Origin of the sequence: Arthrobacter echini (assembly GCF_004803505.1) — a bacterium.
In the GTDB taxonomy this organism is placed as follows: domain Bacteria; phylum Actinomycetota; class Actinomycetes; order Actinomycetales; family Micrococcaceae; genus Arthrobacter_D; species Arthrobacter_D echini.
In genome coordinates, this window is the sequence record NZ_SSWH01000005.1 from 171275 (window position 1) to 228945 (window position 57671).

Genomic DNA, 57671 nt, shown 5'->3' on the forward strand with positions numbered 1-57671 from the left:
CCGCAGCATCCACGGCCTCGTCCACCGAGCCGCGGTCCGCGACATCGCATCGGTACCCGACGACGCCGTCGGGCAGGTCCTCGACGCGCAGGTCCAGCACCGCGACCTGTGCCCCGCGGCCCAGGAGCCCGGCCGTCACTGCGGCCCCGATCCCGGAGGCTCCACCTGTCACCAGGGCGCGCACGCCCGCAAAGCTCTTCATCATCAGGTACTCCTCGAACGTCGGAAAAAGTCGTGGTGTCAGCGCAAGGTGGCCGGCGGCGGAAGCCGAAGATCCGAGCCGCCGTCCTGCGCGAAGGCTTCGTTGAAGCGGTGGTATGCACCGATCAGGTGCTGATGCATCGCTGCCTCGGCAGCATCGGGATCGCACGCCTGGATCGCGGTGACGATGCTGCGGTGCTCCTCGACCGTCTGGGTACCGCGGTAATCGGCCGGGTGCAGCCGGAACAGATGCAAATGGCAGTGCGTGGCGCGGAAGGCGTGCAGGGCAAAGGCATTGTTGCTGGCCGTCAGGATGTGATCGTGGAACTGCGTGTCGTGTGTCACGAGTCGGTGGCGGACGTCGTCGTCGGCCCTGCTGCCGTCCTCGAAGTCATCCAGCGAGGACTGCAGGGTGCGCCCCGGGTTGCTGAGCCGATTGACCGCCGATTCCCGCGCCGCCCACGGCTCGACCAGCAATCGGAACTCGAAGAGTTCCCGTAACTCCGCCGTGCCGAGCAGGGGGGTGGTCCGGTAGCCCTTACCGGGCGTCTTCACAATCAGATTGTCGCCCTCGAGTTGGCTCAGAGCCTCACGGATCGGAGTTTGCGAGACCCCGAACTCACGGGCCAGGGCATCGATGTTGATCTTCCCGTCGGGGGGAAGCTGCAGGTCCAGAATCTTGGCGCGAAGGGCCCCATAGACATCCGATATCGACCGGTTCCTGGTCTCCAGTTCCCCGACGCTCACGGTGTCCTCTCGGGCATGTGCCGCATCCCGGCCTGGGTCAGTACGTAAGTCAACAGATCATTGATCCCGAACGTCCACGGCAGAAGGTCCTCGGCCGGTGCCACCATATTGGTCAGTGTACCGAGGCGCGCGCTGCTGATCCCGACGACGTCTCCGGGCTTGTGAGTGAAGCCCATACCTGGTGCATCGCGGTCCTCGTTGGGTGCGAAGAGTGTCCCCGTAAACAGGACGAAGCCGTCCGGATACTGGTGATGCGGCCCGTAGGCGGCGCGGACGAGCTCCTCGAAGGGCCTGCTGAGCCGGTCCACGCTGTTGGTGCCGGCCAGGATGTAGCCGTCCCGTCCGCGCACGGTCAGGTGGATCGACTCGGAGCGGGCGTCGTCCAGGGTGTAGCTGTCGGTGAACAGCCGGACAAAAGGCCCCACTGCGGCAGAACCGTTGTTGTCCTTGGCCATGCCCAGGAGCAGCGCGCTGCGGCCTTCGACGTCGCGCAGGTTGACGTCGTTGCCCAAAGCGCAGCCGCGGATCCGGCCGCCACTGTCCACCACCAGGACCAGTTCGGGCTCGGGGTTGTTCCAGGCGGAGAAGGCGGGTATGCCGATCCGTTCACCCGGCCCGACGGCGGAGAGCACCGGCGCCTTGGTGAAGACCTCCGGATCCGGGCCGATACCCACTTCGAGGTACTGGGACCAGACGCCCTGGGAGATCAGTACCTCCTTCACCCGCGCAGCCTCCGGCGATCCGGGTCTGAGTCCAGCCACGCTGCCGCCGATGGCCTGCAGGACCTCGGTGCGCATCCGGTCGGCCAGGGTGAAGTCTCCCGCGCACCGCTCCTCGATGACACGCTCGATCATGCTGTCCACAAAGGTGACGCCGCAGGCCTTCACCGCCTGCAGATCCACCGGCGCCAGCAATCGCAGGGCGGACGCGTCCTCCTGTGCGGTGCCGTCGGCTGGGACGACGTCGGCCAACGACCAGCGCCTCGCATCACCGGCCAGCACCTGCCGGACAACCGATTCCGGGTCGTCGAGTTCGAGCAGGGCTGAAACGGTCGGCGCGTATCCGAACAGGTCCACCAAGTCATCGCCGTCGACGACGACGGGTCGGGGCCCGGCGGTCTCCGGGTCGAACAGGCGCCCGATCAGGAGGGCTTCGGCAGGGTCGTCGGGCAGGAGAGCGGAACCCATGATCGTCATCGAACCTCACCCGCCGGTTCGATCCGGCCGTCCACCCGGCGGGGTATGCCCCACGGGTTGGCATCCTGCAGCGCCGGCGGCAGAGCGGCGTCGGGCACGTCCTGGTACGCGACCGGGCGCTGGAAGCGTTTCATCGCCGCCGTCCCCACGGAGGTGGTGCCGGGCGCCGTCGTCGCGGGGTAGGGCCCGCCGTGCTGCTGGGCGTGTGAGACGGTGACGCCGGTGGGCCAGCCGTTCCACAGCACGCGGCCGGCGAGCCCGGTCAGGGTATCCAACAGGGCCGCAGTCTGGTCCTCGGGATCGGCATGGACGGTCGCTGTGAGCTGGCCCTCCAGCAGGGCTGCCAGCCGCGGCAGGTCTTTCGCATCCGGGTAGCGGACCACCACGGTGGCCGGCCCGAACATCTCCTGGTGCAGGATCTCCGGGGTGCGCCCGATGGCGTCCGCGTCGACCAGCAGCACGGTGGGCGCCGGGATGTCGTCGTCGGATCCGGCCACGAGGGTGGTGACACCGGCGGTGGCAGCGACGGCGTCGCGCGCGGCGCCGAAGCCCTCGCGCAGACCCGGGGTGAGCATGGGTGCCCGCGCGCCGCCGGCCAGCGCAGTATCGAGGACTGCGTGCAGATCCTCCTCCGTGGCGGTGTCCGGGACGAACAGGACCCCGGGCTTGGTGCAGAACTGGCCCATGCCCAGGGTGAAGGATCCGGCGTACCCGGTCAGTACGTCTTCGGATCGGTTCGCCCAGGCGCCGGGCAGGACAAAGACCGGATTGATGCTGCCCAGTTCTCCGTAGAAGGGGATGGGAGTGGGGCGCGCCGCAGCCCGATCGAAGAGCGCGCGTCCGCCGGCCGTCGATCCGGTGAAGCCGATGGCCTTCACCAGCGGATGATCGACCAGCGCCTCGGCGCCCGTGCGGCCGTCGACGACGGCGAAGAGGCCTTCCGGTGCGCCGACCGAGTGCAGCGCGTCGACGACGATCTCAGCGGTGCGCAGAGCGAGCCGGCGGTGCCCGGGGTGGATCTTGTGCAGCACGGCACAGCCGGCAGCGAGCGCCGACGCGCTGTCCCCTCCCATCACGCTGAAGGCGAAGGGGAAATTGGAGGCGCCGAACACCCCGACGGCACCGAGTGGGACATTGACCCGCCGCAGATCGGGGCGCGGCCCCATACCCCAGTCAGCATCCGCGTGGTCGAGGGTCGCCTCCAGTGCGATGCCGGAACGGACCTCGTCCGAGAACAGGTCCAGCTGGAACGCCGTGCGCAGCAGCTCGCCCTGGAGCCGTGCTTCGGCGAGGTGGGTCTCCTCGACAGCGATCTGCACGAGCTCGGCGGCTTCGCTGCGCAGTGCCGTTGCGATGGCGGTCAGTCTGTCGGCGCGGATAGCCGGGGTCTCCCCCGCGATCTGCAGGAAGGCTTCGTGCGCGGCTCGCGCGGCGACGTCGACCTGCTCGGAGGTGGTGGCGATGGTGGGGGTGGTCATGATCGGTCTCCTTTCAAAAGGGGGTGCAGGGTCAGTGCTCGGTCAGGGCCTGCCAGCCCGCACCTGATGGGAATGTCCAGTGCGCCGTGGACTGCGCGAGCATCTCGGCTCCGACACCGGCACGCGTCGGAGCCTGGTAGCGGCCATTGGCGACGACGGCCGGCTCGGCGAAGTGTTCGTGGAGGTGGTCCACGAACTCGATGACGCGATCGTCCATGGAGCCGGAGATCGCGGCGTAGTCGAAGAAGGAGAAGTGCTGCACCAGTTCGCACAAACCCACTCCTCCTGCGTGCGGGCAGACAGGGGTGTCGAAGCGGGCCGCGAGCAGCAGGTTCGCGATGTTTTCGTTCACCCCTGCGACACGGGTGGAATCGATCTGCAGGATGTCGATCGCTCCTGCCTGGAGGAGTTGCTTGAAGATGATGCGGCTCTGTACTGCCTCGCCGGTGGCTACCTTGATCGGGTGGACGGCTTTCCGGATAGCGGCGTGGGCCAGGATGTCGTCGGTGCTGGTCGGCTCCTCGATCCAGTACGGTGCGAAGTCCTGGAGCTGATTGACCCAGTCAATGGCCTCCTGCTCCTCCCAGCGCTGGTTGGCATCGATGGCGATCCGCACATCGGGGCCCACTGCCTCGCGGGCAAGCCGCAGGCGGCGGCGATCGTCCTCGATACTCCCGGCGACCTTCAGCTTGATCATGCCGAAACCGTCCGCAACTGCTTCCTGGGAGAGGCGCACCAGTTTCTCGTCGCTGTAGCCGAGCCACCCGGGAGTGGTGGTGTAGGCGGGGTAGCCGTACTGGCGCAGCTCACTGATGCGCTCCTGCTTGCCGGCCTGCCCGCGCTGCAAAATGTCTGTGGCGTCGGCGGGGGTGAGGGCGTTGCCGATGTGCGTGAAGTCGACAGCGCTGACAACCTCCTCGACCGGCATCTCACTGAGCAGCAGCCACAGCGGCTTGCCCTCCCGCCGGGCGCGGATATCCCAGAGCGCATTCACCAGACCGCCGCAGGCCATGTGGGAGACGCCCTTCTCCGGTCCCAGCCAGCGCAATTGGGAGTCGTGCACAAGCCGCCGCGAGGCATCGCCGAGATTGTGGACCAGCTCGTCGGTATCCCGGCCCACGAGCAGTTCGCCGTAGCTGTCCATACCTGCAGTGACCAGCTCGTTGCCACGGCCGCAGGTGAACACGAGACCGTAGCCGTGCTCGCCGTCATCGGTGGCGATGTCCACGTAGGCGGCCGAGTAGTCGGGGTCCACGTTGACGGCGTCGGAGCCATCCAGGTCGAGGGAGGTGGGGAAGCGCACGTCGGTGGTCGTGACGGACATGATGCGGGACATAGTGATTCCTTGAAGGTCAGGGGTGGTCAGAGGAAGCCGAGTAGTGACGGCAGTCCGAGGGTCAGCGCGGGAACGAAGGTGATGAGCAGCAGGGTCGCCACCATCGGGGCGAAGAAGGGCAGGATGCCCTTGATCACGATGGGGACCGGGGCCTTGGTAACGCTGGAGAGGACGAACAGGACGAGTCCGACCGGCGGGGTGATCAGCCCGATGAGCAGATTGAAGATCACCATGATGCCCAGGTGGACCGGATCGATCCCGAAGGTCTCCGCGACAGGCTGGAGGACCGGCACGAGGATGAGGATCGCGGCGGTGGGTTCCAGGACACAGCCGACCAGCAGCAGGAGCACGTTAACGAGGATCAGGAAGACGATCGGCTGATTCGTGATCTCAAGGATGAGATTCGCAGCGACCTGCGGTGCCTGTTCGCGGGCGAGGACCCACCCGAAGAGGGCCGCGGCAGCGACGATCAGCAGCACGGAGCCGGAGGTCTCCACCGTGGTCAGCAGCGTCCGGTACAGCTTGCGCCAGGACAGCGCCTTGTACACGAGGGCCAGGACCAGGATGTAGACGACGCCGATCCCGCTGGCCTCCGTCGGAGTGAAGACCCCACTCAGAATTCCGCCCAGGATCACCAGGGCGGAGCCGGCGGCGGGCAGCGCGGCCACAGCCGTCCGCCCGCGGGTCCGCCACGTGGACTTCGGCAGCCGGAGCTCCTCGTGCTTGCGCATCAGCAACCAGACGGTGGTGCAGAGGGCGGCCACGAGGATCAGGGCCGGGACAATCCCGGCCATGAAGAGTGCGCCCACCGATACGCCGGCGGTGACGGCGTAGATCACGGCGGGGATGCTCGGTGGGATCATGGGGGCGATCAGGCTCGATGCTCCCGTGACACCGAGGGCGAACTCCCGCTTGTAGCCGCGCTCCACCATGGCCGGCACCTGCACCCGGCCCATGGCCGCGGCGTCCGCGATGGCGGCGCCGCTCATCCAGGAAAAACCGAAACTGGTAGCCACGTTGACGTACCCGAGACTGCCGCGTAGATGGCCGATGCCAGCCACCGCGGCGTCGTAGAGCTTGTCTGTCACGCCGGAGACGTTGGCCATGTTGCCCAGCAGGATGAACATGGGCACGGCGAGGATCGCGAAGCTGTCCACGCCCGAGACGGTCTGCTGCACGGCCGTCCCGATCCGCGCGGTAGGATCCATGATCACGTAGGCCACGGACGGGATGAGCAGGGCGAAGGAGACCGGCACCCGCAGCGCGAGCAGTACGAGCAGCGCGACGAGCATGATCAGAAGTGTCACAGGCGCTACACCGCTTCCCGTTCGAGATTGTCCATGGCGTTCGGCACCACTTCGGGATGCCGGATATTGAGATAGATGTGCAGCAGTGCGTGCAGGAAGATCAGGCCGAAGCCGACGACGGCGGCACTGTAGACCACGCTCATCGGTAGGGAGGTGGCAGGTGCCAGCAGGCGGTCGGCGCCGGCCGCGAACCGGGCACCCGCAAACGCCATGAGTCCGGCCACCGCAGCCACCACGACGAGGGCGAACGTGTCGAGCACGATGCCACCCGTCCGTCCGAGCTTGCTCGCCAGGAGATCCACGGCGATGTGGATACGGCGGGCCATGACGAAGCCCGCCGAGACGAAGGTGAACCAGATCAGCGCGAAACGGGCGAGTTCCTCGGTCCAGCTGAAGGGTGTGCTGAACACGTAGCGGCTCACCACCTGGAGGATGATCAGGCCAAGTGTGCCGACCAGGAGCGCGCAGGTGGCCGCGCGCTCCACATTGATGGCGAAACGGTACAACCTGCTGCGCTGTTCGGGGAAATCGGGCTCATCGGGCTCCTGCGGGATGGTGTACCCCGCAGCGATGTTGTTCTCGTTCGAGCCCCCCAAGCGCGATTCTTCGGTCACTGTCCGTCCTTGATCTCCTGGTACAGCTCGCCCCACGGCTGCTGCAGCATGGCTTCTTCTGCGGCAGAGGCGAAGCCCTCGCGGTCCACGTCCTCGTTGACCTCAATGCCGTCGCCGGCCTTCCATTCCTCGAGGATGCTCTGCTCCTGGTCCTCTACGCAGGTGCGCGTTGCGTCCGCGGCCGCTGCCATGGCGTCGTCGAGCGCTGAGCGCTCGTCATCGGTCAGTCCTTCGTAGACAGCCCTGCCGGTGGTGATCTGGACTCCCTGGATCATGTGGCCGGTCAGGTTGATGTAGTCCTGCACCTCATTGAACTTGGCGGTGGAAATGGTGGGGATGGGATTTTCCTGGGCGTCGATCACGCCCTGCTGGAGGGCCAGGTACACCTCGTCCAGCGCCATCGGTGTGGCGGTCCCACCCATCGCCTTGATGTTCTCGAGGTAGAGCGGGGCATTCGGGGTGCGGATCTTCAGGCCTTCGAAGTCCTCGGCGGTCTTGATCTCCTTGTTCGCGGTGACCTGGCGGGTTCCGTAGTACCAGCTGGAGAGCACCTTGATGTCCGAACTCTCGTAGAGGTTGTCGAAGACCTCCGTCATGGTGTCTCCCTCCACCGTATCCACGAAGTTGTCCACATCGTCGAAGAGGTAGGCAGCGTCGAGGACCGCGGCGTTCTCTTCCCACACGCCGAGGAATGACGGGCCTGCAATCGCCATGTCGAGCGCGCCCGAGGCGACCTGCTCCAGCGATTCTGCTTCGTTGCCGAGTTGCGCGGCGGGGAAGCTCTCGATCTGCAGGCCGCTACCGTCGAGCTCCTCCTTTAAAGTGGTGATGCCGCATTCTTCGACCGGATGCCCGGCGTCGTACACGTGGGACAGGCGAAGCGTCTTCGCATCCGCGTCGCCTGCAGCGGCTTCGTCGCGGTCGACGGGAGTGCCGACGTTGCAGCCCGAGAGTAGCAGCGCCGCGCTCGCGGCCAGCCCGAGTGCGGCTGCGGTACGACGGCGCACAGAGGTCTGGGTGTGGGAGTGTTCGAGCTTCATTGCTTGATCCTTCCGTAGGTACTGCGGGTGTTAGGAGTGGGATGAAACGGGTGTGAGCGAGAGGTCCTCGGCAAGTTGTGCGAGCTGTCGGACCGTGGAACCGGCAAGGCTGATGGTGTCTGTGGACGCGGACTCCCGAATACGCTCGGGATCTCCGGGGGAGTGCACAGTGCGGTCCCCGGCCCCGGACTCGCGGACCTGCTGCTGGAGACTCGCCACTCGGGATCTTGTATGGTCGCTTCCGCCGAAGGCTGCGCTGTCGATCCCAATGATCAGGTGACCGTTGTTCATGCGGGACGCCGGGTTGGACCAGATGTCCACGGTCTCGAAGGCGAAGGTCGCCTCGGTCAGGGACGCAGCGAAGGCTTCGAGGAGCACGGCGACGGCGGATCCCTTATAGCCACCGAACGGGATCATCGAGCCCTTGGCCGCAGCCACCGGATCGGTGGTGGGCTCTCCATGGGCGTCGACGGCCCAGCCCTCCGGCAGCGGGGTGCCCTCGTTCTTCGCGGCGATGACCTTGCCGTAGGCACCGTTGCTGGTGGCGAGGTCCGCGGTGAGCGGCCAGGCGTTGTCGCTGGGAGCGCCGAGGGTGAGCGGGTTGGTGCCGAGCACCTTGGTGGAGCCGCCGTGGGGCGCCACCACCGGTCCGGTGGAGGAGGTGATGACAGACAACAGGCCTGCCGCGGCCAATTGGTCACTCCAGAAGGCGCCGGCACCGTAGTGGCTGCTGTTGTGCACCGCGACGGCGGCGATCCCCTGCGATCCGGCCAGCTCCAGCACGCGGTCCACGGCTGCCTGCATTGCCACCTGCCCCAGGGCGGCATCGGCGTCGAGAGTAGCGACCCCGGCCGCGCCCTGCTTGAAGCGCATCGACGGGGTGGGGTTGACACCACCCAGGCGCAGGGCCTCGGAGTACAGCGGAAGCCGGAGGGTGCCGTGGGAGTGGATGCCGCGCTGGTCGGCCTGGACGAGCGATCGGGCAGTGAGCTGTGCATCGTCGGCCGGAACGCCTCGCGACGTGAGAACGTCGACCACGAATCGGGAGAGGTCCTGGCACTGAACTGTCATCGGGAGAATCATCGTCGAAACCTTCATATAGGAATTCACCGAATACTATATGGATATTCGGAGAGCTACAAGGGGTTCGGGCAGCACAAGCTGACGTACGCGGTGCAACTGCGCCGCTGTGCGCGATGAGTCGGCGATCACCGACGTCGGCGCGATGTCGGTGTCATGCCTATGATTCTGCAACCTACTAGGTTGACGGAATGTTCGAACCGTCCGTGAGAGCCGAGCTTGCAGCGTTCGTTGCGGAGCGCGACTGGGCCCAGTTCCATACCCCGCAGAACCTCGCAGAGAGCATAGTCATCGAGGCCGCTGAGCTGCTTGAGTGTTTCCAGTGGGACGAAGAGGCAGACATCGAGCGCGTACAAGAGGAACTGGCCGACGTCCTCACCTACTGTGTGCTGCTCGCCGACCGATTGGGCGTCGAGCCCGATGCGGTCGTGCTCGAGAAGCTGGTGAAGACGCGCGAGAAGTACCCGGTCGAGAAGGCTCGCGGGCGGAGCACGAAGTATGACGCCCTCTGACATCAGCTGGTTGGGTTTCACCAACGCAGAGGTAACGAATTGGGCCGGGCTGGACCACCGCACCACCAATTGGCTCATCGTCTACATTCTGGACGATGCCGGTGGCTCAACGTCCGGCGCCAGGGGAAAGGCTCTTAAGGACGTCTATGTGGGCGAGTCGCACAACGCGGCTGCGCATCTACGCCAGCATCTCGTCTCGCCGGAGAAGAAACATCTGAGGCACATCCGCGCCACGTCTCGAGCCTGTGGCTGCTGAGCGAATCCGTCAGGCAGTGGGAGCGCGAGTCGGGCGAGACCATCGATCTCCCCATGCTGCTCGCGGCGGCTGAGGAGGTATCCGGCGCGGTCACGATGTTTGAAACTGGAGACCCGGCGTTCATCCCGCCGGGTAACACACCCGCACGCATATGTGCCTGGTTCACCTCAGAGGGCTCGAGGCTCCGCGTCGGTGCGCTGCGATCACCGCAGCATTATGGAGAGCCTGGCCGAGGCATACTCAAGGGCTATTCGACAGGCCGCTGAGCTCTCCGGGCTCCCGGTCTCGGTCGTGCACGATGTGGGCGGCGGATCCTAAAACGCCTGGCCCTGCCAGCTAGCCGCCGACCGCACCGGATTGACTGTGTTCGCCGGGCCCGTGGAGGCGACCGCTCTCGGCAACGTGCTCATTCAGGCGCGAGCGCACGGACTCGTTCCCCGGGATTCGAGCCTGGAGTCACTGCGGGCATTGGTGGCGCGTGCGTTGCCGCCGATCTGCTACCTTCCGACAAGAGGATGACCCACCTACTCATACACGTTCGAGCGGAGGTGGTGCGTGTGAAATATTTGTGGACATTCGGTGGCCCCCGCCACAGATGAGTGCACCTTCCAACTTGAAAGGACCATGCCATGGTTAAGCGCCAACTTCCTGTGCCCGCGGAAATGCTCGAACTGATGCAGTTCAAAAAGATCGAGCTCAACGGCAAGAAGCGCCGGCTTGACTCCGCGCTCACCATCGGGGACCTGCGCACGATCGCCCAGCGTCGCACCCCGAAGGCTGCATTCGACTACACCGACGGTGGGGCCGAGGGTGAGCTGTCCCTGAATCGTGCCCGTCAGGCCTTCGAGGACATCGAATTCCACCCCTCGATCCTCCGTCCTGCCGAGCACGTCGACACCTCCGTAGAGATCCTCGGTGGGCCCAGCGCACTGCCCTTCGGCATCGCCCCGACCGGATTTACCCGGCTCATGCAGACTGAGGGTGAGACGGCCGGTGCCGGTGCCGCAGCGGCAGCCGGCATCCCCTTCACTCTCTCGACCCTCGGCACGACGTCCATAGAGGGTGTGAAAGCGGCGAACCCGACCGGGCGCAACTGGTTCCAGCTGTACGTGATGCGGCAGCGGGAAATTTCATACGAACTTGTCCGCCGGGCTGGCGAAGCAGGGTTCGACACGCTCATGTTCACCGTTGACACGCCGGTCGCGGGTGCTCGGCTCCGGGACAAGCGTAACGGGTTCTCGATCCCGCCGCAGCTGTCGATCGGAACGGTCCTCAACGCCGTCCCGCGACCGTGGTGGTGGATCGATTTCCTCACTACCCCGAAGCTGGAGTTCGCTTCCCTGACCGATACCGGTGGCACGGTGGGCGATCTGCTCAATGCGGCGATGGACCCCACGATTAGCTACGATGACCTCGACATCATCCGGGACCTGTGGCCCGGCAAGATCGTCATCAAGGGCGTGCAGAACGTCGAGGACTCAGTACGCCTCGTCAATTTGGGCGTGGATGGGATTATCCTGTCCAACCACGGCGGCCGCCAGCTCGACCGGGCACCCATCCCGTTCCACCTGCTACCGCAGGTCGTCCGCGAGGTCGGAGCCGATGCCACGATTATGGTGGACACGGGCATCATGAACGGAGCAGATATCGTCGCTTCCATGGCTTTGGGTGCGAAGTTCGCCCTCATTGGCCGTGCCTACCTGTACGGGCTCATGGCCGGCGGCCGCGAAGGCGTCGACAAGACCATCGCGATCCTCCGAGACGAGATCGAACGGACTATGCGCCTGCTCGGCGTCTCGCACCTCGGCGAACTCGAATCCCGGCACGTCACACAACTCACCCGGCTCGTACCGGTCGCCCACGCGCTCAGCGAAGTGTCGAGAGCCATCTGAGCGCACCTAGCCTTGATCGGGTCTGTCCAGAATTCGGTGTAACTGGATATCGTCTTGTTGGTTAGCGGCCGATGGAGAGTCGGCCGTTGGAGGTGATGTCGAAGGCGCTCAGCGCTGCGTTCCACTTTTGGGTCCAGCGTGCTCGTCCTTTCCCGGTCCAGTCGAGGCTCATCACGGCGAGGTAGACGCATTTGAGCGCGGCTTGCTCGTTCGGGAAGTGGCCTCGAGCTCGCCGGGGAGATCGATCGGTGGGAACGCCCCGGTGTGGAATGTCCGTGCTGAGCGCCGGACGACGACGACCGCCTGCGGAAACTATCTACTCGTCCGGGCTGTCGGGCGGGGGAGTGCCGTCGTCGTCGTGCTCTTAGATCAACCGGCCGTCGTGCACCCGCTTCAGCTCGATGCCCTCGAGGTAGCTGGGCACCGGCGGGTCCAGGTCTCCATCGCTCGTCATGCCTCGATCCTAGACGCCGACCGTCCGGTAACAATTACTGCTGCGCGGTCCACCAGACGACATCCCAGCCCGGCGCCAGCTGCGCGGCCCGCCGAAGAGACAGCACCAGGCTCGCCTCGCGGGCGATGCCCTGCCCTGCGATGTCGAACGCCGTGCCGTGGTCCACCGAGACGCGGACGACGGGCAGGCCGACGGTGATGTTTACCCCGTCGTCGCCGGAGACCGCCTTGAAGGGTGCGTGGCCCTGGTCGTGGTAGTAGGCGATGACCATGTTCCACTTGCCCTTGACCGCTGCGGGGATGAGCGCATCCGCGGGGATGGGCCCGTGCACGTTGATGCCCTTCTTTCGGGCGGCCGCGACGGCGGCGACGAGGATGTCGGCATCCTCGTCGCCGAACAGGCGGTTCTCCCCGGCGTGCGGGTTGAGCCCGGCGAGGCCGATCGGCTCGTCCCGGTTGCCGAGTGCCTTCGTGAAGGCGCTGACGAGCTCTATGACGTTGCCGGTGCGCTCCGGCGTGACGTTCTCGATGGCCTGCCGCAGGGAGACGTGGGTGGTGAGGTGGAAACGCAGCACACCCCTCGGTGAGCGGAAAGGGAGGCCACCTTGGGATTCCTCACACCACGGGAAGTCTTCACCAAATTACTCACCGACAACGTTGCTACCACCGGTTGACACCAAGGGCCACTGTGCTGAAATATGCGGTTCCAACCGTCGAAGAAGGGCGACTGGCCCATCGGGCGGCCAGGGAGTCCGCAAGCGGGACACAGCGCGGTACATGCCCGGATTGCTCGTTGTGGGGTCCACGAGTACTAGCATTGGCAACGCAGCAGTAGAAGCACAAGAAGAATGGGGACGCGTGAGTCACGCGATTGCAATGGTGCCGGATCCACATTTAATGGAGTCCATGAGGGCCGTCGGCTACACACTGGAGACCGCGGTCGCCGACATAATCGATAACTCGATTACGGCTGGCGCGACTGAGGTGAGCCTGCTGTTTTCCCCTCAGCCCGAACCCTACGTTGCGATCGTTGATAATGGAACGGGTATGTCGTCTGGGGCAGCCCAAAACGCCATGCGATTGGCTGGCTCGAACTCGAGGGATCACCGAAACTCCCATGACCTTGGGCGGTTTGGCTTGGGGTTGAAAACGGCGTCGATATCTCAATGCAGGGACTTGGTCTTGGTTACCAAGCAAGACGGTTCCCTCAGCGGTTACCGATGGGATCTCGACTATCTGGTGGAAACGAAGAGCTGGAGCCTGCTGGAGCTAACCGAGGACGAGTGTCGGTTACTGCCGGGCTTTGATGAGCTCGACAAGCATCAAAACGGAACGCTTGTGCTGTGGAGGAAGCTCGACCAGCTAGAAGCGGCGGTGGGAGACCTGATTGCAGGGCTGGATGCTCACATGATCGACGTGCGCAAGCACCTAGCCCTCGTGTTTCACCGGTTCCTTGCCGGCGAGCACGGCAGCAAGTTCTCAATCGCCATCAACTACCGCAATGTATCTGGCGCAGATCCGCTCCTGCAGAACCACAAAGCAACCCTTCCTGGCCCTATCGAACGTATTGACGTCGAAGGCGAGTCCATCGAGCTTCGTCCGTACACTCTTCCTCACCTGAATAAGCTCTCTACTGCGGATCGACAGCGTGCGCAGGTTGAAGGCTCGATGCGCGACAGCCAAGGATTCTATATCTATCGTGAGAAGCGTTTGGTGATTTGGGGCACTTGGTTCCGCATTGCACCCAAGCACGAATTAGGCAAACTCGCTCGGGTGCGGGTCGATGTGCCGAACTCCCTTGATCACCTATGGGCTCTCGACATCAAGAAGGCTCAAGCGGTTCCGCCGCCGAGCATCCAACGCCGTCTTCGTCAGGTTGCCAACAACATAATCGCTCCGAGCCGCAAGGTTCACGAGTACAGGGGCCGTCGCACGGGAGCTCAACAGCACACGAGGCTCTGGAACGTATACGACGACCGCAACTCGTTCCGGTACGAGATCAACAGGGAGCATCCCGCAGTGATTGCACTAGGTTCCCAGCCGGCAAGTGACGGTCAATCAGTGGACTCTCTGCTTCGGCTGCTGGAGAGAAGCTTCCCAGTGGATGACGTCTACAACCGTATGGGCCAGGACCAGACCCAGCTGGACAGTAAGGACTCCGACTTAGACTTGATGCTTCTCGCCTCATCCCTATGGAACTCACTTCAAGGAACGCTGGCGCCGGAAGCTTTCGTGCAGTCGATCGCCGGCACCGAACCATTCGACTCCAACCCTAAGTCACGCCAAATACTGGAAGAAGCGGTTACTAACCATGACTGAACTTAAATTTGCTTTCCCGCTGTCCTCTGTCGAAGGTGCAGTATTAGGTTTGCTGACCGACCCAAAGACCGGCGAAAGCTACATTGGTCTCACGGAGTCGCAGGTCGAGGATGCGTTCAAGCTGGTGCTTCCTAACATGTCTGTAGATGCGACGGACGAACAACTTCGCCAGTTGCGGAGACGGGTGATGGATCGTGTAGGTGCTCACATACCTACCGGGCGAGGTAATGGTCCGGTTGTGAAAAACCACATCCCATGGCTGCCGGACGCGAAGGCCGAGATTAAGTGGAACAGGTGGCGAGCCTATCGGACGATGCTCGCACGAGCAGGGCGCTCGGGGCAGATGCTGGAACGGCTGGACAAGTTTACAGATGACATCCTCGACCTTGCCGGTGATCCGAAAGCAGCGGGTCCTTGGAACCGGCGAGGGCTCATCATTGGAGATGTTCAATCAGGTAAGACGCAGAACTACTTGGGCTTGATCAACAAGGCAGCTGATGCAGGGTACCGGCTGGTGATTATCCTGTCGGGCAACACTGAGTACCTCCGTCGGCAAACTCACGAGCGCGTTGATGAGGGCTTCATCGGTCGTGACACAGCTCGAGTAGACACACCGAAGGGTGCTTCTTTGACGAAGGATGTTCACATCGGTGTTGGTCAAATTGATCGCAGCGTCGCAAATACAATCAGCCAGACGACTGTGCTGATGGACTACCTCCAAGCAAGCAAGAAGGCTTCGAGTATGCCTTTGCCTAATGATTCATCAGCTCCCGTTGTGTTCGTACTTAAGAAAAACAAACACGTCCTCAACGCGGTAACAGGCTGGGCTCGCAGCCAAACGGAGCACGGTCGGAAGATCGATCTGCCACTACTTCTACTCGACGATGAGTCTGATTACGCATCTATCAATACGGCCGCAGAAGAAGACCCGACGGCTATCAACGCTGCCATCCGCACTATCCTCGGCAGCTTCAGCAGGTCTTCCTACGTTGCCATTACCGCGACGCCTTTTGCCAACATCTTCATCGACCATGAGGCGTCCGGTGCCGTTGAAGAGGACGGCGAAGTCTATGATGACCTCTTCCCTGAGGATTACATCTACCCGTTGGAAGCGCCTTCGAATTATGTCGGCATCAGGGCTACGTTCGGGCGTTCGGAAGCGAGTAGCACTGGGCTGATGAATCTGTCGGATGCCCAGTCATGGATCCCCATTAAGCATAAGAAAACGCAAGCGGTATCAACCCTGCCGGAGAGTCTTCGGAAAGCTGTGCGCGTATTTCTACTGGCTAACGCAGTCATGGACCTTCGGGTTCAACCACCAAAGCGTAGATCGATGCTCGTGAATGTGTCCCGCTTCACTGCCGTTCAGGACAAGGTTGGGGACCTGCTGACGCAGGAGCTTTTCAGCTACAAGTCGGTTATTGAGCTACACAGTCTGGCTTATGCGCAGGGTGTAGGGAACGCGATACTCGATGAGTTCCGCGAGACGTTCCAGGAGACCTACGCCGAGAGCGATGAGGAGTGGGATGCTGTGCTCGAGCGGCTTCATAGTGCTGCGTCCGAAGTTAGGGTCAAGGTCTATAACTCGGCGGTGAACAGCCAAGGCGAGGACGACGAGTTCGAGGAACAAGTCCCGTCGCGACAGATAGCCGTGGGTGGCGATTTGCTTAGCCGTGGTCTCACCCTTGACGGGTTGGTTGTTAGCTACTTCCACAGGAGTGTTGGAGCCGCCGACACTATGATGCAGATGGCGCGGTGGTTCGGGTATAGGGACGGATTCCGGGACCTATGTCGCCTGTGGATTAGTGACAAGTCGGCGGCGGATTATAGATTTGTCGCCGATGCAATCGAGGAGCTTCGCGAGGACCTCGCGCAGATGCGTCGGAATAATATGACGCCGCGGGATTTTGGGCTGGCGGTTCAGCAGCATCCGGAATCACTGCTCATCACAGCGCGGAACAAGTCGAAGCACACTCTCGTGTCAGAGAAGGAGGTCAATCTGCTTGGACGGAATCTCGAAACAAAGCGCCTTTCCACCAACTTGGACGAGCAGCAGGGCAATCTCACTGCGCTTGAGAATTTGATGTCCGTGGGAGCAGAGTCAGCTTCCGCGCTTGACCAGACAAGTCGCGGGTATAACCGACTCAATGGTGTACCAAAGGAACTGGTGGCTGATTTTCTACATCAGTTCAAGGCGGCGAATGATGATATTTTCTTCACCGGGCCGGGTCTGGAAAGTATGATTCGGGCAAGCCAAGGGGATAAGTTTCGCGAATGGGATGTCGTCCTGATGAACGGTAAACGTGGTGATGATTCATCTCTTCTTCGAAATCACGATGGTCGGATTCTTCTCGTGGGCGGCGACACAAATGGAAGCGCAGTAATCAAGGCGCAAAGACAGCTCGTACTGAGAGCGACACCGCAACGAGGCGCAAGGACATTCGCTCCCTCGCTCTGGGTCAGCGGTGCACGGGCGCGAGTCGCAGGTAGTGATGATCTCCGTCGCTTGCTAGACGAGGAGGTTCAGGAGGCTGCAATCAACGCATATCTACAGAACGCCGCACCTGGCGCTGTGCCAGAGAGTGCTTTCTATCGCTTCCTCCCGAGGCCGCAACTGATGATCTACTGTCTTGACCCAAATCCTGCCGTGCTCCCTGAAGCGGGAAGGACCAGTGGAATCCGCATTGAAGGCGATGCGACGGATCAGGACGAGGAACTCGTTGAGTCTCTGCGAAAGGTGGAAGCACTCCTCGCACTGAAAATCGCGCTGCCCGCAGCCACTGGAAGGCCCTCGCCTGACGGGCGGGTCAGGTATGTGCTGAACAAGGTAGCCCAGCAGTACTGGTTGGACGACTTCGAAGACTTGTATATCGCAGGCGACGACCAGCAATGAGTGCGGAGGCTTGGTCAACCGATCGCTGGGTACTCGAGGTGAATGCTGGTCTAGACGGCCTGCGTGAACTTGATCCCGAAACTCCTACCCGTTTGGTCTACGGTGGTGACATACGCGGACGCATGAGCTTTGGATTGATCGCTAAGAGGGCTCCCGATCTGCCAGCACTGTCATCTGCTGTCGAAGTTGTTCGCGTAAGGCGGGAGCATGATCAGTCCTGGCTCCTTCTCTTCACGTTGGTGGACCGGACCTTCAGCCATGTCTTCGTCGAGTTGTGCGGGCAGATTTATGAGCAGGTGCGCTCGGAGCCCACAGAGGATGCGGGACTCGCCCGAGCACTAGCCTCTATCGAGGAGTGGCGTTCCCTCCTCAAGGATGACAAGCAGAAGCTGAGCACCGAAAGGATCAGGGGGCTCTACGCCGAGCTTGGCTTCGCTTTTGATCAGCTACGTCCCAGAGTGGGAGCCCGCTCCGTCATGAGTGCCTGGCAAGGACCATACGGCGCTGACCAAGATTTTGAGTTTCCTAAGGCTCGCTATGAGGTGAAGAGCAAACGAACCACCGCTCGGGCGATCGAGATTAGTTCCGAGTATCAGCTATCAGGCGCAGACATTGTGCTCGTTGTAGTCGAGGTGCTGGACAGCACAGTCCCGTTTGAAGGGGCAACGTCGCTTAGCTCGAAAGTGCGAGATATCAGATCGATTTTGGAGAATGACGATCCCGCAGGTCTTGAGGGGCTCGACCAAGCGTTGGAGGAGCTCGGCCTTGAGCTGAGCGACCCAGCGTACGAGGATGTGTACCTGTACTGCCGTTCGTTCAATTTCTTCTCAGTCGTTGATCCGTTTCCCCGCATCACCAGTGAGACTACGCCTCAGGGCATCACCAACGTCCGCTACAAGCTCAATCTTGATGAACTCGCGCCCTATCAAATTGATGAAAAGGCAGCCCTCTTGCCGCTGCCGAAAAGTGAGGATGAATAGTGGAAATCACCGACTATCGATCGAACTTGCTCTCCACCGTCGGATCGATTGCTGACGCTGAAGGCGAGTTCCTCGCCACGGCATTTACGCAGCGCTGTACGGAGATCCTCACCGAAGCAGGTGAATTCGATGATGTGGTCACGCTCGACTTTGAAGGCGTAGGTGCAAGGCGCCGCAAGCTAAAGGTAAACGGGTATGACCTAGAAAATGCTGATAATAGTGTCGCGCTCATCGTGACCTCCTTTTCTGGAACGAGCGAAACGGGCGTGCTTTCCTCAACAGACGCAAAATCAACGCTTAAAGCGGTTCAAAATTTCCTGTCTGAGGCCCGCGATGGATCGTTTTTTGAAGGGCGGGAGGAGAGCTCTGCGGCGTTCCAACTTGCTTACGACCTCCATCACAGGGCGGCGAACGTATCCAGGTATCGTATCTATCTATTGACGGATGACCGGCTAAGCTCGCGGCTACGCGAACTGCCGCCCGAGTCTGAGAGCGGCATTCCTGTCGACCTTCACCTATGGGACATAGAGCGGTTTCACCAGTTGCAGGAGTCCCAATCGGGACGTGAACCGCTTCTCATCGATCTCCGTGCATGGACAGGAGATGGCGGGCTGCCCGCGTTGGAAGTTGAGGCCACCAACGAGGTCAAGACATACCTCGCGTCCGTCCCCGGAAATCTCCTCGCCTCACTGTATGGGAGGTATGGAAGCCGTCTCTTGGAGAGTAATGTGCGGTCGTATCTTACCAACAGAGGAAAGGTCAACAAGGGAATTCGCGAAACGGTGTTCGCGACCCCGGAGAGATTTATGGCGTTCAATAACGGCATCACGGCGACCGCTACATCCGTGCAGACGAAGGACGGTTCTTCGTCATTAATTGCAATCGAAGATCTGCAGATTGTGAATGGCGGACAGACCACAGCGTCTCTGTTTTTTGTCGACAAGGAATCAAAAGACAAGAGCAGCCTCGATCGCGTCCACGTTCCCATGAAGCTCGTTGTTGTCGCTCCTGAACTTGCCAGCGATCTCGTTCCAAGTATTTCCCGATTTGCTAATAGTCAAAATGCTGTCAGTGCAGCTGACTTCTTCTCAAACAGCCCGTTTCACGTTCGGATCGAAGAGTTTTCACGGCGGGTGCTCGCGCCTGCGGTGGCAGGTGCAACCTATGACACGAAGTGGTATTACGAACGAACGCGGGGTCAGTACGAAAACGAGAGGAACAAGCTGCCCGCTGCGTCGGCTGCTCGTTTCGACAATCAGTACCCCAAGCACCAGAAGTTTGATAAGCCGGCGCTGGCCAAGTACGTAATGTCCTGGGAGCAACGACCGCACACAGTAAGCGGTGGTGCTCAGAAGAATTTTATTGCTTTCGCGGACATGGTAGCGAAGAGATGGGAGAAGGATGAGTCGGCGTTCAACGAGACATACTTCAAGGAAGCGGTCGCGAAGGCAATCCTGTTCAATTCTATTCGTGCGCACGTAGTCAAAACCTCCTGGTATCAGGAGGAGCGCGCCTACTTGGCCAATATCGTCGCCTACACCGTTGCCAAGCTTGCGCATCTTGTCGAAACCCAAGGTCGAGGTCGTTTACTCAATCTTGATCAGATCTGGCGGCGGCAAGCGGTTTCGGAGAGCTTGCTGGATGTAGCGCTCGATGTGGCTTCGGCTGTGCAGAAAATTCTTACTAATGAGCAGCGGCCGGTCCGGAACGTGACCGAGTGGGCGAAAAAGGTAGAGTGCTGGAACATCGTTGCTGCCTATCAGATCGCTCTTCCATTGGAGTTCTTGGCCAGTCTGGTCGATCCCTCCGCTGTTGCGGAAACGCGACGAAATGCGCGCCAGACTCAGAAAATTGACAATGGTATCAATCAGCAAATGCGTTTGCTCGAGGTTCCTGCCGCCCATTGGATTGAGCTTCGTGACTTTGCACTTAGCAACCGAGTGGGAAGCCCGACTGACATAGGAATTCTTGACCTCATGACCGGTCGACGACCGGGTCTACCTTCCGAACGGCAGGCGGCCCGTTTACTTGCCCTTGTGGGTGCAGCTAACGCGAAGGGCTTCAAGACATTTAGTCCCTGATAGCCTCCAGCATCGACGCCACTATTTCGCCAATCTGCTTAGCCAGAAGGGGTGGAACCGCGTTTCCAACTTGGTGAAACTGCTGGGTCCTGGGTCCCTCAAAAAAGTAGTTGTCGGGAAAGGTTTGCAGGCGCGCAGCTTCTCGCACGGTGAAGCTGCGTGCCTGCTCTCGTGCCGGGTGAATGTAGTAGTGCCCGTCTTTGGATATGTGCGAGACAATCGTCGTCGACGGCGCATCCCATACCTGAACTCGAAAGCGGTCGGTGAAAGGGGTGCCCTCCTTAGACACGTTGCTGTGTTCAGGATGCAGAATCGCGGGCAAGTCGGTGTACTTGGGACTCTTGCCGGTACGCTCCGCCATAGCTGCCATTACACGGTAGCGAGCGAGGTCAGACACCATGTGCGGTCGGGGCTGGTGCTGACTCGGAACGTCAACCATGTAATCTCTGATCCAGGAACGGTACGTTTGCGTTGCAGCACTGTGCCGACCACCTTCGGCCGAATACATGTCAAGCTCCTCGTCCGGAAGCGCTTGCAGTGCGGCCTGCTCTGCGAGCAGCCAATCAACGGTGGCTTTAGGTACTCGCTTTGACGTCTGTGCTCGAACGGACGGCAGGTCTTCCAGCGCTGCACGCACCGTGACAAGGCTGTCGGACGGAAGGAGAACCTGGCGCGGAACCAGCTGCGCTACGTCCGATCGGACACCCAACAGGATTACACGATGCCGTTTCTGCGGAACGCCGTATTCCTCCGCCCTGATGATGTAGTCAGAGGGGCGCAGATCTTCGGGGTCCTGGTCAACGACCAACGATCGGATCTCATACCGCACCCCGCTGGGTAGTGCTCGGAGGTCTGCCAGTATCGTTTGGAACATGCTGTCATCGCCATTCCTCGACGAAAGGAGGCCCTTGACGTTTTCCATGACGAAAATCGTTGGCTTGAATTCATTCAGTATGTGGAGATATTCGCGGTAGAGGAAGTGCTTGTGATCGGAGGCGAAGCTCGCGTCTCCTGTTCGTCTTGACCTGCCGGCAAGAGAGTACGCTTGGCAGGGCGGGCCCCCAATCAGAACCCACGGCGCATCTTTCCTGTGCCGCAGGAGTCTTTCGCGGATCAAGGTGTCCACGTGGGTTCTAGAGTCCGCGCCGAGTACTTCGCGATGAACTTTGTCCCGTGACTCCAGATAAGCTTCTTTGAAAGTTCCGCTATAGATCTCTGCCCAAGTCTTACGCCCGAGGATGTAGTCAAAGTAGCCCTCAAGGCTCTCTCCGGCTCGATTTAGGTGCCGGTAGGTTTCGCGGAGACGGAGGGTCTCGCAGGCGTAGGCGTCCATTTCGAAGGACGCGGCGTTTGAGAAGGCGTAGGACCCGTCTGAGTTACGGACATTGGAGAATCCTTCGTTGAGGCCGCCTGGGCCGGCGAAGAGGTCGATCAGGGGATACACTGCAGCCTTCCATGTGGTGACACTCCAGGATACCAGGGTAGTGCGCCCGTCAAAGGCCGTCGGCGGGTATGTGGATGGTCCGGGTGGAGCTGGAGTCGTACAGCCAGTTGCCGTTAGCAGCGATCAAGGCTCTGCGCTAGGTGCCTTGCCGACGCGGTGCTGCAGGTTCATTCCTACAATGTCTCTATGACAGATCGCCTGACGCCTGAGCAGCGGAGCGCGAACATGTCGAAGATCCGTGCCGCGAACACGAAGCCGGAGATGCAGGTTCGCAGGATGGTGCATCGGGAAGGCTATCGGTACCTGCTCCACGACAAGCGGCTGCCGGGCAAGCCAGATCTTGTCTTTCCAGGACGTCGGAAGGTCATCTTCGTTAACGGCTGCTTCTGGCACCATCACGTGTGCCGGGCAGGCCAATACACTCCTAAGACGAACGCGGAGTTTTGGTCCGCAAAGCGACAGCGGAACGTCGAGCGGGACGCAGAGCAGATCCAGAAGCTCGGTGAACTTGGCTGGAAGATCCACGTCGTGTGGGAGTGTGAACTTAAGCACCCGGATGAGGTGCTGCAGGGGCTGACGCACTTTTTATCCTGACGGAGATCGGTGAACCCGCTGTCGTGGCGAGCGAACGCGCATCGGTTGATCTCCTGTAGGACTACCTGCGGCACTTTGTACCCGGCCCGCTATCCTGAAGGCCCGAGCGCCGCGCCGGGATGCAGGAGACAGGTGCCGTACATGCAGCAGCTTCCCACGCCCAGCATCACCCCGAACCAGTACAACCCTCCGCCCTCCCAACTGGACCGCATCACCGAACTCGCGGGCGACCTTGCCGGACAGTTCGAGCTGGTCCCGCTGCTCGAACGCGTCCTCGGGCACGCCGCCGCCCTCCTCGGATGTGAGAGCGGTTCGATCTCGATCGTTCACGAGGCTGAGGGCTATTACCGCAAGGAAGTGGACCAAGGCGTCGGCTGCCGCGAAGGCCAAACCTTCCCCCTGACCGAAGGCCTTACCGGGCAGATCGTGAAGACGCGCGGCACCGTGATCCTCGACCGCTATGCGTCGGTACCCTTGGGCCACATCGACCCGGCCGATCCGCGGTGGGGGAGCGCCGTCATCGGCGTCCCCATCACCTGGGCCGGCACCATCATCGGCACGTTCGCCATCTTCAGTGACGGCCCCGGCCGGGTCTTCAACTCCACCGACGCGTCCCTCGTGGAACTCTTTGCCAACCACGCCGCCATCGCCATCATGAACTCCCGGCTCCACCAGGCGGCCGCTGCAAAGGAACGCGAAGCGGCCGTCGCGGGTGAACGCGAGCGTGCCGTACAGGAGGTCCACGAGACCATTGGCCGGTCTCTCGGCTCGCTCCTGCTGCACCTCGACCGTGCGGACAAGACGACGCCAGCAGGCTCGCCCTCCACCCAGCACAGCGACGCCGCCCGGGTGCTCGCCCACGAGGCGCTCTTCGAAACCCGCCGCACCGTGCTGGGACTCGGACCCTCCAGTCTGGCCGACCGCTCGTTGGAGGAGGCGGACCGCCAAGAACTTGACCGGGTGAGCGCGAGCGATCCGATGGACGTGACGCTCCTCGTGAACGGCAATCCTCACGAACTGGCGCCCGTCGTCGCCCATCAGCTCTTCATGATCATCCGGGAAGCTGTGGCCAACGCGATGGCGCACGCCTGCGCCTCCGGGTGCCGGGTGGGCATCTTCTACGACACCACCGGCATCACGGCCGTCATCGAGGACAACGGCCGCGGGTTCGAGGGCCGGGACAGCACGAACCTGAAGGGCAGCCGGCTCGGTCTGCACGGAATGGCAGCCCGGGCGCACTACCTGCGCGGCGAGCTCCACATAGAGTCCACGCCGGGCTGGGGGACGAGCATCCGCGCGCAGGTGCCGTACTCCTCGAACGGTGACGCCTCCCGCGAGCGGTGGAAGGTCCTCGTCGCCTGCACCCAGCCACTTCTCCGGGCCGGGCTCGTTCGGCTGCTCGAGACATCCGAGCCGTCGGTGCAGGTACTCGGCGAGTTCGGGAGGCTCGAGGACCTTACCGAGTCGGTGTCCCTGCTGCAGCCGGACATGATCGTCCTCGACGAGCACCTGCTGTCCCGGTATGCCGAGGCCCGGGCGACGGATTCGGACACCGTTGAGCGGCCGGTGGTGGCCGTCGTCGACCATTTTGCGGACGAACTCCTGGCCGCCGACGCGTCGTCGGGCGTGCGGGGCTTCCTCTCGTTGTCCTCGACACCCGCCGAGGTGGCGCGCGTCGTCGTCGCCGCCGCCCGCGGGGACGCGCTGCTGGATGGGGCGATGTTCACGCGGCTCACGGAAAGTCGCACATCGGACGCTGGCGAGGCGATATCACTGGCAGCCCGCGAACTCGAGGTGCGCGACCTGCTGGCCGAGGGGCTGGCGGACAAACAGATTGCCACGCGCCTCGGGATCTCGGTCAAGACGGTCAGCACGTGGGCGCGATGCTGCGGAAGCTTGGAGCCCGGAACCGCACCATGCTGGTTGGCCTGCAGCACCAGGGTCAGGCAATCGCGAACTTCCGGTAGGCGGCAACGGCCGTCCTTAACTCACGTCTGAGCTGCCACCAGCACGCTCACCAGGTGCGCGGCCCAGAGGATCATCACGAAGCCCCAGCGGCGGTGGCGTCGAGGATGAACCGGGCCGTCTCCTGCGGCTGGTCCCAGTGCGGGAAGTGCCCGCAGTCCTCGAAGACATGCAGGGTGGCGTCCGGATAGAGGGACATGGCGACGGCGGCCTCACTGAGCGGGGTGACCCTGTCCGACCGGCCCCAGCCGAACGCCAGCCGGCTCTTGAGCGTCCCCTGTGGCGCGCCAGCCTGGCGCGGTCCGTGCGCGAGCGACTTCCGCGCGTCGTCGAGACTGGGCGAGGTGGCGAATCCGCGGAGCTCCGTCAGGACGAGGTCCGGGTCGAGCTTCCAGGGTGCCGCGGAGAACTGGGCGAGCAGCGCCGTCCGGCCCGCAGCCTGCCGGACGAGTGACGGCAGCACGGGCTGGAGGCGCCGCACCAGCGCGATGGACGCGGTGATGCTGCCGTTGAAGATGCGCACCTGGGTGTCGTTCCAGAATCCTCCGGAATCGAGGGCGACGACGTTGCCTGCGTGACCCCGCCGCGCCAGCTCGACCACGATCCGCGCACCCATCGAGCTTCCGACCAGATCCGCGTTGCCCAGGTTCTCCTGCTCGAGGAACTGCCCGACGGCGTCCGTGAGGGTCTCGATGGTCACCTCGCCCGTGAGCGGTTCGCTGCCGCCGAACCCGGGGAGATCGATGGCGATGACCTCGCGCTGGTCCTGCAGCAGGGGGAGGACAGGATCCCAAGTGCGGAGGCTCGAACCGAGCCCGTGCACGAGCACGAGTGGCTTTCCGGTGCCGGTTCGTTCGGTGTGCAGCATGTGGGAGCCTTCCGTAGCGGACGCGAGACCCCAGTGTATGCGGGCGTAGGGCGCTGAAGTCGATCCTGGCGCTTACGAGGGATCGGGCAGGAGAAACTGTGATTGCTTCTGTGAGAATGGGCGCATGACTCAGACAGAGATCCGCCACCACGAGCAGTCCGTCACGATTGAGGCGTCGGCGGATGCCGTCTACGACCTCGTCTCCGACATCACCCGCACCGGTGAGTGGAGTCCGGTGTGCACGCGGTGCTGGTGGGACGACGACGCCGAGGCAGGCCGGGTCGGTGCCTGGTTCACCGGACACAACGAGCTTCCGCACCGCACGTGGGAGACCCGGTCGAAGGTCTTGGCCGCGGAACCCGGGCGCGAGTTCGCCTGGGCGGTAGGCGGCGACCGGGTGCGCTGGGGCTACACGTTGACGCCGTCCGGCACCGAAACAGTCCTGACCGAATCGTGGGACTTCCTGCCGGGCGGCATCGCCTTCTTCGAGGAGAAGTTCGGGAGCAAGGCGGCTGCCGAGATCGCCGACCGGACCCAGCAGGCGCTCGACGGCATCCCGACGACGCTCGCCGCCATCAAGCGGATCGCCGAGAACGGCTCGTAGCCGCCGCAGCGGAAGCAACCTCAGTAAGCCGCAGCGCCCGCCGTCGCCACTTCCTGGTCCTGCTCGATGGTGCCGACGGAGACGCCGATCCATCGGGTAGCCAGGCTCGGTGGCTTCCGACGCAGCAGCGTCAGTTCTCAGCCTTGTACCACTTCGGCTCCGGCAGACCGGCCCGCTCCCGAATTCCCCGGGACAGCCGTTCGATGGATTTCAGCGCACTGGTCACATCGTCGACCGAGACCTCGAAGGGCATGTTGTGGATCGTATCCTCGGGCGCGCTCGCGGTCTCCGCCACACGGCGCAGGTCCTCGTCGTCATCGACCGTCAGCCCGATCTCTGTCAGCGTGTTCGGCAGCCCCACGCGCGTGGTGAACTCGACGAAGTCGCGGATCTCGTCACTCGGCGCACCCTCCAGGACCAGCTGGGTGAGCGAGCCGATGTTGACCTTCTCCCCGTGCGCCAGCCCGTGGGTCTGCGGCGCGGCGGTCAGGCCGTTGTGGATGGCGTGCGCGGCAGCGAGACCACCCGATTCGAAGCCGAGACCCGAGAGCAGGGTGTTCGCCTCCACAACACGCTCGACGGCAGGCGTGACGAGATTGTCCCGCACCGCGTCCAGCGCCGGGAGCGCGTTCTCCCACAGGACGTCCCAGGATAACTTCGCAAGGGCTGTACCGCTGAGAGTGGGCAGCCCGCCGGCCATGGTGGTCGCGAACGCCCGCTGCGTGGCGCGGGCCTCGAGCCAGGTGGCAAGGGCGTCGCCGACGCCGGCAGCAAGGAACGACGCCGGAGCGTTGGCTACGAGCTGGGTGTCCACCAGCACCAGGTCGGGGTTCCTCGGGAAGAAGCGGTACTCCTCGAACACGCCGTCCTCGGAGTAGATCACCGACAGGGCCGAGGCCGGAGCGTCCGTCGACGCCACGGTCGGGACGGTGACCCAGCGGATCCCCGCAGCGTGACCGGCGGCCTTGACGGCGTCGATCGTGGAACCGCCGCCGAGGGCCACGATCACGTCGGAGCCGTTCTCCTGGATGAGTCCGCTCAACCGGTCCACTTCCTTGGCGCTGGGCACCCCGTTGAAGACAATGCGGTTGGTGGGCAGGTCCGCGGAGCTGAGGGACTTTTCGACCTCGTGGGACACGAAACCCCAGACGATGTCATCGGACACGAGGAGCGGTGTGCTGCCGATCGGGGCGAGGAACTCGCCGAGGCGGCTGATGGCGCCCTTGCCCTGGACGTAGCGGGCCGGGCTGATCATGGTGCGGATCTGTGCAGCAGGGACCTTCGTCGAATCGGACATCGGGGTCTCCTTCCAGTGGTGGGTGTCATTCCAACCTACGATTGCGCGACGAGGTGATGCCCGGGCCTTCGCCTCTTGCTAATCCACCTTGAATCGGCATGCCCGGAGCGGCAGACTGCAGAACAAGCACTACGCATCCGCGGGAGCGCACCCGAGCCGGAAGGCACCACCGCATGATCTTCATCGTCGTCAAATTCAGGGTCAAGCCCGACTGGGCGGACCGCTGGCTGGACCTGACCCGTGACTTCACCGAGGCCACCCGGCAGGAGCCGGGTAATCTCTGGTTCGACTGGTCCCGCAGCGTGGAGGATCCTGACGAGTTCGTCCTCGTCGAGGCGTTCCAGGACGACGCCGCCGAGGACCACGTGAACAGCGCCCACTTCGGGCAGGCCATGCAGGACATGCCGCAGGCCCTCCGGGAGACCCCGGAGATCATCAGCGAGAAGATCGACGCCGAGGGCTGGGGGCGGATGGGCGAGCTCACCGTCAGTTGACGGGCGCCCGACGGCGGGACGGGGACGGGCGTCGGTGCACTTACCGAGACGCGCTCTGTGATGGGTGAAGATACTTACATGGACCACGACCCCACTCCGCCGTCAATGATCACCCGACTCCTCGAGGAGATTTCGTGGGAGAAAGCGGTGAACTACCGTCGTGGCGGCCGAGGAATGGAGAACGTCCTCACAGCAGAGGTGCTCATCGGTCTGGACCTGCTGCCGAGGACACACTTCTTTGCGGCGGTCATGCGTTCCTGCTCAGGTGCCGACGCGGCCCGGTCGATCCTGGCGGACCAAGCCGAGTCCGCGCGGATGTCGCTGCTTCCCGGGGACATGTCGGTGAATCCCGCCGTGGTGGCACAGAAGTTCATCGTGCAGCCGGACGCGCTGATCCTCAGTCCGGAAGTCTTCGCCTTCGTCGAGGCGAAACGCATCAGGACCAGCGCCTTCCAGCCCGAGCAGCTGGCCCGTGAGTACCTGACCGTCATGAACAACGCGGGGGACCGCACTCCACTGTTGTTCCTCCTCGGCGTCGCGCCGCCCGTCTCCGTGAGGGGGCTGGGCAAGATGTCGCCGAAGGACGCCGTCAGGCTGCACCTGCCCGCCGTCCTCGAGCGGGCGGGAAACACAGGGCCGACTGAGGAAGAGCTGATGGACCGGCTCGACGACGTCGTCTGCTGGATCTCCTGGGAGGACCTGCTCGCATCGGTGAGGACTCAGCTGGCCGCCTTCTCCTGCAAGGACACCAGCACCGATGCCGCCGTGCACCGCACCGCGAGTCAGGTGATCAGCGCCGTGTCCTGGCACGCGTGAATCGGAGACCGATCGCTACTGTCTGGCGCCGGGCGACTCGACAGAGAGGCCGGCCTGAACAGCGGCTACTCGCATTTCTGCGTCATAGGTCACCAGCATGTCGGCTTCGAGGCGGATCGCCGTCGCGAGGTGAAGTGCATCAGCGCTCCTGAGCCGTCCTGGGAGTGCTGCAGCAACCAGGAAGTCTGATCGCGTGGCATCGGCTAGATCCACCCCTCTCAGAACCGCGTTCACCGACGCCGGCGGTATAGCCGCGCGTCTTTGTGATGCGCAGTGCAGTTCGGTGTGAAGGAGCATGGAGGCAACGATGTCGAGATTCGGGGTACCTGATAGATACTCGGCCACGTGTTCGGACTCGCGCTCCTCGACCAGAAGCTTCAGGGCAGCGGACGTATCCAGATAAGCGATCATCGATCACCGCGAAGATCAGAAAGAATGTCGGCAGACGCGTCCTCGATCTTTACGCGCTGTAACAATCGGAAGTCGACTCTTCCTGCGGGCGCGGGGCGTACGCCGCCCGAGCGGAGCAGTCGCTCGTAGGGAGTGCGGGACGGCGGGACGAGTGTCGCGGCGACCTCGCCGTTGTTGGTGACGCTGATCGTCTCGCCGTTCTTGACACGTTCGAGGATCTTGCTGCTCTGGTTTCGTAGCTCGCGATGCGGGATGATGGTCATGGGAACCTCCGTAGCAAATGTAGCAAGTCTAATTGCCGACCGGTAGGCTTACTGGTCGTAGCGGTGCCGGCATGAAGGGGACGGGACCTCCACGCCGGCACCTGTTCAGGGGCAATTCGGTCCGCCTATTAAACCCTCGGGGGTAGAGGGACCGCGGACTGTACTGCGTCAGGGCCTCGAGCGGATCACAGGTCCGCGAGGAGGCCCTTCATCTCCTCGATCTCGGCCTGCTGGGTCTCCACGATTGTCTCGGCCATGGCAAGGGCATCCGGGTACTCGCCGTTGTCGATCTCGGTGCGCGCCATGTCGATCGCGCCCTCGTGGTGGGCCGTCATGGACTCGAGGAACATACGGGAGGCCTCGGGGGCGTCAGCGGATTCGAGCTCGGCCATCTGGTCCTCGCTCATCATCCCGCCCATGCCCATTCCATCCGTGCCCATTCCGCCCGTGCCCATTCCGTCCATATTTCCCATCGACCCAGAATCGGATCCCATGGAGCCCATGCCATGGCCGTCCTCTCCGCCCATGGGGCTGTCCCACGTCTCGAGCCAGCTCTCCATGGTGTCCATCTCGGGACCTTGGGCGGCCTTGATCCGTGACGCGAGGTCCGCGATCTCGGGGCTGACGCCGTCCTTCCCGAGCATCAGCTCGCTCATCTCCACGGCCTGCTCGTGGTGCGGGAGCATCATCTGCGCGAACATGACGTCCGCGGCGTTGTGCTCGTCCGCTGCGGGGTCGGAGCGTGTACTCGCCGTCGCATCGCCGGACGGCGACGCTCCGCCTGGCGCACTCGTGGCGGGGGCTGCAGGTGCCGAGCTGGAGGTGTCCGTGCTGCCGGTATCGGCGCCGGCGGTCGAGCCGTCGTCGGCCCCGCAGGCGGAGAGGGTGAGTACCGCCGCAAGGCTCAGGGCGGCAAGGGAAAGGGAACGCTTCATCATGGTCAGATCCTTCAGAACTCGAAAAGGGGTGTGCTGTCAGTCGCTTCCGCCCCATCGAGGGGCGGCGCGGCACGTGCCATCGGCGCAGGAGGGCGAGGGCACGCGGAGAATCCGGCCCTACCGCCAGTGGCGGAACGGGCCGCGGATTCTACCTGCGGCTGATGCAGAGCTGAGTCAGTGAAGGAGTAGGGACTGCCCGGGAGGTCCGGTGCGCCAGCGGTGGCCCACGCCGGAGCAGGGGGAATGCCAGGGCACGGCCGGTCGGTGTGAGGAGCCGCACGATCCCGACCAGGACAAGGGCCAGCACACAGATGCTCAGTGCTACCTCGCCCGAGCAGTCCGATCCGCATCCCGCGGGCACTGCCAGGTCGGAGAGATCGTCACCTGGCACGGTGAGCGCGGGAAGCACCGGCGCTGCTGAACTGGAATGCGTGACCGGTCCATCCGCGAGGTACACGCGTGGTGCGTCAATCGAGTACGCCCCAGCAGCGGGAGACGCTGAGTTGGAGATCGACGTCGTGCCGGTGCCGTGATGGGCGGTGGCTCCGTGTCCGCCCATCCAGACATGCATCGCAAGTATTCCGATGATCATCGCGGTCAGGCCGACGAAGGAGAGCAGGGCAGGAAGCAGGGATTGGACCGTGAACGGCAGGGCCGGACGACGCCGTCGTTCGGTGATTCCGTTCACCGCCTCCTCCTTTCCTTCGTAGGATGTCAGCTCGAACGTATACCCCCATGGGGTATAGGGCAACGTGGCGTCAGGGGCCGATATCAGCTAAGAGCCGATTGCGGCCACCACGCTGCGGCAACGGTGATCTACTGGAGAGTCACGCAGAAGCCTTCAGAGAGGAGCACCACCGTTGACTGATGCATCGGACATACCCTCCGTCACCGCGAGCCTCCGCCTCATCCAGGACGAACTCGCCGGAGCAGCGGACGGTCTGCAGGAGGACCAGCTCGCAGCTCTCGTCTCCGAGATCCAGCAGGCGAAACGGGTCTTCGTCACCGGCGGCGGGAGAAGCGGCCTCGCGCTGCGTATGTACGCCATGCGCCTCATGCACCTCGGCCTGACCGTCCACGTGGTGGGTGAGACGACGACGCCGGCCATCGGCTCGGGTGATCTCCTGATCGTCGCGTCCGGTTCGGGCACCACGGCTGGAGCGGTTGCAGCAGCGCAGACCTCGGTCTCCGAGGGCGCCCGCGTCGCGGCCCTGACCACCGACGGCGACTCGAAGCTCGCAGGCATCGCCCACGTCGTCGTCGTGATCCCCGCGGCACAGAAGACCGACCACAGCGGCGCCGCTTCCCGCCAGTACTCGGGCAGCCTCTTCGAGCAGGCGCTCCTGCTGGTGCTCGACGCCGTCTTCCACACCCTCTGGCAGGCCGAGGGCACACCCGCCGAGGACCTCTGGCCCCGGCACGCGAACCTCGAGTAGCGCCGCCGTCATCTCCATCCCCAGCAAGCAAAGGACACCAATGAAACTGCAACTCGCCATGGACGTACTGACCCTCGAGGACGCCCTCGAACTCTCCGGGAAGGTGGCCGAGTACGTCGACATCATCGAACTCGGCACCCCGCTGGTGAAGAACGCCGGTCTCGCGGCCGTCACCGCGATCAAGGCCGCGCACCCCGACAAGATCGTCTTTGCCGACCTGAAGACCATGGACACCGGCGAGCTCGAGGCCGGTGCAGCTTTCGAGGCCGGCGCCGATCTCATGACGGTGCTCGGCGTGGCCGATGACTCCACCATCGCCGGTGCCATCAAGGCCGGCAAGGACTACGGCCGCGGCGTCGTCGTCGATCTCATCGGTGTCGGCGACAAGGCAGCCCGCGCCAAGGAGGTCACCGAGCTCGGTGCCGAGTTCGTCGAGTTCCACGCGGGCCTCGACGAGCAGGCCCAGGACGGCTATGACCTCAATACCCTGCTGACCGCGGGCAAGGAGTCCGGCGTCCCGTTCTCCGTCGCCGGTGGCGTGGAGCTCGACACCATCAAGGACGTGCAGTCCGCCGGTGCCACCGTCGCCGTCGTCGGCAGCGGAATCTACAGCCACGACGATCCCGCGAAGGCCGCGCGCGAACTGCGTGAAGCCATCAGCTGATCCACCCGACTCCTGACAGGGTGTAGCGCACAGAAAGGCCGGTCCCTCCAGGGGCCGGCCTTTCTGCTGTATCGAACGGTCTACTGCACCGCGGTCCTGTGCCCTTTCTCCCGCGCGACGACGCCGTCGATGTCGACGAAGCCATCGATGGCATCGGCTGCCGGCGGCTTCGTGGCGAAGCTCAGACCGACCATGACGACGACGTTCGCGATCAGCCCCAGGATGCCCGGGTTGATGTCGAACAGGGGCTCGGCCACGAACTGGTAGTAGTAGTTCACCAGTGCCCCCACGAGCAGTCCGGCGATCACGCCGGGAGCCGTGGCCCGCCGCCAGTACAGGGCGCTGTACACGGCCGGGGCGAACTGCACGATCGACCCGTACGCGCCGAGCAGCAGGGCGATCAGCCCCTGTCCGCCGAAGACCGCGATGAGGTACGCGGCCCCACCGATCACGACGACGGCAGTCCGCATGGTCACGAGCGTGCGCTGCTCCGGCATGTTGGGCCTGATCTGGTGGACGACGCCGTTCGTGAACTCCATGGACGCGCTGTGCGTGATCGCGTCGGCGGACGACATGGCGGCCGCCAGTGCACCGGCGCCCACCAGGCCGTAGAGCCAGCCGGGCATCTGCAGCACATTGGTGATCAGGTGGGGGAGGATCTCGTCGGGGACCACGTCCCCCGACTGCACTGCGCCGATGGCTGCGAAGCCGGCCAGCAGCAGCGGGATCAGGAACAGCGCGAACACCGGGTAGATGAGTACGGTGCGCTTGATGGTGACGGGCCGCGAGGAGTACGACTTCGAGAACAGGTGCGGCCACATCAGGATGCCGATGAGGGACACCAGGATGGTGGTGGTGTAGGCCGTGGCCGACATCGTCGATCCCTCGGAGCCGATCTCCAGGAACCCCGGCCGGTCGCGAGCGATGCTCGAGAACATGGCGCTGGTGCTGCCGTGGAGCTGGACGACCACGACGATCCCGATGACCCAGGAGATGAGCACCATCAGGATGGCCTGGAACACATCCGACCAGGCGGCGGCGCGCAGGCCGCCGGTGGCGACGTAAACCACCACGATGCCATAGGCGGCCAGTGCGCCCAGCCAGAACGGTACCCGGCCGTCGGTCATGATGTTGAAGATGTACGCCATGCCCTTCATCTGCGTCGCGAGGTACTGCACGAAGGCGAAGAGGGCGATGACGGCGATGAGCACGGGGATGGCCCTGTTGCGGAAGCGCGCGAAGAGGAACCCGGAGACGGTGTAGAGATCGAGGCGTTGGCCGATCTTCCGGATCTTCGGCCCGATGATGTACCAGGGCAGGATGCCGAACGCGGTGTAGACGATGATGTAGTACGCCGGCGCGCCACGGTCGAAGGCCCAGCCCGGCGCGCCGAGGAACGAGAACGCGCTGAAGACCGCGCCGCCCATGAGGCAGGCGGTGACGAGAATGCCGAGCGTGCGGCCGGCGACGGCGAATTCACTGACGGATCCACCGCGGCCCTTGCCCGCCCAGAGTCCGATGAGCAGTGCGATGGCCAGATAGGCCAGCATGATCGTGAGGGCCCATTGCCAGTCCTGCATCAGTGATCACCCTCCTGCTGCTTGCGCTCCGGGTCCAGGAAATAGAGAACGATCACCGCGACGACCACGATGAGTACCCACAGGATCATCCAGAAGAAGCTGAACGGGAAACCGAGAACGATCGGCGTCTCGCGGTTCGCAAAGCTATAGAGCGGGAAGATCAGCGGCAGGAACGCCGCCACGGACACGATCGTGAAGATCGCGGTGAACGTTTGCTTTTTCATCCTTCACCTACTTTCGCTGCTGTGCTGGTGGTCAGGGCGCCGTCGATGAGTTCGGTGGCTATCCCGGTGAGGGCGTGCAGGCCGGAGACCAGGTCCTCGTCACGGGTGAACTCTCGCTCGCAGTGGGAGACGCCGTCCACGGAGGGGACGAAGAGCATGACGGACGGGACGATGCTGTTCATCGCCACCGAGTCGTGACCGGCCATGGTCTGGATGCGGCGGATCCCGAGTCCGAGCGTGGCGGCCACCTTCTCGGCGAGCTCCACACCGTTCTCCGGGAAGCGCTGGATGGGTCTGATGTCGAAGTCCCGCACGGTGATGCGCAGGTCCTGCTCCTCGGCCAGTGTGCTGAGCTGACGGATGAGTGTGGTTCGAGCACTTGCCACGATGTCGGGGTCCCCCGAGCGCAGATCCGCCACGAGGTGCACCCTGCGGGCGACGACGATGGGGGAGTTCGGCTCCACGTTGAACCGTCCCACGGAGGAGACCATCGCCTCCTCCTCGAAGTCCTGCGTGACCTCGTGGACCAGCTGGACCACTCGGGCCGCTCCGAGCAGGGCATCATGACGATCGGCCATGGCGGTGGCGCCGGTGTGGGACTGCTCGCCGAGCACCTCGATGTCGAGCTTCTGCGTGTACCAGCTCGAATCGACGGCGCCGAGCGTCAGGGACTCGCGCTCGAGCCGGCGTCCCTGCTCGATGTGCACCTCAGCGTAGCCGACGGCCTCGGGACGCTCGTCGGTGCCGCGGAAGCCGATCCCGTCCAGGGCGTCCCGGACGGAGACGCCGTCGAGATCCTGCACCGCCAGCATCTCCTCCTGGTCCATGAGCCCGGCATAGACGGAACTGCCCATGAGGGACGGCGGGAATCTGGCGCCCTCCTCGTTGAACCAGTTGACGACGGCGAGATTGTGCGTGGGGGGATCCGAGGCCGCGATCTGTTCGCTGATGGTCCGTGCGGCGTGCAGGGCTGCGACGACGCCGAAGGCGCCGTCGAAGCGCCCGGCCAGCGGCTGGCTGTCCAGGTGGGATCCGATGAGCACGAAGGGCGCTCCGGGTGTCCACTCCAGCAGCGCGAACATGTTGCCGATGCCGTCCACGCGGACGGGCCAGCCCTGCCGCGCTGCCCATTCGGCGAACCAAGTCCGGGTCCGGCCGTCCTCCGGCGTCGCGGCCTGGCGTTCCACGCCGTTCCCGCTCGTGGCGCCGATGGTCGCGACCTCGTGGAAGTCGGTCAGGAAGGCTTCAGCGGACACGGTGGGGCTCCTTCGGCTCAGGGATGTCGGCGGTCTGGTGGCAACAGGATCATGGGGCAGACCAGACGCACTCGCCGCCCACCCAGGTGGAGCGGACAGTGGTCCGGTGGATGTCGGAGCTGTCGATGACGGTGATGTCGCGGTCCAGCACCACGAAGTCCGCGAGCTGACCGGGAGTGAGGCGACCCTTGAGGTGGGCCTCGCCCGTAGCGGCCGCTGAGCCATGGGTGTAGACGCCGAGGGCATCGAGGACGTCCAGCTGCTGCCCGGGCCCGACGACGAGTCCGTCAGCGGATTCGCGGGTCACCATGCTCTGCAGGGCCAGGAGCGGGTCGATCGGCACGATCGGGTAGTCCGAGGAGCCGGCGACGGCGATCCCGGCGTCGAGCATGGACCTGTGCGCGCAGGTCAGCTGCGCCCGTTCCTCGCCGTAGTACTCGGTGATCTGGTGGCCGTAGAAGTGGATGAACGCCCCGAACGGGACGGGGGTGACCCCGGCACGCTTGATGCGGTCGATGATCCCGGCGTCCACGATGCTGCAGTGCTCGATCCGGTGATTGATCCTGCCCGCTGCTGCGTCCGGCGGATCCGGCGTCAGGGACTCGATCGCGTCGAGCACCTTGCTGATCGCGAGATCACCGTTGGCGTGGACGGCGGCGCGCAGACCGGCGTCGTGCACCTTCCGGAGCTGCTGGGTGAACTGCTCGTCACCGAGGACCTGCAGGCCGTTGGGGGAGTCGCTCTCGCCGGGATAGGGCTGCCTGCAGAGGCAGGTGCCGCCGCCGAGTGCGCCGTCGAGCATCATCTTCACGCCGGCGAACTGGAGGCGTGTGTCCGCGGGGGAGATCGGCGGTGAGGCCGGATCGAAGTAGCTGTGCCAGAGCAGCATGTTCACGCGCGGGGTGAGCGTCCCGGCGTCGAGCGCCGCCCGGTACAGGCGCTCCTCCACAGGGGTGACGATCGCGTCGCAGTAGGAGGTGATGCCCACGGCGTGCAGTTCTGCGTTGACCTCGGCCAGCGCGGCGGTCTGGGCGGAGAGGTCGGTGGCGTCCACGAGGGTGCCCTTGCCGGTGCCGGGCAGCCACTGGTCCAGCCAGGCGCGCTCGAACATCCAGCCGTTGAGCCTGCCGTCCGGATCGGTCAGTAGTTCGCCGCCCGCAGGTGCGTCCGCAGCGGTACCGTAGCCCATCAGTTCCAGGGCGGCACTGTTGGCGACCGCTCGATGGAAGCTGTACTGGATGAGCAGGATCGGCCGGTCGCGGGAGATGGAGTCGAGGAAGGCGCGGTTGACGACGTCGGCCGTGAGGCGGCGGTCGTTGAGGGCGTGCCCGATCACCCACGCGCCGTCGGGCAGTGTGGATACCCGATCTGTGACGGCCCGGCGCAGATCGTCGGCATCGTCGACGTCGGTGAGATCGAGCCGGGCCCGCGCCAGTGCGGCCTGGGACACGTGGCAGTGGGCGTCGTTGAAGCCCGGCACCACGAGGGCGCCGTGGAGGCGGATCTGCTCGGCGTCGGGGTGCTGCTGCTCCAGGAGTGCCAGGGTGCCGGTCGCGGTGATCCAGCCGTCCCGGACGGCGAACGCCTCGGGCTCCGTGCCGTCGAGGGCGATGATCCGCTCGGCGGTGAAGATCCGCACAGGCCGCCCGGCGTCGGCCACCCTACGCGCCCGTGTAGTACCGGTCGGCCACCTCGAGTGCGGCGTCGAGGGCCTCGACACCCTCGGCGATCTCCTCCGGAGAGGTGTTGCAGGGCGGAACCACGTGGGTGCGGTTGAAGTGCGTGAACGGCCAGAGCCCGTGCTTCCTGCACTCGGCGGCGAACTCGGTCATGGGCCGCGCGTCGTCGCCCGTCGCGTTGAAGGGTACGAGCGGTTCGCGGGTGTCGCGATCCCGCACGAGTTCCAGCGCCCAGAAGACGCCAAGACCTCTGACCTCTCCCACGCTCGGGTGGCGCTCGGCGAGCCCGCGCAGGGCCGGGCCGATGGTGTCCTGACCCAGCGTGCGGGCGTTCTCGACGATGCGCTCGTCGTGGAAGGCGGTGATGGAGGCGACGGCGGAGGCGCACGCGAGCGGGTGCCCGGAGTAGGTCAGGCCGCCGGGGAAGGGCCGGTCCCGGAAGTACTCGGCGATGCTGTCGGAGATGATCACGCCGCCCAGGGGCACGTAGCCGGAGTTGACGCCCTTGGCGAAGGTGATCAGATCGGGGGTGACGTTCCACCGGTCGACGGCGAACCATTCACCGCAGCGGCCGAAGCCTGCCATGACCTCGTCGGCGATCATCACGATGCCGAACTCGTCGCACAGTGCCCGTACCCCGGCCAGGTAGTTCTCCGGCGGAACCAGGATGCCGTTGGTCCCGACCACGGGCTCGAGGATGATGGCCGCGACGGTGTGTGCACCCTCGACCATGATGGTGTCGCGCAGGTGGGCCAGTGCACGCTCGCATTCCTCCTCCTCGGTGGTGGCGAAGAAGGGCGAGCGGTACAGGTACGGGCCCCAGTAGTGCACGACGCCGGCCATCGCCGGTTCCGACGCCCAGCGGCGGGGATCCCCGGTCATCGTGATGGCTCCCGCCGTCGAGCCGTGGTAGCTGCGGTACGCTGCCATGACCTTGTGCCGCCCGGTCGAGAGCCGTGCCATGCGGGCGGCGTTCTCGGTGGCCTCGGCTCCGCCGTTGGTGAAGAACACGGAGTTCAGGTCTCCCGGGGCCACCTCGGCGATGAGGCGGGCGGCCTCGGAGCGGGCATCATTGGCGAAGGCGGGTGCGATGGTCACGAGCTTCCCGGCCTGCTCCTGGATCGCGGCGACGACGGCGGGGTGCTGGTGCCCCAGATTGAGATTGACGAGCTGGGAGGAGAAGTCGAGGTACCGGGTGCCGTCGTAGTCCCAGAAGTACGAGCCGTGGCCGCCGGCGACGGGTAGCGGATCGATGTGGCCCTGGGCGGACCAGGAGTGGAACACGTGCGTCCGGTCGAGGCGGCGGATCTCTGCTCCGGCGTCCGGATCGGCCGAGATGTCGGTTGTCGATGTCATGGGATTCTCCTGTGGGTGGGGACCACGAACGGCTCTCGAACGGGGCCTGTTCCTGCCTCCGAGGATAGGGGCGAACCCCTACCCCAACAATAGGGGACCTGCGGCATTCGCCCACGAAGCTCAGTGCGGGCCGGGTACCTCGCATGCTTCGGCAGCATCGCCGACGCCGCCGCGGCACCACGGTGGCCGAGCCTCACACCGGTTCGGTGCGCTACCGGCGGGCCCTGGAGCATCCGGCGCTGTTCAGCCTCGATCTGTCCACCGGTGTGCCCGACCCGGCGCTCCTGCCGCACCTCGGCCGGGCACTGACGTCGGTCACGGGGGCGACGACGCCGGGTAGCTATCTCGACGAGCCGGTGGTGCCGGATCTGCTGGCCGTCCTCCGCGCGGACTGGCCCTATGCCGCGGAGGAGTTCAGCATCACCGACGGTGCCATGGATGCGGTGGATCTGGCCATCCAGTGCTTCTTTCGCTTCGGCGACCGGGTCATCGTGGAGCATGCGACCTTTCCGCTGCTGCTCGATCTGCTCGAAGCGGCCGGGGTGGAGGTGGTCGGCGTCCCGATGGACGGGGAGGGCATGCTGGTGGAGCCGCTGCGGGAGGCACTGGCCACGCCCGCCGTCGCCGTGATCCTCCAGCCCAGGGCACAGAACCCCACCGGGTTCTCGCTCACCCCGAGCCGCGGTCGTGCCCTGGGCGAGGTGCTGCGCGCGTCCGGCACCATGATCATCGAGGACGACGCCGCAGGCTCGGTCGCCTCGACGGCTCACGTAAGCCTCGGGGAGGTGGTCCCGGAGCAGACCCTCCACATCCGCAGCTTCTCCAAGTCCCACGGACCCGATCTGCGGCTCGCGGCGCTCAGCGGACCTCACGCCATGATCGGTGACATGAACGCGCGGCGTCAGCTCGGTCAGGGCTGGAGCAGCCGTCTGCTCCAGCACATCCTGCTGGCCCTGCTCACTGACGACGCCGCCGTGACGCGGGTTGCCGCAGCACGGCAGGAGTATCAGCGGCGCCGCGACGCCGTCATCACGGCGCTCGCGGAGCACGACGTCGTCGTGGCGGGGAACGACGGCATCAACCTCTGGGTGCCGGTCCTCGACGAGTCGGCCGCGCTGGTCCGACTTGCCAGCCAGGGGATCGGCGTCACGCCGGGGAGGCCCTTCCAGGTGCTCCCGGAGAATGGCGGGTACATCCGGGTCACGGTGGCCGCAGTCTCCTCGGGGGCGGAGGAACTTGCCGGGAACATCGCGGTGGCGGCCAAGGCCGGCCGATGGACGGGTGGGCGCTGAGCCTTGTCGGCCTCCTTACGCTTGTGTAAGGAATGTCTTATTACGTAAGATCAGGTGATGGTACAGGCAAAATTGACGAGTAAGGGCCAGGTAACGATTCCGCTGGAAGTACGGCAGGCGCTAGGACTCGAAGCCGGTAGCAAGATCGATTTCATCCGGTCGGCTGACGGCAGAATTGTCCTGGAGGTGGTCCGCACATCGGTGGCGTCGTTGCAAGGTGTCTTGCGGCGGGACGGCGGGGACTCTCTCTCCGTCGAGGCCATGAACGATGCTGTGCAGGACGAAGCGCTGGCTCGGATGGCGCGCTCTGATTCCGAGGACCATTCATGATCGGCTTGGACACCAACGTCATCGTCCGCTTCCTCACTCAGGATGACTCCAGTCAGTCGGCGCTCGCTGCCTCGCTCCTCGGCTCCCTCACCCCGGTTCAGCCCGGCTACATCAGTCCGGCGGTGCTGGTCGAGACCTACTGGGTGCTGAGACGCGGGTACAGGCTTACGGTAAAGGATGTTGTTCCGACGCTGCTGGCACTTGTGTCGAGCGACGAGATCCTCGTGGAGCACGCGGATCTTGTGCGTACTGCGTTGCGACGTGCGCTCGAAGGGTACGACTTCGCCGACGCCTTGATAGCGCTCGACGGCGTCCGACGGGGCTGCGAGTTCACTGCAACCTTCGATCGGCATGCTTCAGGTCTCGAGGGTATGAAGCTGCTGCAGGGAGCTTGAGCCTGACAGGCTACGGACGCCGAGGGTTACGTTCGAGAGCAAATGCCGGCCAGGTCAGGACCCACCGCCGAGGACATCGACATGCACGTGGTCCCGGTGGTGGAAGACCTCGACGCCTACCCCAACTCCGCCGCGCCCAGCTCATCTACGCCCTGGACTGCGATGAGCCAGAAAAGTATGGTCGACAGGGGACTGGGGCTGCCAGCGGGCTAGTCGCGCCGTGATACGCCGTCGAGCTTCGCCCGAACTCACATCATTCAGAGAGGTTTCACCATGTCAGCATCACAATTGGCGGGGCACGTGGTCATCGTCACCGGGGGCGCTTCCGGCATCGGCGGAGCCACCACCCGGGTATTGGTCGCCCGCGGAGCGAAGGTCGCCGCGGTGGATATCAGCGAAGAAGCCGGTCAGGAACTGACCTCGGACCTCGGTGAGAACGTCGCCTTCCTCAACGGTGACGTGTCCGACCCGGATGTGGCCGCCCAGGCCGTCGCACTCGCGGTCGAACGATTCGGCAAGCTCACGGGACTGGTGAACAACGCCCACGCCTCACGGCAGAAACCTTTCCTCGAACTCGAGGCAGCCGACTGGGAGCTCTCCTTCGGCACCGGATTCTGGGCAACGGTCCAGTTCATGAAGGCCGCCCATCCCGAGCTCGCGAAGGTCGGCGGCTCGATCGTCAACTTCGGTTCAGGTGCCGCCATCAGTGGGCAGGAGACACAGGCCGCGTATGCTGCCGCCAAGGAGGCCATCCGCGGTGTGTCACGGGTGGCTGCCAACGAATGGGCACCGTCGGGTATCCGAGTGAATGTCGTCTCTCCACTGGCTTACACCAGCGGTGTGGAGGCGTGGTCGAAGGCCGCGCCGGAGCAGTACGAGCAGGTCCTCAAATCCACCCCTCTGGGTCGTTTCGGTGACCCGCAGACCGACGTCGCCCCCATTGTCGCGTTCCTCCTCTCCGATGATTCCCAGTACATGACCGGCCAGACGGTCATGGCTGACGGGGGCACGCACAAGCTGTACTGATGAATGTGCGAGACCATCAACGATCGTGAAGGGTAGGACGATGGCCGATTACCTTGGACTACGAGGAAAAAACGGTCTGGTGACCGCGGCAGGCGACGGGATCGGCCGTGCGAGTGCACTCGCGTTCGCCGAGGCGGGAGCGTGCGTGCTCATTTCCGACATCAGTGCCGAAGGGTTGGAGGAGACCGCCCGCCTGATCACGGAGGTGGGTGGTGAGTATGAGCTCCTCGTTGCCGACAGTTCGCTCGAATCCACAGCGCAGGACGCCGTGACCGAGTGGCGGAGCGGTGGGGGTCGCTGGATTTCGCACACAACAATGCCGGGGTCGGGGCCGCCAGCACTCCGTTCACCGAACAGGATCTCGCCACGTGGGAGCGGATCTTCAACCTCAACGTCTTCGGCGCGATGATGTTCATGAAGCACGAGCTGCGCCAGATGGACAAGCAGGGTTCGGGGGCGATCGTCAACACGTCGTCCATGTCGGGTAAGAGCGGTTCACCGGGGCTTTCGCCGTACAACGCCTCGAAGTGGGCGCTGAACGGGATGACCCAGACGGCGGCCCTGGAGTACGCGTCCAAAGGGGTCAGGGTGAACGCGTTCTGCCCGGGCGCCACTGTGACGACGTCGCTGGCGAACTGGAAGGAGTCCTCACCTGATGCCTATAGCGCCGTCACCGCTGCGATCCCGATGAAGCGGATGACCACGGTCGAGGAACAGGCCGCTGCCGCTGTGTGGCTATGTTCAGGTCAGGCGAGTTACATCACGGGCACCTTACTCAACGTCGAGGGCGGAGACGGGATTCTCGGTAAGCAGTAGCGCCGTATTCGGAGGGGTGTTCGGAGCTACTTCGGAGCGAGCGGTGGGCACGGCTGGCGGGGTCGGACTCGATGGATCCAGGTTCAGCCTGGATACTCGGCCCTCGCTGAAGTGGCGGGCCCCTCCTTCTCGCGGTCGCGCGCGTTCGGTCCTCGATGATGCAGATCGCAGCCGGTAGATGGGCTTGAGTGCGGTTGCGACCGTTTTCCGGTCCTGGTGGTTCACGGACCTGGAGGCGGCGCGGATCAGGTGCACGACACACGTCTGCACCCTCGCTGGCCTGCACCAAGATGCCCAGCACGTGCATGACGCCGTCCATGTCGACGCCCACGGCGATGCGGTAGCGCTGGTCAAACTCGCCAGCACGCCAACGGGAAACACGACGGAAATCCAGTGCTCCGCGTCCGGGAAAAGTCACTCGTAAGGATTAGGGTGAGGGTAGTCACTCAATGCAGGGGGAATCGTGGAATTCGCGGAACGATTGACGGCGCTGGCAGCGAAGGTGCGGCAGCAACGGTCTCAGATCGACACGGAGGAAGCGACGAAGAACGCCTTCGTGATGCCCTTCATCTCCACCATCCTCGGCTACGACGTCTTCAACCCGTTGGAGGTGGTTCCCGAGTTCACCGCCGATGTCGGCGTGAAGAAGGGCGAGAAGATCGACTATGCGATCATGCATGGCGGAACGGTCCAAATTCTTATCGAGTGCAAAAAGTCAAAAGAGCCACTGAAGATCGAGCATGCTTCTCAGCTGTACCGGTACTTCGCCGTCACCAACGCTCGGATAGCAATCCTCACCAACGGTGAAATCTACGAGTTTTTTACCGACCTTGATGCGCCTAATCGCATGGATGCCAAGCCGTTTCTTGTGCTGGACCTCAACGACATTGACGAGACCTTGATACCCGAGTTGATGAAGCTGACAAAGGAGATCTTCGACCTTGACTCGATCATCAACGCTGCAGGAGAGTTGAAATACATCGGTCAGATCAAGCGGACACTTGCATCACAATTCAAGGAGCCCGACGCAGAGTGGATCAAGTTCCTCACAATGCGCGTGTACGACGGGGGCTCCTACACGCAGAAGGTTCGTGAGCAGTTTTCCGGTCTCGTGACAAAGGCGACCAAGCAGTTCCTCAACGAACAGGTCAATGACCGGCTCAAAACTGCTTTGGGCGCTCCGAATTTCCCCTTGGCGAGCGAACCGGCAGTTGCGGCGAATATCACCAGTGAACAGGTAGTCGAGGATGACCTGAACGAAACAGCGGTCGAGACGACGCTCGAGGAGCTCGAAGGCTACCAGATCGTCCGCGCAATCGTCTGCAACGAGGTGAAGGCTGCGCGAGTGGCGCAGCGGGATGCGAAGTCCTACTTTGCGGTGCTGCTCGACGACAACAACCGCAAACCGATTGCACGCTTACACTTCAACCGCGTACAGAAGTATTTGGGAGTTTTCGATGGGCAGAAGGTTGAGCAGCGCATTCCGATCTCCTCGTTGGATGAGATTTACGAGCATGCAGATGCTCTTCGCTCCAGCGTCAGGGCGTATCTAGCGGCGGGTTGAGCGCGTGCTGGTCCCCAGCTGCCAGTAGGTTTCGGTGGAGTGGCTACCGCTTCAGCAGCACTGGACCGGAACATCCGCAGGTGCTGGGTGTCGACGGGGGGTGACGACATCAATATTTGGGGGCCGGTCCTCGACGAGCCGCCGGCGCTGGTCAGACTCGCCGTCCAGGGGATAGGGGTCATGGCGGGGACGCCCTTCGAGGTGCTGCAGGAGAAGGGCGGCCACCTTTTGGTCACGGTGGCGACCGCTACCTCCGAAGTGGAGGAGCTCGCCTGAAATATCGCGATGGATGCCAGGACCGGTCGCTGGACGGGTAGGTGCTGAGTCCCAGGGGTCAGCCGGCCGCGAGAGCTACACCGACCGAAGGGCACCGCCGCTCAGGCTTCCCACCCCTTCGCACCTATCCAACGGAGAGCAGTCAGCGACGGCAGGAAGAGGTACTCTCCCCCAGCCATACGGTTGAAGGTCGTGATGCCATTCAACCGGTGGCGAACAGGATCTGCCGGAATAGTGAAGTTTCCATCCGTGTCGTCATGGATCCCGACGATCGGGTCCCGCTCGGTGCCGAGGTCGATGAAGTTGCCACCGTTGATCCACTCCTGCTGCAGGAACTCGATGGTGTCGAAGGCCCGAGCGCTGATGAAAATGAAGTAGATGCCGCGATCCTCCTTCGCATCGTCGGTCGGCGTCACCTCGGGCGTCCATTTGGGCCCATAAGTTGATGATCGTCGAATGATGCGGTGGATGTTCACGTCGGTCATGATCGTCAATTGGCTGTCTCTCGGATTGAGACGGCGCATGTGGCTGGAGTGCGGACACATCAAGCCCTTCGGATCGTTCTTGAAGGAGAAGTCGTTGTTCCGTTGTGGATCTGCACCCAATTGTTCGTCATCGTGATCCGGAGCCAGGGTCAGTGGTGCCCCGCTGCGCCATCTGCCGAACATTTTCGCTGCGAGTTCGTGCTGCGCCTCGTCATCTGATGCATGGGACGCAACATACTCATTGAACTGGCCAACCCGGCTGACGAATTTGCGCAGGACCACATAGGTGCCGTTCCGCCCCAGCTCGACCGGCTCGGGTACCGCAAGCGGCTTACCAGTCTCGCTGTCCTCACCGAGGATGAACTCGCCAGCCGCGATCGCGCGTTCCTGCCCTGGTTGGGGCGCAACTCCGCTACCCGCAATGGTCGGTTGTGAGATCGAGTCGCGGAACCCAAAGGGATTCTTCGCATCCTCGTCCGCGCCGAACCGGTGCGTGCTCAACAAGGTGACGCCCTCGACGCGATCCACTTCCTCCATCGCAGCGGCTATCGCAGCCTCCAGAGCAGCTTCGTCCTCAGCATAGATCGACAGTGCAATGTGGAGATTGCCAGGCGTCAATGGCTCATCCCAGTGTTCAGGAGCGTTGCCACCGTAGTCATGCAGTTGTTGCGCCCGGGCCGCCATGCCTTGCCTGAACGGTAACGGGAAGCTTTCGAGCGACTGCTCTGGCAGACCTAACGCTCTGAGCCCCTCGTAGCTGATGGCTACCCCGGTCCAGGCCGCGAGATCGTCGGCCCAGTCGTGGGCGGACGGGATTCTGTCCGGCAGCCGTGCGAGTAACTCTCGCCCATCGGTCGCGTCGTCAACGTGAAGCATCGCGTGAATACCGACGTACGGTTCAGGGCGGGATCGGAGCACCAGGCCCTGGATATCGTCGAGGTCGAGCTCTACTCTCTCACGTCGGAAGAGCCTCTTCAGATCAGCCAGTCCGGCCATGTCAGTAGTCCACTCCTTCGGGCTTGGAGATGGAATCCGTCAGTGCTTTCAGCGCCGCGCTGGTGCTGGGATCGAGGTCCTCACGTCCTGCCATTGCGTCGAAGAACTCGTTGAGCGCGTGCTCTGTCCGCTGCATGCGACGAACATCCACCACCGTCACCTGTGGATTTGCGACAAACCATCCCGCCGCATCGATCTGTCTGTCAGCAATGAAATCCTTCACATCAGGACTGTCAATGCCAGGCCAACCCTCGGCATTCTGGAACAGGAAGTCCATGAGCTCGGGAATCTTCGTTGCAAAATCGTTGATGTAGGCATCCCAGTCCCCGTCATAGGCGGTGGCGAAAAGGATACGGGTATTGTTCTCGAGGAAGACGAAACGCATGTCGTGCAACGTTGAGACACGCTGTGCACCATCCATATTACCTTTGGTGAGGTTGAAGATTCGCTGAAGCCGCTCCGCTCCACCGGGCTTGAGGTCGGCAATGACGGTCAGTTCGGACACCTTGCCGGATCGTAGTCCCACACGGCCGGCTGAATCTGCGGTTCCCGTGAGATCAGGGTTGTGGTCCCGAACCATGGCCTCGATGGCGATCCTTACCACGTGCGGCGCATCACCAGCAACTTCCTGGACCCGGCGCGAGATTTCGTCGAATCTGCTTTCGTCCTGCAACCGGGGATCTTCTCGCTTTGCCATTGTCTGACCCTTCTTGTCGTTGTTTCGTATCTTCTTCAGTCGGGAATCTGGTCGATGCCGTCAGGTTCCACACGAGGACGTGCATTCTCCGAGTGGCGGAAGGCGGTCGACCTCTCGTACGCGTCCTTCCGGACGCGCATGATCGATCCGAGCGGCTGGTGTGCAAGGACGCCGTCCCACGGATTGAACGTCGGAAGATCGTCGCCATCGTCGCGCCGTGCTGCACCGTAGGCATCCTGGGGCTCAAGCCTCAGAGTTGCAATCGGCTGATTAGGTGAGGCATTCTCGTCCCACGACACCGTCGTATCCTCGACAGGCATCGTGTCGAGACCCATGCATAACTGTGCGTCAGGTTCGTACTCAGCGGACTCGGTACGAAAGTGATCGACTACGAGGTCCCTGATGGATGAAAAATCATTCACGTCCATCCGACGATCAGTCAATGCCCGTACATTGTTTGACCGCGGTACGAGGGAGATCTTTGCGACGTAGTCGCCATACCTCACGGCTGCCTGCGTGTAGTAGGTCTCTCCCAGTACGTGGCTGTTGTCGCGTCCAACTCCCTCCGACGCTTTCCGCGCGAGGGTCCCGGTTCCGGCAACCAGCTTCTGAAGAACCTCCGGTGATTGTGCGTTCTTCTCCAGCCGTGGAAGCATTCGCTTGTACTGCTGAATGGTGCCGAACGCGAGCGTCGGGAAATTGACCATCGGGAAGTCCTGATTGCCATTCTTCAACCCGGGAAGCAGGCGCTCCCCATCGACGCCGATGATTGTGACGGCGAAGCCGGGCGGCGCAGGCACCCTTTCACTATGGATGTCTCCGGGTGACGAGGACATGCGAACGACAACGTCGTATCGACGCGGCGTAGCAAAAACCCCCTGGGCGAGCCGCGGTGGGGGTCCCCCGTTCACGGTCAGACTCGCCTTCAGAACCGCATGGCTCTTCGCGTGGGCGTCGCGAGCCGCATGCTGGTGCTTCTCCGTGTTTGCCCGCTGTGTCTCCGCTATCTCCTTGAGAATCTCCTCGATCAACGGGCTCTCGTGGTCGGCTTCGCGTTCGACGCCGTTCGAGAATGTTTGGAAATCCTTCATCGAGCGAGCGTAGGCCTCGGTCACGGACGATGTCGAGGCTGAGCGGTCTCAGCCTCACTTGCACATAGTGGGATGTACTCAATGAGATGCAGAGTTTCGACGTTCGGGACAGGACCTGATACGAGCGGGCAGACGGTGTTCCACGATTTTCTTTCGCAGCTCCGGCGGGGAGCTTGCGCGACCGGTTCGACCCAGATTCTGCGCTGGCCGTGAGCCACGATCTTCACCGCCCGAACTCGGCAGGGGCGTGTATAGCCAGGTCAGGACCGACCGCGGACGACATCGACATGCACGTGATCGAGGTGGCGGAGTATCTTGTTCGCGGGAGGCGGCGCCTCGTAGGGGTGCCACTGCCCCCGGTCGATGTGGGCGCTCCAGAACTGGTCGTCGAAGATCACGTATTGGATGTCCAGACTCTCGGCGTGGGCCACGAGCCACTGCGCCAGAAGCCACCCGTCACGCTGGTTCTCCTCCGTGATCGGCCGGAAGAAGACGTCGATCGCGCGCCCGTCGTAGTGGGTGGATTCCTCTCCGTGCCCCTGCCCGACGCCACCCGGCGCGAAACCGCCCAGGCTCTGTTCCCCGAATACCTCGACCATCGCTGTGCGTACCTCTTCCGCGCGCGGTGTGAGCCCGGTGTCGGTCAGCGACTGTTCCGGCAGGTCACCAGGAGCCGTTCCCCGGCAGCTCAGCACCGGACCAGGACCACCTGACGCACCACCAGCCAGCGCCTGCAGCACTGCCTGGTCGATATCTGAGCTGTCCGGGGCTTCCAATCCGCGAGCCTGGAGCGCAGCCGCCGTCGTCGCGCGTTCTGCCTCGTCCCGGTCGAGGTCCATCTCTCCCTCCGTCGTCCTGACAACGCAGTCCGGCCCGGACAGCAATGACCTACCCTCGGTACGCAGATTGTCGACGGCGCCCGGCCGAATCAGCAGCAGTACGGCCATGAGCGCGGCGAGAACGAGGAAGGAGAGCAGGAGAAGCAGGGGACCGCGTGGAGTCGTCTGCCGTCTGTCGGTCGACGTCGTCACAGCGAGCGTCCGTCCCTCGGGACCACGACGTCCAGCTGCTTGTCGCCTCTTATCCGCGGGAACCATGTGCACAGTGATCGGGAACTCAGGACGATGACAACTCCTTCTCGGGGTGCGGCGGTCCTCCGATCAACGGAGAAGCGCACTGAAGGATCAATCGACGACGGCAGCAATTAGTTCCCCGAAGCGCGCTGCCCCGGCGGGGCGACGTGGGAGATTTTCTTCCGGTCAGGTGTTCGCAAATGCTGCCAGCACGACGACGGGGAGATCGGTGATGAGGTGAGCCACGATGTTCACGGGCAGGCTTCGACGCCAGAGGAACAGCGCCCCCAGCCCAATGCTCAGTGGGAACACGACGAAGATGGCGTGAGGCAGTCCCCACGACCAGTGCGTGAGCGTGAACAGGAGGGCGGGCACGACCAGCACCAGCACGGTCGGCGCACGCAGGGCGATGAGAGCGCCCATCGCCGCGGCCCGGTAGATGACTTCCTCGGTGACTGCTGCCGTGAGCACCCCGACGACGGTGATTCCGACACCGAACTGCTCAGCAGTTTCGATAGTGCCCGTCTCGTACCCGGTGAGCGTCGCGGCGCCCACGCTCAGCAGAGGAACCGCGATCGCGAGCCCCAGCCCAACGGCGAGCGCGACCATCGCGTCGCGCCGGTGCAAGCGTTTCAGCCCGAGGGTCCGGGCAGGTGCGAGCCGAAGCCAGCCGCCGACCACGAGGATCGCGATCACCCACATCAGCGCGAGAGCGATAGCGGTCCCCGGCACTCCGAGGCTCACGGCAAGCGGAGCCGAGACGAGCGTTGTGCCGATGGCGGCGACAAGGGAAACTGCTGCGAGGCCCGCGAGGAGATACCGCGACCGCGATGGTGCTCCCGACGATTGCGTCATCTGCACTCCAGCCGATCCGCAACGACAATACTGAGTAGCTCCAGCGTGACGCGCTCAGGAGGCTGGTGGCAACACCCTTTTCAGCAGGGGCGGTAGGTCTTCCCGCCCGGCGCGTAGCAGCGCGGACCGGTGTAGCCCGGGTAGGGATCTTCGGCTGCTGGGGGAGCAGGAGCGACCGACGGCTGAGCCGGAGGAACATAAGGTGCCGGTGCTGGTGCCGGTGCCGGAATTGGAGCCGGTGCTGGGACGGCTGGGAGATTACGGATCCGCTCCTGCTCGGCTGCTGCAGCCTCGGCCGCGAGGCGGTCTGCTTCGGCGCGAGCGTCGGCTTCTGCCTGGAGCCGCTCGGTCTCCACGCGAGCCGCTTCTGCAGCTTCGGCCCGGACCCGCTCCTCCTCGACCCGTTCTGCTTCTGCCACTCTCGCTGCCTCGGCTTCGGCCGCGAGTCGGTCCTCCTCGGCTTTCTCTAGAGCTGTCACCGTCGTGGTGACCGTGGTCAATTTCTTCTCCGCGTCGGCGATCTGCGTGTCGAGGCCGCGCGCCATGGTCGCAGCACGCGTGGCACCGAGAGCGAGGACGCGGACCGTGTCCTCGCCTGCATCGATTGCCTCTCGGGCGGCTGTGGCCGTGGTCAGGGCCGCGACGATCCCGGCAGCTGTTGCGGCAGCGGCTGGTGCTGTCTCACCCACAGGAGCCTCCGTCGCGGTGGTCAGAGCCTCTGCGGCATCGGCCACCTCCGCCGGCAGTGTGCAGCCCTGAGCCGGGTCCAGTAGGCCGATGCCCTCCGATTCAGCCTCGTTGTACGCCGTCTGCACCTCGTCGTAGTACTTGCTGTTCGGCTCGATGAGGATGGGGACGCCCAGACCCACCCGCGCGAGTTCCGCATTGACGAGGGTCTGGTCCTCGATGAAGACCGCAGCCAGGACGCGGTCGTACCTGTCGGTGCGCTCGACATCGAAATCCAGGGCGACCTTCGTACCGGGCGGGGTCATCGACTCGAGTTTCTCGGTCGCCTCCGCTCCAAGGCATTCGACCGGCTTGTCGGGATGCTTGGTCTCGGGCGTGTCGACGTTGAGCAGACGGACCGTCTGGTCGGATCCGTCGAAGGTGATGACGAGGGTGTCGCCGTCGATCACCCGCACCACGGTGCCGGGCTCGTAACCGGTGGCCGTCTCACCCGACGGCGTCGAGCTTGTGCAGGCGGTCAGGGTGGAGGCGACGATCGTCGCGGTCAGGAGGGTCACTGGGGCGATGCGGCGGGAACGAAGCAAATTCATCAGTCTTTTCTGGCGACCCACAACGGGATAGCCGCAGAAGCCGAAAGGCTCCTGCGGCTATCCCACGATCCGTGTACTAAGCGGTTCGTTACGCCTTCGCAGTGCGACGACGGACGACGAACGTGCCGCCCGCGGCTGCAGCCAGGACGAGGCCTGCGCCGAGAGAGAGCGCAGCTGTGTTATCGCTCGTGTCCTGAGCAATTCCGGTCTCAGCACCACCGACAGGCATCTGCCCAACCTGAGGAGCAACAGGTGTGACGGGAGCCACCGGGGTCATCGGTACAACAGGGGTCGTGGGGTCGACGGTTGGAGCAGGAGTAGCCGTCGGAACGGGGTCGGTCGGGACGAGGTTCGGATTGAACGCGACGTCGCCGTTCTCGCAGCCGATGCCATCACCGTCCCTGTCGAGATCCGTGCTGTAGGCCGACGACGTCGATGGGATGTTGTAGACGCCGAGCAGTTCGGCCTGAGTGCAGTCCTGGAACGGTGCAGCCACTGCGGGCGATGTGGACAGGACGGTCAGGCCCGCTACGGCAGCAAGCGCGAGGGAGGCAGTGCTCTTCTTCAATGGGTCCCCTTGAGGTGATACGGAGTGCCTTGGAATGACGTGTTGCCAAGGCTGAGATACTGCCATGTCTAGCACGGATAGCGCGACCTTCCTGACCATGCAATTGACGCGAAAGGGCGACACGGAGGAACCAGAATCGGGTACCCGGAAGAGGCAGCGCTCAGCAGTATGCGGACGAACAGCAGTATCCGAACGATTTCTGGCCCTATGACACTCGGCGGAGCGATCACCATCGGTCAGTTAATTGCGTTAATCTTGACGAGAAACTGAGGTTTTCCTGTACTTCGCCCGGAAAAACCGACAATTTGGGTATTCGGCAAGGGCGGCAGTACTGTTCGCGGGAAACAGCAGCATCAACTTTGGGGGCACTCCATTTCTTCGCCATCACGTCCGCCTGCCCGCTCGACGTCGTCGACACGCAGGCCGATCAGGCCGTTGACCGCCGTCGTCGCCGGTTTCGGACTCTTTCTCGTCATCATCGGTCTCATCACCAACGGGTTCAGTGGCGCCCTGATCATGGCCGCTTCCTTTGCGCTCCTCACCGGTCTGTACACGCTCCTGACGAATCGCCCGTCCTGGGCTCATCTCAGCAGCCGCAGGGCGGGAGCTGTCACGGCAGGAGCGGCCGTCGTCGCACTGCTGGTCGGTGGGGCGATCGCGCCGGCGGACGAGACAGTCCCCACCGCCGTCGCCGAACAGGCGTCGGATCAGCCAACGGAGGATGCGGCGCCCTCGGCCGAACCAAGCAGCGAACCGAGCAGTGAACCGACCAGCAGCCCGTCGGCAACGCCGTCGGAGACACCGACAGCAACACCCGCGCCGTCGCCGACAGCCACCCTCAGTGCAGCGGCGGATGTTGCGCCGCTCGACCCGGAGGAGGTTTCCGAGCCGTCGGGCGACGCGGCTGCACCGGCGAAGCAGCCGGAGGCCAACACCACGGCCCTCGCCCTGCTCGAGACGCTGACGGTCAAGGGGCGCGCGCCGAAGACGGGGTACGACCGCGAGGAGTTCGGCTGGGCCTGGCTCGATGTCGACCGTAACGGCTGCGATACGCGCAACGACATTCTCAATCGGGATCTCACGGAGATCGTCCACACCAACTCGGTTCCCTGCAAGGTCGAGTCCGGTGTGCTGGATGATCCCTACACCGGAACCGTCATCGACTTCCAGCGCGGGCAGTCCACGAGCAGCGAGGTGCAGATCGACCACGTGGTCGCCCTGGCCGACGCCTGGCAGAAGGGCGCCCAGCAGCTGACGTTCGACCAGCGGGTGGCCTTTGCCAATGATCCGCTGAATCTGCAGGCCGCGGACGGTCCGGCGAACCAGCAGAAGGGCGCGGGCGACGCCGCCACCTGGCTGCCGCCCAACACCGGGTACCGCTGCGAGTACGTGGCGCGGCAGGTCTCGGTCAAGGCGACCTACACGCTCTGGGTCACCCAGGCGGAGCACGACGCCATGAAACGGATCCTCGCCGACTGCAATGGCATCCTCGCGCCGACCAACCAGATCGGGCCGTCGATCCAGCAGCCCGTGGAGCCTGCGCCGTCCGCGTCCCCGTTCGTCGAGCCGGCACCGCCCGCCGCACCCGCACCCGCACCCGCTCCTGCACCAGCTCCCGCTCCGGCTCCTGCACCGGCGCCAGCTCCGGCGCCGGCACCCGCCGCGCCGGAAGTTCCAGCCCCAGCTGCCCCCTACTACCAGAATTGTGATGCCGTCCGTGCAGCCGGTGCGGCTCCGATCACCGCAGGTTCGCCCGGCTTCCAGGCCAAGTTCGACCGTGACGGCGACGGCGTGGGCTGCGAGTAGCGGCAGCTCGCTCGCACCACTGCGACAGGACAGCGCTTGAACGAGGGACACGAACCCGACCTGACCGCGTACCTGTACCGGGCGTGCTGAGCCGGGCCGACCGGGGGTGCGGTAGTGCGCCGTCGACCACCGACGCACTACCGCAGCCCAGACGAGGAGAACCTAGAGCAGCAGCCTGTCCAACGCCCATTGCCATCTGATGAGCTCCTGCTCCAGCCGCACCGAGGGACCATGGCGGTCGTCCCGCAGGGCGTCGTACACCACCGACTCCTCCGCCGTCAGCCGGGTGAGGACCGCGCGCGACGGCGACGGCTCCACATCCCAGCGGTCTCGATGCTCCAGCAGCGTCTCCTCGTCCATGAGCACGCTGTCCACGTGTGGGTGGAGGGACCTCAGCTGGTCCAGGATGCGAAAGCCGTGCGTGTCCAGATCACCCCAGTAGTCCACCCTGCAGGATTGCAGCCACGCAGCGTCCTGGAGGGCTGAGAAGCCGTACCCCTCACCGAAGAGGGCCAGGGTGCCGGCACTGTCGGGGAGCGCGAGGAAATTGACCAGGTTCTCCGTGACGACAACGCGCTCCACCGGCAGGTCGAGGGCGGCGAAGGCCTCGGCCGTGACCGTGATGTCGCGGGCGCCGCCGAGCACCTCGAGCCGCGGGTCGAGCAGCCGGAAGCGGACGCGCTCGGGTGCCTGCAGGAACCCGTGCCGGGCAGCGAACCGGGCAGCGGGCGTGCGTCCCGCCGTGCGGCGGGCGAGGACGGGCAGCGCGTCGTAAGGGGTGGTCGAGGGATCCGGATCCGGACGACCGGCGTGCAGTGCGGTCAGCCGCTCGTCGGGAGCAGCGGTCGCGGGATCTGGATCGGGACGCCCTGCTTGCAGTGCGGTCAGCATCTCGTCGATGGTCCTCCGGTGGCCCTCGACGAACTTCGTGTGCACGCCGGGGAGCCCGAGCTGCCGCACATGGATACCCGGGTCCGGGTGCTCGCGCAGCCACACGGCCACCCGTGCCGCCGTCAGCGCGTCCTCGCCGGACTCCACGAGCCGGAGCGGCCGGGCGACGGCCCACGCCCGGAGTGCCGGGTCGAGGTCCGTGAGCTGCTGCGCCAGCTCGACGGCGGCCCGTGCGTCGCCGGTCCTGCCCACGAACGCGATCTCGTCGTCGACCGTCGCGAAGACGACCGCGGCGGGCACCTGATTCGCCCCGATGGTGGTGCTGCCGAGCTCCACGAACTCGACGTCGTACGCTCCCGCGGTGGCGGTGAGCTCGCCGGCCCACTGCCGGGCCGCCGGATAGTGGTCCCGCAGCTCGGCGGCCGTGGGTTTCTTCAGTGCACGACGTCGGGGGTAGGCGCCGGTGGGCTCCAGCACCTCGCGCAGGAGGGCGCCCCGGTCCCACGCCTTTTTGGACACGGCCCGCAGATCGGCCGGCGTGGTCCACCGGCCGGGTGCCTCAGCGGGCACGCCGCTCCTTCTCCTCGCGGTACTCCTCGATGGTCATGTTGCGCAGCTGCGAATCGTCACCGGCGGTATTGGCCACGAAGCCCACATGGGACACGTACGGTTCGATCACGTGGATCTTCTGCAGCGGGGTGACGATCAGCAGCTGCAGCTCCATGCGCTTGAACAGCTCCAGGCCGTAGCGCGCCGACTCGTCCGAGCCACGCCCGAAAGCCTCGTCGATCACCACGAACCGGAAGCTGCGGCCCGCGGACCGGGAGCTCCGGGCACCGTTCCTGGCGGCGCCGAGGCCGAACTGGAAGGCGAGCGCTGCGGCCAGGATGGTGTAGGCGAGTTTCTCCTTCTGCCCGCCGGACTTCCCGCCCGAATCGGTGAAGTGCTCGAACTCCTCGCCGGTCTCCGTCCACTTCTCCGACGCCGAGAACGTGAACCAGTTCCGCACATCGGTGACCCGCGCCGTCCAGCGTTCGTCCAGGGCCGTGTATCCCTCGCGGCCGCGGAAGCGCTCGATCAGGCGGGCCACCTGCAGGTACTTCTGCTCCGAGTACTGCTCGGTGTCCCCGAGACTGCCCTCCGAACACGCCCGCAGATCCGTCCCGAACTGGCGCACGTCGAGATCGGAGGTGCTCTGGTGCTCGAGCTGGATGTGGCGGCCCGGGTTGTAGTCGATGTCCGCCAGGGATGCGTTGATCTCGTCGATCCGGCCGACGATGTCCTGCCGGCGGCTGTCGAGGAAGGCGTTGAACGCCACCACCTCGTGGATGGTGTTCTGGTTCAGCGACTCCTTGAAGTGCGCCTCGAAGCGCGGCAGGTCGTTGCTGGTCAGCTGATCGAGCATGCGGTCGTAGTCCGCGGACGCCTCGAGCGACGCGTCCAGGTCCGCGGTCTCCGTGGGGTAGGCGTTGCGGAAGTCCGCCATCTGGCGCACGGTGGACGCCGCGGCCGTCGCGATCCGCTTGGTCAGGGCGTCGATGGTCGCGGTGAGGACAGAGCGCGCCGCGGTCTCGGTCGCGGCGGTGTTCCGGTACGTGAGCGACTTCCCGGCCAGGGTCTCGGACGCGAGGCGGGCGACGGCGGTGAGCACGGCGTCGTCGTCCGTCAGGGGAGTCGCGTCCAGGATGCCGCGGCACTCGGCGATGGTCTCCGCGATGTCGCGTGCGTCCTTCTCGTTGGCGCCGATGCGCTGCTGGAGCGTGGTGTTGCGCCTATCCAGCTTCGCCAGGCGAGCCTGCAGCTCGGTCTCGGACCGGGTGAGCTGCTGCAGGACGTCGCTCGCCGCCTCCAGCGCAGCGCGTTCGGCGGTCAGATCCGCGATCCTGCGGGAGGTGGACTGCCAGCCGATCTCGGCGAATCCCGTGACGGCGTGGACGGTGCCCAGGCGCTGGTTCTTCCGGCCCAGCTCACCGAGCGATGCGTTGACCCGTGCCAGCCGGGCGTCGATCCCGGCGAGCCGACCCTGCAGCCCCTCACGCTCGGCGTGCAGCCGTGCCATCTTGTCGTGGTTGTCCCAGCCGAGCACGTAGTGACGGCGATCGCCGAGTCCCTGGCGGTCGTCCTTCTCGTGGCGTCCCCGGCCACCCTTGAGCTGACCTCCCAGCGTGAGGGCCTTGGGGTGACGCCGGAAGTCCTCGATGGTCTCGCAGCACACGTAGTCGAACCGGCTGGTCAGTTCATCGAGCAGGAAGTCCCGCAGCGGCGTACCCGCCTTGATGGCGATCTTGCCGGCGAGGGTTCCCGACGCGGCGGGCTGCGGAGCATAGGTGCCGTTGATGCGCCGATACACGAGGCGCCCGCGCAGATTGTTGCCCTCCACCCAGGCGCTGACGGCGCGGTAGTGCTCCTCCGGCACCAGCAGGGACAGGGCGAAGCCGCGCAGCGTCCGTTCGGCCGCGCCCTCCCAGGCGGCTTCGCCGTCGCGCACGCGCAGCAGCTCGCCGGCGTAGGGCAGCCCGGTCGTGGGGATGCCCGTGCCCTCGCAGAGTCTGCGCCGCAGCTCGAGCTGGGCGAGGGGGAGCAGATCGGGCCGGGACTGCAGGGAGCCGAGCTCGACGTCGATGGTCTTCAGCTCGTCGGCGGTGCCGGAGCGCTCCACGCTCACGGCGGTCTGCTGGTCCTGCAGCTCGGCGGTCCGCTCCCGGAGCACGGTCTCCACCTCGTCCAGCTGCGCCCGGTTGGCGTCGAACAGCACGCGGTCCTCGGGGACCCGGAGTCCGAGATCCTCGGCGGCGGTGCGGTAGTTCTCGAAGCGGGCCCGCTGTGCCCGCGCCTCCTCCTCCAGTCGGCCGAGCTCGGCGTCGATCGCCGCCAGCCGTCCGCCCCCGCTGGTGCGGATGTCCTCCTGGATCCCCGAGAGCTCGTGCCGCGCTGCCGCGAGCTCCGCGCCCAGCAGGGCGCTGTCCTCCCGGTACCGGGTGGCCGTGCGGGCGAGCTCGCCCTGGTGCTCCAGGCTGAGGTCCAGCTGCTGCTGCGTGAACCACGGATGCAGCTGGTCCCGCTGGGCGCGGGCCAGCCCGTCCTCCGAACTCAGGCGTGCGTGCAGGGCGGAGTGCTCACGGACCGGCGTCAGCAGGGCTATCTGGTCCTTGGCCCGCAGGACGGCGTCGTGGGCGCGTTTCAGGTCGTCGAAGTGGTGGATCAGATTCGCGATCCGGGTGGCGACGTCGTCCTCCTCCAGCATGTTCGTCCGCACGAAGGACGTGATGTTCTCGACCTGCTTCATGGAGATGGTGCGGTGGAACAGGTCCATGGCCTGGTTGCCGCTGATCCCGAAGTGGCGTTTGAACGCTGCGGCGTACGGGTCGAAGGAGTCATGGACCGAGACACCCGCGCTGCGCAGTTTCCGCTTGAGCCTTGCGGGGTCCTGACCGAAGTCGGAGAAATCGGCGGCGATGCTCTGGTCGGTCTCGGCGAGGGAGTAGAAGCGGGAGGGCTGACCCGCCTCCTGCGTGGCCCACAGGGTGATCGCGAGGGTCACGGTGATGTCCAGCTGCGCGTTGTGGAACACGCCGAGCACCACGGAGAACGTGCCAGCGGTGCGCAGCGCCACGGGCTTCGAGTACTCGCCGCTGCTGCTGCGCGTGCTCTTGTGGAAGCCGCGCACGTAGGACATCAGGCTGCGCTCCTTCTTCTGCGCACCGGCTGCCTTGTTGTAGTCGATCCGGTTCGCCGGCAGCAGCAGCGTGGTGATGGCGTCCACCACCGTCGACTTGCCCGACCCGATGTCCCCTGTGAGCAGACTGTTGACGCCGTCGAGCGTGAAGGTCCTGACACCGTTGTGGAAGGTGCCCCAGTTCAGCAGCTCGAGGCGTTGCAGGCGGAAGCCCGGCAGTGCGCCGCCGTCGTCCGCGGGGTCGGGGAGGGTGAAGAGGCTGTCCTGGAGCTCAGTGCTCATC

Annotated in this window: 53 protein-coding genes and 3 pseudogenes (2 of these 56 running past the window's edge); 22 read left to right on the plus strand and 34 right to left on the minus strand. The window is 64.3% G+C overall.

Going from position 1 to position 57671, the window contains the following annotated elements; genetic code table 11:
• The 9 genes in view from E8P82_RS07600 to E8P82_RS07640 are tightly spaced (at most 35 nt apart) and all read right to left on the minus strand, a layout consistent with a single transcriptional unit that may run on beyond the window.
• Positions 1–205: the beginning of an SDR family NAD(P)-dependent oxidoreductase gene (locus tag E8P82_RS07600; RefSeq protein WP_211096825.1), read on the minus strand. The gene continues 551 nt to the left of window position 1, outside the view; only the first 205 of its 756 coding nucleotides appear in the window; its start codon is at positions 203–205; the stop codon falls past the left edge of the window.
• Positions 206–240: 35 nt separating this feature from the next.
• A complete protein-coding gene (locus E8P82_RS07605; RefSeq protein ID WP_136453886.1) occupies positions 241–948 on the minus strand; it encodes a GntR family transcriptional regulator in 708 nt (235 codons plus the stop codon).
• Positions 945–2144: a fumarylacetoacetate hydrolase family protein gene (locus tag E8P82_RS07610; protein WP_136453887.1), complete on the minus strand. Its 1200-nt coding sequence runs from the start codon at positions 2142–2144 to the stop codon at positions 945–947. Before E8P82_RS07610 ends, E8P82_RS07605 begins: the two co-directional genes overlap by 4 nt.
• On the minus strand, positions 2141–3622 hold the full coding sequence (locus E8P82_RS07615) for an aldehyde dehydrogenase (NADP(+)) (protein WP_136453888.1): 1482 nt from the start codon (positions 3620–3622) through the stop codon (positions 2141–2143). Before E8P82_RS07615 ends, E8P82_RS07610 begins: the two co-directional genes overlap by 4 nt.
• Before the next feature lie 31 nt (positions 3623–3653).
• The gene (locus E8P82_RS07620) at positions 3654–4958 is read right to left on the minus strand and encodes an enolase C-terminal domain-like protein (RefSeq protein WP_136453889.1); all 1305 of its coding nucleotides are present in this window, start codon (positions 4956–4958) and stop codon (positions 3654–3656) included.
• 26 nt (positions 4959–4984) lie between these two features.
• The gene (locus E8P82_RS07625; RefSeq protein ID WP_136453890.1) at positions 4985–6265 is read right to left on the minus strand and encodes a TRAP transporter large permease; all 1281 of its coding nucleotides are present in this window, start codon (positions 6263–6265) and stop codon (positions 4985–4987) included.
• A 5-nt stretch (positions 6266–6270) separates the two neighbouring features.
• On the minus strand, positions 6271–6879 hold the full coding sequence (locus E8P82_RS07630; RefSeq protein ID WP_136453891.1) for a TRAP transporter small permease: 609 nt from the start codon (positions 6877–6879) through the stop codon (positions 6271–6273).
• Positions 6876–7919, minus strand: a complete 1044-nt coding sequence (locus E8P82_RS07635; protein ID WP_136453892.1) for a sialic acid TRAP transporter substrate-binding protein SiaP — start codon at positions 7917–7919, stop codon at positions 6876–6878. Before E8P82_RS07635 ends, E8P82_RS07630 begins: the two co-directional genes overlap by 4 nt.
• Before the next feature lie 30 nt (positions 7920–7949).
• On the minus strand, positions 7950–8990 hold the full coding sequence (locus tag E8P82_RS07640) for an Ldh family oxidoreductase (RefSeq protein ID WP_136453893.1): 1041 nt from the start codon (positions 8988–8990) through the stop codon (positions 7950–7952).
• 200 nt (positions 8991–9190) lie between these two features.
• Here E8P82_RS07640 and E8P82_RS07645 point away from each other — a divergent pair, with 200 nt between their 5' ends.
• The 3 genes from E8P82_RS07645 to E8P82_RS07655 all read left to right on the plus strand — a co-directional run bounded on the left by E8P82_RS07645 (position 9191) and on the right by E8P82_RS07655 (position 11659).
• A complete protein-coding gene (locus E8P82_RS07645) occupies positions 9191–9511 on the plus strand; it encodes a nucleotide pyrophosphohydrolase (RefSeq protein ID WP_136453894.1) in 321 nt (106 codons plus the stop codon).
• On the plus strand, positions 9498–9767 hold the full coding sequence (locus tag E8P82_RS07650) for a GIY-YIG nuclease family protein (protein WP_136453895.1): 270 nt from the start codon (positions 9498–9500) through the stop codon (positions 9765–9767). The genes E8P82_RS07645 and E8P82_RS07650 overlap by 14 nt, the downstream gene beginning before the upstream one ends.
• 629 nt (positions 9768–10396) lie before the next feature.
• Positions 10397–11659: an alpha-hydroxy acid oxidase gene (locus E8P82_RS07655; protein ID WP_136453896.1), complete on the plus strand. Its 1263-nt coding sequence runs from the start codon at positions 10397–10399 to the stop codon at positions 11657–11659.
• Between the two features lie 61 nt (positions 11660–11720).
• On the opposite strand, the pseudogene E8P82_RS07660 reads toward E8P82_RS07655, so the two are convergent.
• Both E8P82_RS07660 and E8P82_RS07665 read right to left on the minus strand, forming a co-directional pair.
• Positions 11721–11891, minus strand: a pseudogene (locus tag E8P82_RS07660) (IS256 family transposase); the annotation flags it as partial.
• A gap of 256 nt (positions 11892–12147) precedes the next feature.
• Positions 12148–12687, minus strand: coding sequence for a PdxA family dehydrogenase (locus E8P82_RS07665; RefSeq protein WP_246021077.1), 540 nt, complete (start codon positions 12685–12687; stop codon positions 12148–12150).
• A gap of 283 nt (positions 12688–12970) precedes the next feature.
• Between E8P82_RS07665 and E8P82_RS07670 the strand changes: the two genes are divergently transcribed.
• The 4 genes from E8P82_RS07670 to E8P82_RS07685 are packed head-to-tail and all read left to right on the plus strand — an operon-like array spanning position 12971 to position 20385.
• Positions 12971–14431: an ATP-binding protein gene (locus tag E8P82_RS07670; RefSeq protein WP_168796518.1), complete on the plus strand. Its 1461-nt coding sequence runs from the start codon at positions 12971–12973 to the stop codon at positions 14429–14431.
• Entirely contained in the window at positions 14424–17324 is a 2901-nt protein-coding gene (locus E8P82_RS07675; RefSeq protein WP_136453898.1) for a Z1 domain-containing protein, read from the plus strand. Before E8P82_RS07670 ends, E8P82_RS07675 begins: the two co-directional genes overlap by 8 nt.
• Entirely contained in the window at positions 17321–18304 is a 984-nt protein-coding gene (locus E8P82_RS07680; protein ID WP_136453899.1) for a PD-(D/E)XK motif protein, read from the plus strand. The genes E8P82_RS07675 and E8P82_RS07680 overlap by 4 nt, the downstream gene beginning before the upstream one ends.
• The gene (locus E8P82_RS07685) at positions 18304–20385 is read left to right on the plus strand and encodes an AIPR family protein (protein WP_168796519.1); all 2082 of its coding nucleotides are present in this window, start codon (positions 18304–18306) and stop codon (positions 20383–20385) included. The genes E8P82_RS07680 and E8P82_RS07685 overlap by 1 nt, the downstream gene beginning before the upstream one ends.
• Here the strand turns inward: E8P82_RS07685 and E8P82_RS07690 are convergent.
• Positions 20375–21829 carry a DNA cytosine methyltransferase gene (locus E8P82_RS07690; protein ID WP_246021079.1) on the minus strand — a complete coding sequence of 485 codons (1455 nt, stop codon included), beginning with the start codon at positions 21827–21829 and terminating at the stop codon, positions 20375–20377. The genes E8P82_RS07685 and E8P82_RS07690 overlap by 11 nt on opposite strands.
• A 186-nt stretch (positions 21830–22015) precedes the next feature.
• Between E8P82_RS07690 and E8P82_RS07695 the strand changes: the two genes are divergently transcribed.
• Positions 22016–22423, plus strand: a complete 408-nt coding sequence (locus E8P82_RS07695; protein WP_136453901.1) for a very short patch repair endonuclease — start codon at positions 22016–22018, stop codon at positions 22421–22423.
• 141 nt (positions 22424–22564) lie between these two features.
• On the plus strand, positions 22565–24421 hold the full coding sequence (locus tag E8P82_RS07700) for a GAF domain-containing protein (protein WP_136453902.1): 1857 nt from the start codon (positions 22565–22567) through the stop codon (positions 24419–24421).
• A 43-nt stretch (positions 24422–24464) separates the two neighbouring features.
• Here the strand turns inward: E8P82_RS07700 and E8P82_RS07705 are convergent, their stop codons facing one another.
• A complete protein-coding gene (locus E8P82_RS07705) occupies positions 24465–25256 on the minus strand; it encodes an alpha/beta fold hydrolase (RefSeq protein WP_136453903.1) in 792 nt (263 codons plus the stop codon).
• A 124-nt stretch (positions 25257–25380) separates the two neighbouring features.
• Here E8P82_RS07705 and E8P82_RS07710 point away from each other — a divergent pair, with 124 nt between their 5' ends.
• On the plus strand, positions 25381–25860 hold the full coding sequence (locus E8P82_RS07710; protein WP_136453904.1) for an SRPBCC family protein: 480 nt from the start codon (positions 25381–25383) through the stop codon (positions 25858–25860).
• A gap of 130 nt (positions 25861–25990) precedes the next feature.
• Here E8P82_RS07710 and E8P82_RS07715 read toward each other — a convergent pair whose 3' ends face one another.
• Positions 25991–27157 (minus strand): glycerol dehydrogenase, encoded by a 1167-nt coding sequence (locus E8P82_RS07715; RefSeq protein WP_136453905.1) that lies wholly within the window; start codon positions 27155–27157, stop codon positions 25991–25993.
• A gap of 173 nt (positions 27158–27330) precedes the next feature.
• Here E8P82_RS07715 and E8P82_RS07720 point away from each other — a divergent pair, with 173 nt between their 5' ends.
• Together E8P82_RS07720 and E8P82_RS07725 are read left to right on the plus strand one after the other, a co-directional pair.
• Positions 27331–27651 (plus strand): putative quinol monooxygenase, encoded by a 321-nt coding sequence (locus E8P82_RS07720; protein ID WP_136453906.1) that lies wholly within the window; start codon positions 27331–27333, stop codon positions 27649–27651.
• A gap of 78 nt (positions 27652–27729) precedes the next feature.
• A complete protein-coding gene (locus tag E8P82_RS07725) occupies positions 27730–28467 on the plus strand; it encodes a hypothetical protein (RefSeq protein WP_136453907.1) in 738 nt (245 codons plus the stop codon).
• A gap of 15 nt (positions 28468–28482) precedes the next feature.
• Here E8P82_RS07725 and E8P82_RS07730 read toward each other — a convergent pair whose 3' ends face one another.
• The 4 genes from E8P82_RS07730 to E8P82_RS07745 form a co-directional block, all read right to left on the minus strand.
• Complete coding sequence (locus E8P82_RS07730) at positions 28483–28878, minus strand: type II toxin-antitoxin system VapC family toxin (protein WP_136453908.1); 396 nt, start codon at positions 28876–28878, stop codon at positions 28483–28485.
• Entirely contained in the window at positions 28875–29141 is a 267-nt protein-coding gene (locus E8P82_RS07735) for a type II toxin-antitoxin system Phd/YefM family antitoxin (protein WP_136453909.1), read from the minus strand. The genes E8P82_RS07730 and E8P82_RS07735 overlap by 4 nt, the downstream gene beginning before the upstream one ends.
• A gap of 185 nt (positions 29142–29326) precedes the next feature.
• Entirely contained in the window at positions 29327–30079 is a 753-nt protein-coding gene (locus E8P82_RS07740) for a DUF305 domain-containing protein (RefSeq protein WP_425456009.1), read from the minus strand.
• A gap of 148 nt (positions 30080–30227) precedes the next feature.
• Positions 30228–30767 (minus strand): hypothetical protein, encoded by a 540-nt coding sequence (locus E8P82_RS07745; protein WP_136453910.1) that lies wholly within the window; start codon positions 30765–30767, stop codon positions 30228–30230.
• A 172-nt stretch (positions 30768–30939) separates the two neighbouring features.
• Between E8P82_RS07745 and hxlB the strand changes: the two genes are divergently transcribed.
• Both hxlB and hxlA read left to right on the plus strand, forming a co-directional pair.
• Positions 30940–31515: a 6-phospho-3-hexuloisomerase gene (gene hxlB / locus E8P82_RS07750; RefSeq protein WP_136453911.1), complete on the plus strand. Its 576-nt coding sequence runs from the start codon at positions 30940–30942 to the stop codon at positions 31513–31515.
• Between the two features lie 40 nt (positions 31516–31555).
• The gene (gene hxlA / locus E8P82_RS07755; RefSeq protein ID WP_136453912.1) at positions 31556–32179 is read left to right on the plus strand and encodes a 3-hexulose-6-phosphate synthase; all 624 of its coding nucleotides are present in this window, start codon (positions 31556–31558) and stop codon (positions 32177–32179) included.
• 80 nt (positions 32180–32259) lie between these two features.
• Here the strand turns inward: hxlA and E8P82_RS07760 are convergent, their stop codons facing one another.
• The 5 genes from E8P82_RS07760 to E8P82_RS07780 are packed head-to-tail and all read right to left on the minus strand — an operon-like array spanning position 32260 to position 38274.
• Positions 32260–33759, minus strand: a complete 1500-nt coding sequence (locus E8P82_RS07760) for a sodium:solute symporter family protein (protein WP_136453913.1) — start codon at positions 33757–33759, stop codon at positions 32260–32262.
• Entirely contained in the window at positions 33759–33983 is a 225-nt protein-coding gene (locus E8P82_RS07765) for a DUF3311 domain-containing protein (protein ID WP_136453914.1), read from the minus strand. The genes E8P82_RS07760 and E8P82_RS07765 overlap by 1 nt, the downstream gene beginning before the upstream one ends.
• Positions 33980–35239 carry a M20 family metallo-hydrolase gene (locus tag E8P82_RS07770; RefSeq protein ID WP_136453915.1) on the minus strand — a complete coding sequence of 420 codons (1260 nt, stop codon included), beginning with the start codon at positions 35237–35239 and terminating at the stop codon, positions 33980–33982. The genes E8P82_RS07765 and E8P82_RS07770 overlap by 4 nt, the downstream gene beginning before the upstream one ends.
• A gap of 49 nt (positions 35240–35288) precedes the next feature.
• The gene (locus E8P82_RS07775) at positions 35289–36899 is read right to left on the minus strand and encodes an amidohydrolase (RefSeq protein WP_168796520.1); all 1611 of its coding nucleotides are present in this window, start codon (positions 36897–36899) and stop codon (positions 35289–35291) included.
• 1 nt (position 36900) lies between these two features.
• The gene (locus E8P82_RS07780; RefSeq protein ID WP_136453917.1) at positions 36901–38274 is read right to left on the minus strand and encodes an aspartate aminotransferase family protein; all 1374 of its coding nucleotides are present in this window, start codon (positions 38272–38274) and stop codon (positions 36901–36903) included.
• Between the two features lie 143 nt (positions 38275–38417).
• On the opposite strand from E8P82_RS07780, the gene E8P82_RS07785 reads away from it, so the two are divergent.
• The 5 genes and pseudogenes from E8P82_RS07785 (at position 38418) to E8P82_RS15265 (ending at position 42133) form a co-directional block, all read left to right on the plus strand.
• Positions 38418–39566, plus strand: a complete 1149-nt coding sequence (locus E8P82_RS07785; RefSeq protein ID WP_136453918.1) for an aminotransferase class I/II-fold pyridoxal phosphate-dependent enzyme — start codon at positions 38418–38420, stop codon at positions 39564–39566.
• 57 nt (positions 39567–39623) lie between these two features.
• The gene (locus E8P82_RS07790; protein ID WP_136453919.1) at positions 39624–39896 is read left to right on the plus strand and encodes an AbrB/MazE/SpoVT family DNA-binding domain-containing protein; all 273 of its coding nucleotides are present in this window, start codon (positions 39624–39626) and stop codon (positions 39894–39896) included.
• Positions 39893–40291, plus strand: a complete 399-nt coding sequence (locus tag E8P82_RS07795) for a type II toxin-antitoxin system VapC family toxin (protein ID WP_136453920.1) — start codon at positions 39893–39895, stop codon at positions 40289–40291. Before E8P82_RS07790 ends, E8P82_RS07795 begins: the two co-directional genes overlap by 4 nt.
• 273 nt (positions 40292–40564) lie before the next feature.
• Entirely contained in the window at positions 40565–41317 is a 753-nt protein-coding gene (locus E8P82_RS07800; protein WP_136453921.1) for an SDR family NAD(P)-dependent oxidoreductase, read from the plus strand.
• Positions 41318–41357: 40 nt separating this feature from the next.
• A pseudogene (locus tag E8P82_RS15265) lies at positions 41358–42133 on the plus strand (SDR family NAD(P)-dependent oxidoreductase).
• A 174-nt stretch (positions 42134–42307) separates the two neighbouring features.
• Here the strand turns inward: E8P82_RS15265 and E8P82_RS07815 are convergent.
• Positions 42308–42470: pseudogene (locus E8P82_RS07815) on the minus strand (transposase); the annotation flags it as partial.
• Between the two features lie 126 nt (positions 42471–42596).
• On the opposite strand from E8P82_RS07815, the gene E8P82_RS07820 reads away from it, so the two are divergent.
• Both E8P82_RS07820 and E8P82_RS07825 read left to right on the plus strand, forming a co-directional pair.
• Positions 42597–43697 (plus strand): type I restriction endonuclease, encoded by a 1101-nt coding sequence (locus E8P82_RS07820; RefSeq protein WP_136453924.1) that lies wholly within the window; start codon positions 42597–42599, stop codon positions 43695–43697.
• 39 nt (positions 43698–43736) lie between these two features.
• On the plus strand, positions 43737–43973 hold the full coding sequence (locus tag E8P82_RS07825; RefSeq protein WP_136453925.1) for a hypothetical protein: 237 nt from the start codon (positions 43737–43739) through the stop codon (positions 43971–43973).
• Positions 43974–44074: 101 nt separating this feature from the next.
• Here the strand turns inward: E8P82_RS07825 and E8P82_RS07830 are convergent, their stop codons facing one another.
• The 7 genes from E8P82_RS07830 to E8P82_RS15400 form a co-directional block, all read right to left on the minus strand.
• Positions 44075–45454 (minus strand): Dyp-type peroxidase, encoded by a 1380-nt coding sequence (locus E8P82_RS07830; RefSeq protein WP_136453926.1) that lies wholly within the window; start codon positions 45452–45454, stop codon positions 44075–44077.
• Position 45455: 1 nt separating this feature from the next.
• Positions 45456–46151 (minus strand): hypothetical protein, encoded by a 696-nt coding sequence (locus E8P82_RS07835; protein ID WP_136453927.1) that lies wholly within the window; start codon positions 46149–46151, stop codon positions 45456–45458.
• Between the two features lie 35 nt (positions 46152–46186).
• A complete protein-coding gene (locus E8P82_RS07840) occupies positions 46187–47266 on the minus strand; it encodes a catalase family protein (RefSeq protein ID WP_246021081.1) in 1080 nt (359 codons plus the stop codon).
• A 236-nt stretch (positions 47267–47502) separates the two neighbouring features.
• Complete coding sequence (locus tag E8P82_RS07845) at positions 47503–48273, minus strand: VldE C-terminal domain-containing protein (RefSeq protein ID WP_246021083.1); 771 nt, start codon at positions 48271–48273, stop codon at positions 47503–47505.
• 228 nt (positions 48274–48501) lie between these two features.
• Positions 48502–49170, minus strand: coding sequence for a CPBP family intramembrane glutamic endopeptidase (locus E8P82_RS07850; protein ID WP_136453928.1), 669 nt, complete (start codon positions 49168–49170; stop codon positions 48502–48504).
• 80 nt (positions 49171–49250) lie between these two features.
• Complete coding sequence (locus E8P82_RS07855) at positions 49251–50447, minus strand: thermonuclease family protein (protein WP_136453929.1); 1197 nt, start codon at positions 50445–50447, stop codon at positions 49251–49253.
• Positions 50448–50535: 88 nt separating this feature from the next.
• On the minus strand, positions 50536–51015 hold the full coding sequence (locus E8P82_RS15400; RefSeq protein ID WP_168796521.1) for an excalibur calcium-binding domain-containing protein: 480 nt from the start codon (positions 51013–51015) through the stop codon (positions 50536–50538).
• A 435-nt stretch (positions 51016–51450) separates the two neighbouring features.
• Here E8P82_RS15400 and E8P82_RS07865 point away from each other — a divergent pair, with 435 nt between their 5' ends.
• Positions 51451–52821, plus strand: a complete 1371-nt coding sequence (locus tag E8P82_RS07865) for a GmrSD restriction endonuclease domain-containing protein (protein ID WP_246021085.1) — start codon at positions 51451–51453, stop codon at positions 52819–52821.
• A 162-nt stretch (positions 52822–52983) separates the two neighbouring features.
• Here E8P82_RS07865 and E8P82_RS07870 read toward each other — a convergent pair whose 3' ends face one another.
• The 3 genes in view from E8P82_RS07870 to E8P82_RS07880 are tightly spaced (each overlapping or abutting the next) and all read right to left on the minus strand, a layout consistent with a single transcriptional unit that may run on beyond the window.
• Positions 52984–54282, minus strand: a complete 1299-nt coding sequence (locus E8P82_RS07870; RefSeq protein WP_136453931.1) for a Wadjet anti-phage system protein JetD domain-containing protein — start codon at positions 54280–54282, stop codon at positions 52984–52986.
• Positions 54272–57670 (minus strand): ATP-binding protein, encoded by a 3399-nt coding sequence (locus tag E8P82_RS07875; RefSeq protein WP_136453932.1) that lies wholly within the window; start codon positions 57668–57670, stop codon positions 54272–54274. The genes E8P82_RS07870 and E8P82_RS07875 overlap by 11 nt, the downstream gene beginning before the upstream one ends.
• Positions 57660–57671: the 3' portion of a DUF4194 domain-containing protein gene (locus tag E8P82_RS07880; protein WP_168796522.1), read on the minus strand. Its footprint extends 636 nt past the window's final position; 12 of the gene's 648 nt are visible here — the last part of the coding sequence; its start codon lies beyond the right edge, outside the window; the stop codon is at positions 57660–57662. Before E8P82_RS07880 ends, E8P82_RS07875 begins: the two co-directional genes overlap by 11 nt.

Coding starts and splice junctions, on each gene's coding strand:
- E8P82_RS07610 (WP_136453887.1), bottom strand. CDS start 2,144: ATGACGATCATGGGTTCCGCTCTCCTGCCCGACGACCCTGCCGAAGCC.
- E8P82_RS07615 (WP_136453888.1), bottom strand. CDS start 3,622: ATGACCACCCCCACCATCGCCACCACCTCCGAGCAGGTCGACGTCGCC.
- E8P82_RS07620 (WP_136453889.1), bottom strand. CDS start 4,958: ATGTCCCGCATCATGTCCGTCACGACCACCGACGTGCGCTTCCCCACC.
- E8P82_RS07635 (WP_136453892.1), bottom strand. CDS start 7,919: ATGAAGCTCGAACACTCCCACACCCAGACCTCTGTGCGCCGTCGTACC.
- E8P82_RS07640 (WP_136453893.1), bottom strand. CDS start 8,990: ATGACAGTTCAGTGCCAGGACCTCTCCCGATTCGTGGTCGACGTTCTC.
- E8P82_RS07645 (WP_136453894.1), top strand. CDS start 9,191: ATGTTCGAACCGTCCGTGAGAGCCGAGCTTGCAGCGTTCGTTGCGGAG.
- E8P82_RS07650 (WP_136453895.1), top strand. CDS start 9,498: ATGACGCCCTCTGACATCAGCTGGTTGGGTTTCACCAACGCAGAGGTA.
- E8P82_RS07655 (WP_136453896.1), top strand. CDS start 10,397: ATGGTTAAGCGCCAACTTCCTGTGCCCGCGGAAATGCTCGAACTGATG.
- E8P82_RS07675 (WP_136453898.1), top strand. CDS start 14,424: ATGACTGAACTTAAATTTGCTTTCCCGCTGTCCTCTGTCGAAGGTGCA.
- E8P82_RS07680 (WP_136453899.1), top strand. CDS start 17,321: ATGAGTGCGGAGGCTTGGTCAACCGATCGCTGGGTACTCGAGGTGAAT.
- E8P82_RS07695 (WP_136453901.1), top strand. CDS start 22,016: ATGACAGATCGCCTGACGCCTGAGCAGCGGAGCGCGAACATGTCGAAG.
- E8P82_RS07700 (WP_136453902.1), top strand. CDS start 22,565: ATGCAGCAGCTTCCCACGCCCAGCATCACCCCGAACCAGTACAACCCT.
- E8P82_RS07705 (WP_136453903.1), bottom strand. CDS start 25,256: ATGCTGCACACCGAACGAACCGGCACCGGAAAGCCACTCGTGCTCGTG.
- E8P82_RS07710 (WP_136453904.1), top strand. CDS start 25,381: ATGACTCAGACAGAGATCCGCCACCACGAGCAGTCCGTCACGATTGAG.
- E8P82_RS07715 (WP_136453905.1), bottom strand. CDS start 27,157: ATGTCCGATTCGACGAAGGTCCCTGCTGCACAGATCCGCACCATGATC.
- E8P82_RS07720 (WP_136453906.1), top strand. CDS start 27,331: ATGATCTTCATCGTCGTCAAATTCAGGGTCAAGCCCGACTGGGCGGAC.
- E8P82_RS07725 (WP_136453907.1), top strand. CDS start 27,730: ATGGACCACGACCCCACTCCGCCGTCAATGATCACCCGACTCCTCGAG.
- E8P82_RS07730 (WP_136453908.1), bottom strand. CDS start 28,878: ATGATCGCTTATCTGGATACGTCCGCTGCCCTGAAGCTTCTGGTCGAG.
- E8P82_RS07735 (WP_136453909.1), bottom strand. CDS start 29,141: ATGACCATCATCCCGCATCGCGAGCTACGAAACCAGAGCAGCAAGATC.
- E8P82_RS07740 (WP_425456009.1), bottom strand. CDS start 30,079: ATGATGAAGCGTTCCCTTTCCCTTGCCGCCCTGAGCCTTGCGGCGGTA.
- hxlA (WP_136453912.1), top strand. CDS start 31,556: ATGAAACTGCAACTCGCCATGGACGTACTGACCCTCGAGGACGCCCTC.
- E8P82_RS07760 (WP_136453913.1), bottom strand. CDS start 33,759: ATGCAGGACTGGCAATGGGCCCTCACGATCATGCTGGCCTATCTGGCC.
- E8P82_RS07765 (WP_136453914.1), bottom strand. CDS start 33,983: ATGAAAAAGCAAACGTTCACCGCGATCTTCACGATCGTGTCCGTGGCG.
- E8P82_RS07780 (WP_136453917.1), bottom strand. CDS start 38,274: ATGACATCGACAACCGACATCTCGGCCGATCCGGACGCCGGAGCAGAG.
- E8P82_RS07785 (WP_136453918.1), top strand. CDS start 38,418: ATGCTTCGGCAGCATCGCCGACGCCGCCGCGGCACCACGGTGGCCGAG.
- E8P82_RS07790 (WP_136453919.1), top strand. CDS start 39,624: ATGGTACAGGCAAAATTGACGAGTAAGGGCCAGGTAACGATTCCGCTG.
- E8P82_RS07795 (WP_136453920.1), top strand. CDS start 39,893: ATGATCGGCTTGGACACCAACGTCATCGTCCGCTTCCTCACTCAGGAT.
- E8P82_RS07800 (WP_136453921.1), top strand. CDS start 40,565: ATGTCAGCATCACAATTGGCGGGGCACGTGGTCATCGTCACCGGGGGC.
- E8P82_RS07830 (WP_136453926.1), bottom strand. CDS start 45,454: ATGGCCGGACTGGCTGATCTGAAGAGGCTCTTCCGACGTGAGAGAGTA.
- E8P82_RS07835 (WP_136453927.1), bottom strand. CDS start 46,151: ATGGCAAAGCGAGAAGATCCCCGGTTGCAGGACGAAAGCAGATTCGAC.
- E8P82_RS07850 (WP_136453928.1), bottom strand. CDS start 49,170: ATGACGCAATCGTCGGGAGCACCATCGCGGTCGCGGTATCTCCTCGCG.
- E8P82_RS07855 (WP_136453929.1), bottom strand. CDS start 50,447: ATGAATTTGCTTCGTTCCCGCCGCATCGCCCCAGTGACCCTCCTGACC.
- E8P82_RS07875 (WP_136453932.1), bottom strand. CDS start 57,670: ATGAGCACTGAGCTCCAGGACAGCCTCTTCACCCTCCCCGACCCCGCG.